Origin of the sequence: Bifidobacterium hapali, from assembly GCF_002259755.1 — a bacterium.
GTDB classification, from domain to species: Bacteria; Actinomycetota; Actinomycetes; order Actinomycetales; family Bifidobacteriaceae; genus Bifidobacterium; species Bifidobacterium hapali.
Genome location: NZ_MWWY01000045.1, coordinates 1 through 57,671, shown reverse-complemented (window position 1 = coordinate 57,671; position 57,671 = coordinate 1). Strand labels below are relative to the sequence as shown.

At 52.6% G+C, this 57,671-nt stretch carries 44 protein-coding genes, 5 tRNA genes and 1 pseudogene (1 of these 50 running past the window's edge); 39 read left to right on the top strand and 11 right to left on the bottom strand.

Features of this window, described 5'->3' with window-relative positions:
• Positions 1-675 carry the 5' portion of a PAC2 family protein gene (locus BHAP_RS10485; protein ID WP_169713219.1) on the bottom strand. It extends 156 nt beyond the left edge of the window, so only the first 675 of its 831 coding nucleotides appear in the window; its start codon is at positions 673-675; the stop codon falls past the left edge of the window.
• A gap of 184 nt (positions 676-859) precedes the next feature.
• Between BHAP_RS10485 and BHAP_RS10480 the strand changes: the two genes are divergently transcribed.
• The 5 genes from BHAP_RS10480 to BHAP_RS10460 all read left to right on the top strand — a co-directional run bounded on the left by BHAP_RS10480 (position 860) and on the right by BHAP_RS10460 (position 1,346).
• Positions 860-932: transfer RNA gene (locus tag BHAP_RS10480), tRNA-Gly, on the top strand.
• 29 nt (positions 933-961) lie between these two features.
• A tRNA-Cys gene (locus BHAP_RS10475) sits at positions 962-1,032 on the top strand.
• Positions 1,033-1,073: 41 nt separating this feature from the next.
• A tRNA-Val gene (locus BHAP_RS10470) sits at positions 1,074-1,145 on the top strand.
• A gap of 38 nt (positions 1,146-1,183) precedes the next feature.
• A tRNA-Val gene (locus BHAP_RS10465) sits at positions 1,184-1,256 on the top strand.
• Between the two features lie 17 nt (positions 1,257-1,273).
• Positions 1,274-1,346, top strand: a tRNA-Ala gene (locus tag BHAP_RS10460).
• Between the two features lie 525 nt (positions 1,347-1,871).
• On the opposite strand, the gene BHAP_RS10455 is transcribed toward BHAP_RS10460, so the two are convergent.
• A complete protein-coding gene (locus tag BHAP_RS10455; RefSeq protein ID WP_244569398.1) occupies positions 1,872-2,591 on the bottom strand; it encodes a nitroreductase family protein in 720 nt (239 codons plus the stop codon).
• A gap of 199 nt (positions 2,592-2,790) precedes the next feature.
• Here BHAP_RS10455 and BHAP_RS10450 point away from each other — a divergent pair, with 199 nt between their 5' ends.
• Positions 2,791-3,195: a pyridoxamine 5'-phosphate oxidase family protein gene (locus BHAP_RS10450; protein ID WP_094730620.1), complete on the top strand. Its 405-nt coding sequence runs from the start codon at positions 2,791-2,793 to the stop codon at positions 3,193-3,195.
• 107 nt (positions 3,196-3,302) lie between these two features.
• Here BHAP_RS10450 and BHAP_RS10445 read toward each other — a convergent pair whose 3' ends face one another.
• Both BHAP_RS10445 and BHAP_RS10440 read right to left on the bottom strand, forming a co-directional pair.
• Entirely contained in the window at positions 3,303-3,854 is a 552-nt protein-coding gene (locus BHAP_RS10445; protein WP_244569399.1) for a DNA-deoxyinosine glycosylase, read from the bottom strand.
• Between the two features lie 69 nt (positions 3,855-3,923).
• The gene (locus BHAP_RS10440) at positions 3,924-4,790 is read right to left on the bottom strand and encodes a winged helix-turn-helix domain-containing protein (protein ID WP_094730618.1); all 867 of its coding nucleotides are present in this window, start codon (positions 4,788-4,790) and stop codon (positions 3,924-3,926) included.
• A gap of 214 nt (positions 4,791-5,004) precedes the next feature.
• On the opposite strand from BHAP_RS10440, the gene BHAP_RS10435 reads away from it, so the two are divergent.
• The 16 genes and pseudogenes from BHAP_RS10435 (at position 5,005) to BHAP_RS10360 (ending at position 25,438) form a co-directional block, all read left to right on the top strand.
• A complete protein-coding gene (locus BHAP_RS10435) occupies positions 5,005-5,808 on the top strand; it encodes a histidine phosphatase family protein (RefSeq protein WP_094730617.1) in 804 nt (267 codons plus the stop codon).
• A gap of 181 nt (positions 5,809-5,989) precedes the next feature.
• Entirely contained in the window at positions 5,990-6,940 is a 951-nt protein-coding gene (locus BHAP_RS10430) for a magnesium transporter CorA family protein (RefSeq protein ID WP_094730616.1), read from the top strand.
• A gap of 14 nt (positions 6,941-6,954) precedes the next feature.
• Complete coding sequence (locus tag BHAP_RS10425; RefSeq protein ID WP_158216474.1) at positions 6,955-7,875, top strand: transporter substrate-binding domain-containing protein; 921 nt, start codon at positions 6,955-6,957, stop codon at positions 7,873-7,875.
• A 122-nt stretch (positions 7,876-7,997) separates the two neighbouring features.
• Entirely contained in the window at positions 7,998-10,976 is a 2,979-nt protein-coding gene (gene leuS / locus BHAP_RS10420) for a leucine--tRNA ligase (RefSeq protein WP_094730632.1), read from the top strand.
• A gap of 479 nt (positions 10,977-11,455) precedes the next feature.
• A pseudogene (locus tag BHAP_RS11945) lies at positions 11,456-12,052 on the top strand (ComEA family DNA-binding protein); the annotation flags it as partial.
• A 155-nt stretch (positions 12,053-12,207) separates the two neighbouring features.
• Positions 12,208-13,869 carry a ComEC/Rec2 family competence protein gene (locus BHAP_RS10410; RefSeq protein WP_244569396.1) on the top strand — a complete coding sequence of 554 codons (1,662 nt, stop codon included), beginning with the start codon at positions 12,208-12,210 and terminating at the stop codon, positions 13,867-13,869.
• A 406-nt stretch (positions 13,870-14,275) separates the two neighbouring features.
• On the top strand, positions 14,276-15,265 hold the full coding sequence (gene holA, locus BHAP_RS10405) for a DNA polymerase III subunit delta (RefSeq protein ID WP_169713218.1): 990 nt from the start codon (positions 14,276-14,278) through the stop codon (positions 15,263-15,265).
• Positions 15,262-15,897, top strand: a complete 636-nt coding sequence (gene tsaE, locus BHAP_RS10400) for a tRNA (adenosine(37)-N6)-threonylcarbamoyltransferase complex ATPase subunit type 1 TsaE (RefSeq protein ID WP_094730612.1) — start codon at positions 15,262-15,264, stop codon at positions 15,895-15,897. Before holA ends, tsaE begins: the two co-directional genes overlap by 4 nt.
• A gap of 48 nt (positions 15,898-15,945) precedes the next feature.
• Positions 15,946-16,902, top strand: a complete 957-nt coding sequence (tsaB, locus tag BHAP_RS10395) for a tRNA (adenosine(37)-N6)-threonylcarbamoyltransferase complex dimerization subunit type 1 TsaB (protein WP_094730611.1) — start codon at positions 15,946-15,948, stop codon at positions 16,900-16,902.
• Complete coding sequence (gene rimI, locus BHAP_RS10390) at positions 16,902-17,612, top strand: ribosomal protein S18-alanine N-acetyltransferase (RefSeq protein WP_169713217.1); 711 nt, start codon at positions 16,902-16,904, stop codon at positions 17,610-17,612. The genes tsaB and rimI overlap by 1 nt, the downstream gene beginning before the upstream one ends.
• Positions 17,609-18,652 carry a tRNA (adenosine(37)-N6)-threonylcarbamoyltransferase complex transferase subunit TsaD gene (gene tsaD / locus BHAP_RS10385; protein WP_094730610.1) on the top strand — a complete coding sequence of 348 codons (1,044 nt, stop codon included), beginning with the start codon at positions 17,609-17,611 and terminating at the stop codon, positions 18,650-18,652. Before rimI ends, tsaD begins: the two co-directional genes overlap by 4 nt.
• Positions 18,653-19,177: 525 nt before the next feature.
• Positions 19,178-20,824, top strand: coding sequence for a SpaA isopeptide-forming pilin-related protein (locus BHAP_RS10380; protein ID WP_094730609.1), 1,647 nt, complete (start codon positions 19,178-19,180; stop codon positions 20,822-20,824).
• A gap of 79 nt (positions 20,825-20,903) precedes the next feature.
• Complete coding sequence (locus tag BHAP_RS10375) at positions 20,904-21,908, top strand: hypothetical protein (RefSeq protein ID WP_143248793.1); 1,005 nt, start codon at positions 20,904-20,906, stop codon at positions 21,906-21,908.
• Between the two features lie 70 nt (positions 21,909-21,978).
• Positions 21,979-22,935, top strand: coding sequence for a class C sortase (locus tag BHAP_RS10370; RefSeq protein ID WP_158216473.1), 957 nt, complete (start codon positions 21,979-21,981; stop codon positions 22,933-22,935).
• Positions 22,932-23,591: a M23 family metallopeptidase gene (locus BHAP_RS10365; protein ID WP_094730606.1), complete on the top strand. Its 660-nt coding sequence runs from the start codon at positions 22,932-22,934 to the stop codon at positions 23,589-23,591. Before BHAP_RS10370 ends, BHAP_RS10365 begins: the two co-directional genes overlap by 4 nt.
• A 35-nt stretch (positions 23,592-23,626) precedes the next feature.
• On the top strand, positions 23,627-25,438 hold the full coding sequence (locus BHAP_RS10360) for an AMP-dependent synthetase/ligase (RefSeq protein ID WP_094730605.1): 1,812 nt from the start codon (positions 23,627-23,629) through the stop codon (positions 25,436-25,438).
• A 256-nt stretch (positions 25,439-25,694) separates the two neighbouring features.
• On the opposite strand, the gene BHAP_RS10355 is transcribed toward BHAP_RS10360, so the two are convergent.
• Positions 25,695-26,582 carry a bifunctional hydroxymethylpyrimidine kinase/phosphomethylpyrimidine kinase gene (locus BHAP_RS10355; protein ID WP_094730604.1) on the bottom strand — a complete coding sequence of 296 codons (888 nt, stop codon included), beginning with the start codon at positions 26,580-26,582 and terminating at the stop codon, positions 25,695-25,697.
• 335 nt (positions 26,583-26,917) lie between these two features.
• Between BHAP_RS10355 and BHAP_RS10350 the strand changes: the two genes are divergently transcribed.
• From BHAP_RS10350 to BHAP_RS10330, 5 genes are all read left to right on the top strand, one after another.
• On the top strand, positions 26,918-28,234 hold the full coding sequence (locus BHAP_RS10350; protein WP_094730603.1) for an O-acetylhomoserine aminocarboxypropyltransferase/cysteine synthase family protein: 1,317 nt from the start codon (positions 26,918-26,920) through the stop codon (positions 28,232-28,234).
• A 646-nt stretch (positions 28,235-28,880) separates the two neighbouring features.
• Positions 28,881-29,420, top strand: coding sequence for an ECF transporter S component (locus BHAP_RS10345; RefSeq protein ID WP_094730602.1), 540 nt, complete (start codon positions 28,881-28,883; stop codon positions 29,418-29,420).
• A 219-nt stretch (positions 29,421-29,639) separates the two neighbouring features.
• Positions 29,640-31,220: an ABC transporter ATP-binding protein gene (locus tag BHAP_RS10340; protein ID WP_244569395.1), complete on the top strand. Its 1,581-nt coding sequence runs from the start codon at positions 29,640-29,642 to the stop codon at positions 31,218-31,220.
• Complete coding sequence (locus BHAP_RS10335) at positions 31,210-32,064, top strand: energy-coupling factor transporter transmembrane component T family protein (RefSeq protein ID WP_094730601.1); 855 nt, start codon at positions 31,210-31,212, stop codon at positions 32,062-32,064. The genes BHAP_RS10340 and BHAP_RS10335 overlap by 11 nt, the downstream gene beginning before the upstream one ends.
• A gap of 23 nt (positions 32,065-32,087) precedes the next feature.
• Positions 32,088-33,104 (top strand): Lrp/AsnC family transcriptional regulator, encoded by a 1,017-nt coding sequence (locus BHAP_RS10330; protein WP_244569394.1) that lies wholly within the window; start codon positions 32,088-32,090, stop codon positions 33,102-33,104.
• 5 nt (positions 33,105-33,109) lie between these two features.
• Here BHAP_RS10330 and BHAP_RS10325 read toward each other — a convergent pair whose 3' ends face one another.
• Positions 33,110-34,888: an acetolactate synthase large subunit gene (locus BHAP_RS10325; RefSeq protein ID WP_094730599.1), complete on the bottom strand. Its 1,779-nt coding sequence runs from the start codon at positions 34,886-34,888 to the stop codon at positions 33,110-33,112.
• A 249-nt stretch (positions 34,889-35,137) separates the two neighbouring features.
• On the opposite strand from BHAP_RS10325, the gene BHAP_RS10320 reads away from it, so the two are divergent.
• Both BHAP_RS10320 and BHAP_RS10315 read left to right on the top strand, forming a co-directional pair.
• On the top strand, positions 35,138-35,926 hold the full coding sequence (locus tag BHAP_RS10320; RefSeq protein WP_094730598.1) for an ABC transporter ATP-binding protein: 789 nt from the start codon (positions 35,138-35,140) through the stop codon (positions 35,924-35,926).
• 33 nt (positions 35,927-35,959) lie between these two features.
• A complete protein-coding gene (locus tag BHAP_RS10315) occupies positions 35,960-38,698 on the top strand; it encodes an ABC transporter permease (RefSeq protein ID WP_094730597.1) in 2,739 nt (912 codons plus the stop codon).
• A 68-nt stretch (positions 38,699-38,766) separates the two neighbouring features.
• Here BHAP_RS10315 and BHAP_RS10310 read toward each other — a convergent pair whose 3' ends face one another.
• Together BHAP_RS10310 and BHAP_RS10305 are read right to left on the bottom strand one after the other, a co-directional pair.
• A complete protein-coding gene (locus tag BHAP_RS10310; RefSeq protein ID WP_094730596.1) occupies positions 38,767-39,477 on the bottom strand; it encodes a response regulator in 711 nt (236 codons plus the stop codon).
• A 186-nt stretch (positions 39,478-39,663) separates the two neighbouring features.
• Complete coding sequence (locus BHAP_RS10305) at positions 39,664-42,330, bottom strand: sensor histidine kinase (protein ID WP_094730595.1); 2,667 nt, start codon at positions 42,328-42,330, stop codon at positions 39,664-39,666.
• A gap of 122 nt (positions 42,331-42,452) precedes the next feature.
• Between BHAP_RS10305 and BHAP_RS10300 the strand changes: the two genes are divergently transcribed.
• From BHAP_RS10300 to BHAP_RS10290, 3 genes are read left to right on the top strand one after another with little or no spacing between them, the layout of a single operon-like run.
• Complete coding sequence (locus tag BHAP_RS10300; RefSeq protein WP_094730594.1) at positions 42,453-43,799, top strand: alpha/beta fold hydrolase; 1,347 nt, start codon at positions 42,453-42,455, stop codon at positions 43,797-43,799.
• 40 nt (positions 43,800-43,839) lie between these two features.
• A complete protein-coding gene (gene proC / locus BHAP_RS10295; RefSeq protein WP_094730593.1) occupies positions 43,840-44,643 on the top strand; it encodes a pyrroline-5-carboxylate reductase in 804 nt (267 codons plus the stop codon).
• Between the two features lie 8 nt (positions 44,644-44,651).
• The gene (locus BHAP_RS10290; protein WP_094730592.1) at positions 44,652-46,469 is read left to right on the top strand and encodes a CocE/NonD family hydrolase; all 1,818 of its coding nucleotides are present in this window, start codon (positions 44,652-44,654) and stop codon (positions 46,467-46,469) included.
• On the opposite strand, the gene BHAP_RS10285 is transcribed toward BHAP_RS10290, so the two are convergent.
• Positions 46,470-48,854 carry a beta-L-arabinofuranosidase domain-containing protein gene (locus BHAP_RS10285; RefSeq protein ID WP_158216472.1) on the bottom strand — a complete coding sequence of 795 codons (2,385 nt, stop codon included), beginning with the start codon at positions 48,852-48,854 and terminating at the stop codon, positions 46,470-46,472.
• Positions 48,855-49,091: 237 nt separating this feature from the next.
• On the opposite strand from BHAP_RS10285, the gene BHAP_RS10280 reads away from it, so the two are divergent.
• From BHAP_RS10280 to BHAP_RS10260, 5 genes are all read left to right on the top strand, one after another.
• Entirely contained in the window at positions 49,092-50,750 is a 1,659-nt protein-coding gene (locus BHAP_RS10280; RefSeq protein WP_094730590.1) for a peptide ABC transporter substrate-binding protein, read from the top strand.
• Between the two features lie 190 nt (positions 50,751-50,940).
• Positions 50,941-52,563, top strand: coding sequence for an aminopeptidase P family protein (locus BHAP_RS10275; RefSeq protein ID WP_094730589.1), 1,623 nt, complete (start codon positions 50,941-50,943; stop codon positions 52,561-52,563).
• A 102-nt stretch (positions 52,564-52,665) separates the two neighbouring features.
• Positions 52,666-53,760 (top strand): redox-regulated ATPase YchF, encoded by a 1,095-nt coding sequence (gene ychF / locus BHAP_RS10270; RefSeq protein WP_094730628.1) that lies wholly within the window; start codon positions 52,666-52,668, stop codon positions 53,758-53,760.
• Positions 53,761-54,089: 329 nt separating this feature from the next.
• Positions 54,090-54,368 carry a LysM peptidoglycan-binding domain-containing protein gene (locus BHAP_RS10265; protein ID WP_094730588.1) on the top strand — a complete coding sequence of 93 codons (279 nt, stop codon included), beginning with the start codon at positions 54,090-54,092 and terminating at the stop codon, positions 54,366-54,368.
• Between the two features lie 74 nt (positions 54,369-54,442).
• A complete protein-coding gene (locus BHAP_RS10260) occupies positions 54,443-54,691 on the top strand; it encodes a phage holin (RefSeq protein ID WP_094730587.1) in 249 nt (82 codons plus the stop codon).
• A 67-nt stretch (positions 54,692-54,758) separates the two neighbouring features.
• Here BHAP_RS10260 and BHAP_RS10255 read toward each other — a convergent pair whose 3' ends face one another.
• The gene (locus BHAP_RS10255; RefSeq protein ID WP_094730586.1) at positions 54,759-55,070 is read right to left on the bottom strand and encodes a ribbon-helix-helix protein, CopG family; all 312 of its coding nucleotides are present in this window, start codon (positions 55,068-55,070) and stop codon (positions 54,759-54,761) included.
• A gap of 14 nt (positions 55,071-55,084) precedes the next feature.
• Positions 55,085-55,333 (bottom strand): hypothetical protein, encoded by a 249-nt coding sequence (locus tag BHAP_RS10250; protein WP_143248792.1) that lies wholly within the window; start codon positions 55,331-55,333, stop codon positions 55,085-55,087.
• A 394-nt stretch (positions 55,334-55,727) separates the two neighbouring features.
• Between BHAP_RS10250 and BHAP_RS10245 the strand changes: the two genes are divergently transcribed.
• Both BHAP_RS10245 and BHAP_RS10240 read left to right on the top strand, forming a co-directional pair.
• Positions 55,728-56,984: a HipA family kinase gene (locus BHAP_RS10245; protein ID WP_094730584.1), complete on the top strand. Its 1,257-nt coding sequence runs from the start codon at positions 55,728-55,730 to the stop codon at positions 56,982-56,984.
• A gap of 161 nt (positions 56,985-57,145) precedes the next feature.
• The coding region (locus tag BHAP_RS10240; RefSeq protein ID WP_143248791.1) for a transposase at positions 57,146-57,671 on the top strand (526 nt) is incomplete at its 3' end.

Genomic DNA, 57,671 nt, shown 5'->3' with positions numbered 1-57,671 from the left:
CATGGTAGCTTGTGCTTTCCACTTTTCTGCTTTACATGGCAAATCGCCAAGATCAAGTGGCATGTCAAGTAGGTGAGACAGGCCATTCAATAGTCGCATAGTCGCTTGAGCGCATCCATCACTGCCGAGATACTGGGGGATTGAGACCCACATGGAAGTGGTGTCGAATCCTTCTTCGTGTGCGATTGCATCGAGAATGGTGGGAATACCGACCGGGCCGCTATATCGTTGGTCTGGATCGCCCGTTTCGTCACCGTTATATTCCACGTCGAGCGGCAGTTCACGGGTGTGTGGGCAGTCGGCAAACATGGACCCTAACGTGATGACATGAGTGACATCAAGCTCGTCCGCAATACGTAGTGATTCGTTGCAGTAATCTCTCCAACGATAATTTGGCTCAGGCGCGATCTGTGCATACACATGTTGGCCGGGTGCAATCTCAAGATCGTAAAACGTGGTTTGTGGCCAGATAATACGGCGTCTACCGGTTGCATGGCACACGAGAGGACGGGTTGTTTGATAATCGTAATACCCGTCGCATCGGATATGACGGATCTCTTTGCTGTCATATCGGGCAACTAAGTGACGTATCGTGTCGCTCGCCGCCTGACAAGCATCATTCCATCCCTCGAATGCGGCGATCATCACCGAACCCGTTCTTGCTTGGCTCTTCATAATTCCTAATGTAACCTGTGCTGCAAATGGGTAACGATACCTTATGCCAGTGGCGTACCGCTTGAGTGATTAGATTGGAGATGGGATACAACTGACTGGGCGACACGCCGAGTTTGGCAAACTACATGGATGTCAGTATAGTTATCACTCGTGCTCAGGCAGCGATAAGTTGTTGTGATCACATGCGGACATAGCTTAGTTGGTAAAGCGCAACCTTGCCAAGGTTGAGACCGCGGGTTCGAGTCCCGTTGTCCGCTCTAAGGTCCGATGAGTTGACGACCTTTGCGGTGGGTTAGCCAAGCGGTTAGGCAGCGGCCTGCAAAGCCGTATAGACGAGTTCGACTCTCGTACCCACCTCTCAGTCGGCCAGATTAATCTGGCTGGTTGTATCATGACCCGGGCGGTTGGCGCAGAGGTAGCGCACTTCCCTGACACGGAAGGGGTCACAAGTTCGAATCTTGTATCGCCCACGATCGTTGATTGTATCGACGTTCACAATTCAATATTTGGGTGATTGGCGCAGCGGCTAGCGCACTTCCTTCACACGGAAGGGGTCGTAGGTTCGATTCCTACATCACCCACGCATATTATGTGCTTCGGGGCTATAGCGCAGCTGGTAGCGCATCTCCATGGCATGGAGAGGGTCAGGGGTTCGAATCCCCTTAGCTCCACTTGAGATTAAGAGCCGGTCCGTGTGACCGGTTTTTTGTGTTGGTAGCGCACGCGGTGTCGGGACTTAAGAGGGTAAGAGGGCAAAAGGGCCAAGGGTCAAAGCGGGCCTTATCCGCGTGCCCCCGTTCCCGCGTGGCAGAAAACGCTCGCTTACGGTGGTCTGAGCGAGCAAAAACCGCCACTGCTACTGGTGCGTGGCAGAAAACGCTCGCTGAGCACTGCCTAAGCGAGCGTTTTCTGCCACGCGGGAGTGCTGTGGTGGTTTACTGAGCTCAAGTTACGTTCATGAGATGCGTAATGTGACATTATGGCGGAGAACATGTGGGTATCCGCCGAAATATCACAGAAAACCATGTTTAAGTGTGATATTTCGGCGGAAAACTCACCACTCACCGCCGGAATATCACATAATCGCGTAATAGTCACCTGTTTTCTTCACGACATTACCCCAGTAGTTACCACCCCGGCAGTCACCCGGCAATCACCACCCGGCAGTCACCCCAGCAGTCACTTCAACAAGAGCATTACGCCCAAACGATATCAGTATCGCCAGCACCCAGCTCGAAATGTAACTTTGCGATACCCAGCCCAATCTCGGACTGCACATCATCCAGTGCCTCAGCGTGCACAGAACGGCCATCAGCAAGCAGCGTAAACCGATACGGCTGTTTGCCGAGTGCACTCGGTGCCAGCTGAACTGCCTCCAACGCCTGAATAAACCATTGCGGCGCGTGACCTACATGTGCCGGCTCAAGAACATCGTTCGCAGTCTCAATCAAACCAAGCTCTTCAATCGGCTTACTGCGATGAGGCCGTCCTGCACGAGCCCCATGTCCAATTGCGATCGCCGCAGGCATTCGTTCACCGTCATGAATCTGCCACTTGCCATGATGTGCTGTCGTTTCATGAAGTACCACCCAGCCTGTATCTAGCCCAAGTTGCACCGCATCTAACGCGAGTTGTTCACCGTAATAACCAATTCGCTCGTCGAGTATGCTCGGGGCACCATGATCAGAACCAATCAGTGCGATGCAATAGCGCACATTGCGAAACCGACCGTAATGCGTTGGGCATCCGCCGAACGCATCTTCATCATCATGAATCAACTGAATATTGAGACCACTGTGCGTATTCGCTTGTTCGATTGCGATACGCAACGCATGTACTGTGTCCTCATCAATTGGCTGATCGGTGTAATCGCGTACTGCATGGCGTGCGCTCATGGCCTCGATGATGTTCATCATGCTCCTTTACGTATCTACGTATATGCCGTGTCTGCCGACACCATCCTAGCGACCAGACACACGTATTGGCATGCCGGCGGTGTCGAACGCGTGAGATTGCTCACAGACAAATAGTTAGTGAACGCTGCACAAGATGCATACTCTGGCGTAATCTGATCATAGGTTCATTATGCGAACCATATCGTGAAAGGATGCAATTATGGCAACACTCACTGCTGAGATGAAGACATTCATCGAGAATAACCTCGCATGGATTACCACTATTGACAAGAACGGTAATCTTGATCTGGGCCCGAAGATGTCGATGTTTGTGCTCGATGACAACCACCTCGCTTATCATGAGCGCACTGCTGGCCAGCATTACCAGAACCTCAAGGATGGTTCTGCTCTGGTTATTGCTGTTGCTAACCTCGCTGAGAAGAAGGGCTACCGTTTCCGCGGCAATGTGACGCTGCACACCGACGATGCGATCTACGACGAGCAGGTCAAGGTTGCTGAGGAGAAGGGCACGAAGAAGCCTGCTGCGATTCCGGTGCTTGAGATCACTGAGATTCAGGATCTGTCTTCTGGCGCAACCGCTGGTAAGACCATCGAAAAAGACTGAGACAAGTTTCGGACTTATCTGAGCTTTTGAACCTCTGAGCTTCAGCTCGCTCGAATACGCGTAACGGCTCCCCCTAGGGGAGCCGTTCGCACTTTTAGGAAGACAAACTAATCGTTAACCACAATGCCAGCCTGGCGAAATGCGTCACGGTATATGGCAATGAGATCAGGCAATCGCGCAGCAGCATTGGCTGGACTGGTAGAAGGCAGTTGAGTCATTTTCGTATCAAGTTGTTGTGCATCAAGATTCGGTGCAATAAGACGACGATACAGCTGACCTGCTTTTGCGCCAGTGGTGAATACGTGAGTGACTTGCGAACCGCGCAGAATCGGAGTGATGTCATTAGCAACGGCATGACGAATAGTCGCGTCACTTGCTCCGGTGATATCACATGAGGAGATCACATCCCATAGTGCTATATGATGACGTAGCGCGAACGCACGGCGCGTATCCGGCGTGTCACCGGGCACATCATCGTGGTTATCAAGATCAGCAAACAATGCAGTCATGACTGGCCAAAATCGGTTCTGACGATGCATATAGTAAAACCCAGCTTCACGCGACTTCGGACTTGGCATCGAACCGAGCACGAGCACTCGCGATGTCGCATCCCATACTGGGCCGAAGCCGTGCTCTACATGCTGTTCTACGCGTTCTATATGTTCTGTATGGTTATGTTCTGTATGGTTATGTTCTGTATGGTTATGTTCTGTCATCCGTCACCACAGTTATCGAATCCGATATTGGTGACCATGCTGAGTAATAAAGAAGCCGAGTCGACGCAGTTTGCGTGTCAACGAATACATCGTCGTGTCCATCACACTGTGACGGTCAGCAAATCCAGCACCCTCGCCGAATACGAGACGTGACAGATCGTCGAAGCTTAAGAATTCACCGTCAGCACGAATCAGTGCTTCCAATGCAGAATATTCTCGCGGAGAAAGCGCAACAGGACGGTTTGCGCCGCGATAGTACGCGCGCTGAGTACGCGTATCCAGCGTGAGATCACCGTGGATCAGCAAGTCAGGATTGACTGACTGTGCAGCTCGCCCATGCTGTTCATCGCAGCGTAACAGCGCAACATACGAAAGTAGTTCGGCGTCACCGAACGGTTTGACAATCGTAACGTCGGGAACGATATCCGAAGTGGGATTATTCGTTGTTGCAGATAAAGACGGTGTAGTGAGCAAAGCGACACGCGGTCGGACGTGGTTGGCGGCAGCTTCGGACGATGACGACGATGTTGACGATACTGACGATGCTGTCTGGGACGAGGACTGGGGTGAGGATTGACTTGCAGACAAATACTGAGCCAGCATATCCATCATTGGTTGGGCAGTGAGATCATCGATGAGCACGGCGTCATATTCGCTGTTATGCGAGTCAGTATGATCAGAGTCAGCATGACCAGAATCAGCGGTATCAGTGTTGGTATCAGCATTGATGTCAGTACTGCCATTATCGCCATTTCCAGATATGAATCGCGTTAACTCATCGATGTTCATAGCGATATCCACATGATTACCAGCAGATTCCAACGTGTGCGAGACGGCTGCGGCCAACGCTGCGCTACCAGTCACGAAGAGTAAATTCATTACCGCCTCCCGTGTCACAAGATATGCCGTTTACTGTGCACTATAGTCCCACCATGAGTCTCCCTACGCCTTAACGCCGGGACCTGTGACCGATATGATGTGAACAGATACACAATCGACGATACGCAATCGATGGCGTGATGACAGCCGAATGATCGACTGACGACTGACATGACAGTGAGATAAGCTCACACAGCAGGAAAGGAACCAGACCATGATCGACGAGGTAGTGATGCTGCGCCACGGCCGCACTGCATACAATCAGGCTGGACGGCTTCAAGGGCAGATCGATGTGCCGCTCGATATTGTCGGCCAATGGCAGGCTGATATGGCAGGACTGACACTTGCGCAGCGTTATTATTGGGCGAAAATTGCCAATGCTGCTCGTCATCCTGAGCTGCTGGCACAGCCCGATCCCGGAGCTGCTGAACGCAGCGATATTGAGTCGTATCGTCATGCGCCGGCCGCTCAGCGTCGTATGGTTATCATTGCTTCTGATCTATTCCGCGCTGTACAAACAGCACATGCGGTTGCCGATCCGCTTGGCTTACCGGTCACTACTGACCCGCGACTGAGAGAACGCAGTTTCGGTCAGTGGGAAGGTTTAACGCGTGAGCAGATTCGTGATATCGATGCTGATGCATATGCTTCATGGCGACGTCACGAGGGCGGCGAATTAGCGTATGGAGTCGAAAGCCGCGAGGCAACCGGTCGACGTGGAGCCGAAGCAATGCGTGCGATCATCGCAGATCCGCAGTACGACAACGAACCCACTACGCTTATGGTCGTTGGCCACGGTTCGTGGATTGCGGCAACCATCGAAACACTCGTCGGTATGCAAGTCAACTCGCTTGACAATCTCGGTCGTATTCGTAATGCTTTCTGGAGCCGGCTCTCTATATTGAGAGACATGAACGGTGTTGCTCTCGAACGTCCAGTTTGGCAACTCGACGCATTCAACGAATCCGCGCCGATCTCGCGTCACGTCGACTGGGATAACGGCCCAGATTGGCTATAGTACGACTGTAATACGACTGTAATACGTCTGCGCTGGCTGTACGCCCTCGACCGTGGCTACTTGGTGGAGTATTCTGCCGGCACTGTCTGACCGTAGGTACTATTCTTATCTCGGTTTTATCAGCGCGATAGGTGCGATACAGATATACGCACAAACATGGCGGAGGGCAGGTGATCGAGACATGCTGAGAATTTTCAGCACCATCAACGGCCAAGTGGAGCAGGTACAGAAACCTGAGAATGGCTCATGGATATCGTTAAGTGAACCGACTGACGTGGAACTCGCCACTATCGCGCAACAAACTGGCATTGATCTGGCTGACTTGCGTGCACCGCTGGATGACGAGGAACGTTCTCGCGTTGACGTTGAAGATGACTACACGATGGTTATCGTTGATATTCCAACTGTTGAAGAACGCGGCGGACGCGACTGGTACGAAACCATCCCGTTGTCGATTATCGTCACACAGAACCTCATTATCACCGTATGCATGCAGGATACGCCGGTATTGCATCCGTTCATGGAAGGTTCGATTCGCGGGTTTAACACGTTCATGCGCTCGCGATTTATCTTGCAAATCCTGTATCGCAATGCAACTATGTATTTGCGGTATCTGCGCATCATTGACCGTGAGAGTGACAAACTCGAGTTAAAGCTACGTCATTCGATGCAAAACCGTGAGATTGTGATGCTCATGGAGTTGAGTAAAACTTTGGTTTACTTCACCACATCGCTTAAGTCGAACGAAATTGTGATGGAAAAACTCACCACGTTGCAGCGTATCAAACAGTATCCAGATGATGAAGATTTGCTTGACGACGTGATTACCGAAAACAAGCAGGCTATCGAGATGGCGAACATTTACAGCGGCGTTCTTGCAAACATGACCGACGCGTTCGCTTCAATCGTTTCGAATAATCTGAACAACGTGATGCGTATCTTCACGATTATCTCGATCACACTGTCAGTACCTACGCTCATTTTCTCTATGTATGGTATGAACTTTCAGGAGGGTATGCTTGGCATGCCATTGACTGATAAGCCGTGGGGATTTGTTGCGATTATTCTCATTTCGATTGTATTGTCTGCTGTAGTGACGTGGTTCCTGACTCGTTCGCGCATGTTCAAATGATGATGAGACTGACGGTGACATCTGTTCGACGTGTGATTGCGACGCTATGCACGATCGCGTTGATGATACTGTCGTTGACTGGATGCGGCGGTGTAGTTTCTTCGTCGAAAAGTAAAGAGACATCGTCCGGCGTGGTTTCCGCAGTGACTGGTCAGCCACAAGGACCGACGATTACGATCGGGGTCGCAACTGATTTGCCGGGACTCGGGTACTGGCATGATGGCGCGTATTCTGGCTTTGATATTGATGTAGCCGTGTATGTGGCGCAAGCGCTTGGTTATAGCAGTCGTCAGATTATCTTTACCCAAGTGGAACCGCAGGATCGCGTTCGTGTACTCGCTGATAGCAGTGCTGATATGGTGGTTGCTGGATTTGCGATCACTGATGAATCAGTGCAGCAAGTTACTGTTGCGGGACCGTATCTTGAGGTGCGCCCAGCTGTGCTCGTTCATCAGCAGGATGCGAAAACTGATACGTTACCGGATACGTTGAGTTCTGCCGAAGCGCTGGATGCGTTACACGCTCATGACGTGACGTTGTGTGCGGCACAAGGTACGGCTGTACATACGATGATCGAGCATTATCAGCTGTCTGCATTGCGCGATTACCGTACCTATGGTCAATGTATGACTGCATTGATGGCTGGTTCTGTGGATGCGATTGCTGGCGACGACGTGATCTTGCCTGGATTAATTCGTGAGCGGCGCGCACAATATCGAATGGTCGTTGATGCTGATGCGGCCGATCAGATGAAGTATGGCATTGCTGTCGCGCGCGGTCGCGATGAACTGGCGAAGAAGATCGCAGCCACATTGCGCACAATGGTGACAGATGGCTCATGGCAGCGTTATGTAGACAATAATCTGGTGCCGTTAGGGTATCGTCCGGCTCATACGTTGTCGACGGACGATATCGTCGTGCATTCCGCGGCATAGCTGGGGCGTTTGCAGTTCAGCTCACAGGTAAGGTCACAGTCTGTGTCGTCAGTTGTTTCATGGTGTGGTCGCAAGTCAACGAAATACTCCTTCGTGTCCAGTTGCATGACGATAATGCCCGTATGGCTAATGAGAAGAATACCGCCGCACAGGCGGCTGAAGTCCCTGCTGAGCCGTCGTTCCGTTACAATGCGGCGCTCGCGCAGGACATCGAAACCAAGTGGCAGAAGAAGTGGGATGACGAGGGGACTTTCTGGGCTGCTAACGTCCACGGCGACCTCAAAGATGGCAAGGGGCACAACGCGGATGGTCGTCCGGCATATTTCGCAATGGATATGTTCCCGTATCCGTCAGGCAGGGGACTGCATGTTGGTCATCCGCTCGGGTATTTAGCTTCTGATGTGGTATCGCGCTACCATCGCATGAAGGGCGAAAACGTACTGCATGCGATGGGCTACGATGCTTTCGGCTTGCCTGCAGAGCAGTTCGCTGTGCAAACCGGTCAACATCCGCGTATCACCACCGAGCAGAATATTGCCAATATGGCTCGTCAGTTGCATCGTATGGGCTTGAGTTTTGATCATCGCCGTACGTTTGCCACTATTGACCCCGGCTACGTGCGCTGGACACAGTGGATCTTCTCACGCATTTACGATGCATGGTATGACGAGGATGCTACGAATCCAAGCGGTTCCAAAGGTTCTGCGCGTCCTATTAGCGAGTTGATCGCCAAGTTTGAATCCGGTGAGAAGACGATTCCCGGGCATGAAACTGACGGCAAGACATGGGGTGATCTCGCGCAAGCCGAGCAGCAGGATATCCTTAACGATTTCCGTCTTGCTTACATTTCTAAGTCACCGGTTAACTGGTGCCCGGGTCTGGGAACCGTGCTCGCCAACGAGGAGGTCACTGCTGAAGGCAAGTCCGAACGTGGCAATTTCCCGGTGTTCCAGCGTGAGCTGCGTCAGTGGTCCATGCGCATCACTGCCTACGGTCATCGTCTTATCGAGGACCTCGACGGCATTGACTGGCCGGAAAAGGTCAAGCTCATGCAGCGTAACTGGATTGGCGAATCTCATGGTGCATCCGTGCATTTTACTGTGACGACTGCCGACGGTGACAAGGACATGGAAATTTACACCACCCGTCCTGATACGTTGTTCGGTACCACGTTCGCCGTGGTTTCCCCGGAACATGATTTGTTGCAGTATGTGCCCAATGAGTGGCCGGCTGATATTCCGGATGCTTGGAAGGGTGGCTATGCGACCCCGGCTGAAGGCGTGAAGGCGTATCGTCTTGCGGCTGAATCGAAGACTGCGAAGGATCGTGTAGACGAGGGCGGCGAGAAGACAGGTTTGTTCACCGGCCTGTACGCAACGAACCCAATCACTGGTGCGAAGCTGCCGCTGTTCACTGCGGATTACGTGCTCATGGATTACGGTACTGGCGCGATTATGGCTGTGCCTGGCGGCGATCAGCGTGATTACGATTTCGCTGTCAAGTTCGGTCTTCCGGTCATCTACACGGTGCAGCCGTTGCCTGAATCCGGTGACGACCTCGCGAATTACGAAGGCAAGGCGCCATTCGTGTCCCATGACGGTATCGTGATCAATTCGGCTGTCGAAGCTACCGAGGCGGCTGGGGACGCGCTCAGTCTCAACGGATTGCGTGTTGACGAGGCGATCGCCAAGGCAAACGCATGGCTCGAATCCGTCGGTGTAGGCAAGGGCACGGTCAGCTACCGTCTGCGCGACTGGCTGTTCAGCCGTCAGCGCTACTGGGGTGAGCCGTTCCCGATCGTCTACGGCGAGGATGGTACCCCGCATCTGCTGCCAGATTCCATGTTGCCGATCAACTTGCCGGACGTGCCGGATTACTCTCCGCGTACGTTTGACCCGATGGATGCTGAATCCAATCCAGAGGCTCCGCTGAGCCGTAACGAGGATTGGGTCAAGGTCGAACTCGATTTGGGCGAGGGTAAGCAGACATACTATCGCGATACGAATACGATGCCGAACTGGGCCGGCTCCTGCTGGTACTACATGCGATACATTGACCCGTCCGACACCGAGCACATGGTTGAAAAGGACGAGTTCGACTACTGGATGGGTCCGAACCACAACCAGTATTCGGGTGACGAAGGCGGCGTAGACCTGTACATCGGCGGTGTTGAGCATGCTGTGCTGCACTTGCTGTATTCGCGATTCTGGCACAAGATTCTCTTTGATCTGGGCTACGTGGATTCAGCTGAACCGTTCCATAAGCTGTTCAATCAGGGCATGATTCAGGCTTATGCGTACACCGATGATCGCGGTCAGTATGTGCCGGCAGATGAGGTTGTAGAAGGCCCGGCTGACTCCGATGGCGAGCCTACGTTCACATGGAATGGCGAGCACGTCAATCGTGAGTTCGGCAAGATGGGTAAGAGTCTGAAGAACATCATCACCCCGGACTACATGTACGAGAACTACGGCGCGGACACGTTCCGCCTGTACGAAATGAGCATGGGTCCGTTGGATGAGTCCCGTCCGTGGAACACGCGTAACGTGGTTGGTGGCATGCGCTTCCTGCAGCGCTTGTGGCGTAACGTTATCGACGAGACTACCGGTGAGGTGCATGTATCCGAAGACACTCCGGATGTTAAGACTCTGAAGCTGCTCAACAACACGATTGCTGATGTGACTGTGGAGATGGAGAACATGCGCCCGAATACCGCGATCTCCAAGCTCATTGTCCTCAACAACCATTTGACTTCGCTGGGCACTGTGCCGCGTGCTGCTATTGAGCCTCTGATTCTCATGCTTTCGCCGGTTGCACCGCATATCTGTGAAGAATTGTGGGCACGACTCGGACATGCAGAATCGTTGGCACATGCTCCGTGGCCGGTTGCTGATGAACGCTATGTTGGTCAGGATACGGTGACTGCAGTCGTACAGATCAAGGGCAAGATTCGCGCCAAGCTCGAGGTGTCGCCTGACATTGACCCGGCTGAGTTGGAGAAGCTTGCACTTGAGGCAGTTGCTGATCGTCTCGGTGGTAAGACGCCGCGCAAGGTGATTGTCAAAGCGCCAAAGATCGTCTCGATCGTTCCTGCTGAGTGAGTTGAGTCAGCTACGCTGACAAGGGGAGTTGTTCTAACTACTGTTCTTCGAGATAAGAGGTTGCACGGTTTATCCACAATGTCATTGTGGATAAACCGTTGTGGATAACTCGACCGTTCGACCACATACCCCGTTTCAGCTAGACAAGATGCCCATGTATCCGTCAGTGTGGATACATGGGCATCTTGCATTTCAGGCCGTCAACGGCGAGTGACAGTGGCGTGGTTGCTTCTCAGCGTTTAACAGCGCTGGATCAATCAGCGTTGCAGAAACGTGCGGAGCGCGGCCAGTGTGATGTGCTCAGTTGTGATCAGATTGATCAAGTTCGATCTCAGCAGCTGTATCCGCCGCCACCGCCCCTCATCAAACACGATCAGGGGAGTGTCCGTAATCAAGCAGATTGTCAAACAGATTCACTTTCACCTCATCAATCATCATTACTCAGCCGACATCATACGAGCACGAACCGTCGATCATCACTCGGTGAACTAGCCGGTGTTCGTCAGTCAGATACGACACGTGAAGAACATCGACTCAAACGCGATCGGCCGCGACTAACGTTGCGCCCAATTCATGCAATGGGCATCATCCTATTGCTCGCCATGCTGTTGTGTGCGAGTCTGACCATGCTGATCGGCCAAGCAATTCGTTACGAACATGCGATGTCAACAACGCACTCGTCTACTGACCTTGGTGCGAGTAATAGCAACAGTGAAGCCGAACAGTATAATGAAACCGACAGCAGTGAACGAGACATCACACAACACGATGCCGACAATCAAACAGAAACGCAGGATACTACTCCTGCGCCTAGTAATGCTGCTCCTAGCGATGACAGCAACGAGGCTGAGACTGCTCCCACGAATGAGCCTGTCAATGACGATCGTATTGATCTCAACACGGCAAGTAGTGAGGAATTACAGACAATCAACGGCATTGGGCCAGTGACCGCAGATCGTATTATTACTCATCGCAAGAGTATCGGCAGATTCACCAGCGTCGACCAACTCCTTGATGTGAAAGGTATTGGAGCTAAGACACTCGCCAAAATACGCGATCAGGTGGTGGTGCGATGAATCGTCAGCATGATCGGCAATATGCGCGAGTGCCGAGAAGAATTCGCTTAGTTATGCTCCAATCAGGCCGCGAACAGGGAAGTCGTGACTGGAGAATGCTGCCAATTGCCCTGATAACATGGGCAGCAAGTCTGGCTGTTCACTTGACATGTGCGATGGTGATGAACGGCGACACAACTCAGTGGGTGGCAATCATCACATTAACTATTTTCATGATGTTATTGCTGATAGTGGGTATGGTTGCGCCATCATCAGCCATATCTGGCACGGTTCTTATCATTGCCATACTGCTCGCATCAATGGCCACCGTATCGACAGAGCTTGTCCAATGGCATGATCCAGCCAGTCGCCTTGCACGGCAATCTGAAACATCAGCCGTCACAGCAGCCATGCATATCGACACGCCAATCATTGTTTCCGACCTGCGTGACGCCGACTGCCAAACAGACGCTACGCTGAGATCACTGTTTGATGGCACAATAGCCGTCCCATCTCATGTGGCAATTCGATTATTCGCATCTGGTAGTGATTGTACGGCGCTCGCTCACGGCGCGATGATACAGGCAAGCGGCATACTGCGTAAGGCTCGTTTTGGTAAACAACCGTTATGGCTAGTCGTGGACGGTGCGGACGGTACAAACGGTACAGATGATACGGATAATACGGAACGCTCGTTGAGCACACCCCAGCGTACACGCATCACCGTCATGAGACGGCCAAATCCATTGCAGCAAATCGTGGGATACTTGCAACAGCGATTCTTTACAGTTACTGAACAGCTTGACGATCAAGGTCGCGTACTCGTGCCGGGACTTACCCTTGGTGTGCTGGGGCAGGACTATGTCAACATTGGCGGTATAAACAGTGATGCGCGTGCGTCAAAGACTATACAGCCGCTTGATGAAGCATATACAAAGCAGGTTGAAGAACAGTTTCGTCGCTCGGGCATTATGCATCTCATGGCCGTTTCCGGTGGTCATTTCATGCTCGTAGCCGATCTTGTTCGCCGACTGTGTGCACGGCTACTGTTGCCGCGTCGCATGGTTGCTTGCTGCGTGGCGTTCGCATATATGCTACTTGCCTCGATGATGTATCCTTCTGATTCCGTATTACGCGCACTTATTATGGGGCTGACTGGTGCGGGTGCCTCGTTCATCGGTCGGCGTGGACAATCAGTGAGTGCATTGAGCTGGACAGTGATTGGAGTACTCCTTGTGCGCCCATCTATGGCATATAGTTATGGTTTTGCACTGTCATGTGCTGCTGTGTTAGGAATTGTTCTGTTTGCTGGAGCGGTCGGTGATTGGTGCAGTGTGCTGTTACCGCGCGTGATCGCGGAATCGTTGGCTATGACAATAGCTGCTCAGACGCTGACTTTGCCAATTCAAGTACTTATGGAGCCAGAATTGCCGCTTGCATCGGTGCCGGCGAATCTTCTGGTGTCACCATTCGTAGGGTTTGCAACGATTGCCGGACTTGGCTCGCTGCTTATCTCATGGATAAGTCCGCAATGCGGATTCGTGTTGGCATGGGTTGCTGGACGCGGTACGCAAGTGATGGAGCGAATCGCCGCGTGGTTGTCAGCAAGCCAATATGCGGTCGTGCCGTGGGCGGGTAACCTGCCCGGCGCGTTGTTGATGCTCGCTGCAGAAGTGGCGTTTGTGGGGATATGCGTTGGTTTCACACGTGCTGTTCGACGACGATCCATTGACGACCCCAACCTACCCGGCCGCACATTCCGTCCCAGTATCCGCACCCGCATCGCCATATGGTTCGCTCAAACCAAAGCCCTTCTCGAACGCGAAGAGTTTGAGTAAGTGGTCGATATGAGCAAAGTCACTGGACTGGCTTGTTATGAAGCATATCTTGCAGTTCTAGGTCATTTGGCGGGATAGCGTGTCGATATTCGATGTGATGTAACAGTGGAAAAGCCCGGAATTCCGGTCTTTCCACTGTTACACTTTTGCCAGTGATGAGCGTCATACATGGCTAAGAAACCTAGAACTGCAAGATAGCCTTCGGATGACCTAGTGTTTGGCTTCAACCTGAGGTTGAGTCTGTATTTTTAGAACCTAAAAGCGAGTCATGTGGTTTTTGTAGCTAACAGCTGGCGTGTCTCATTAACGGTGAACTTCTCAATAGGTTTTATTTGAAAGCCTGACGCAGTCTAAGTACATATCAGTATCACTCAACATGTCCAACGTTGCGGCGAGATTGGGGAGCATGGCACACAAGGCAGGCAAAAGTACCCCGTTCACTATCGTGTTCGGCGGCGACCCGTATGTGAACGATCAAACGGCACGCGATCTGCGACATCAGGCGCAACACAACCGTCCGGATGCGGAACTGATCGAACTCGATGCGGGGGAGAGCGACCGATATTCGTTTGACGAGGCGGTCAGTCCTTCGCTGCTCGCTGATGTTGCTATCGTTACTGTCACAAATCTGCAGAACGCTGATGATAAGCTCGCTGATGCGATGATTGCGTACTGTAAACAAGCATGCGCGAATGCAGCGTCGGCAAACGAATCGAGTATCGTTATCTGTCGGCATGACGGCGGGATGAAAGGAAAACGCGTCGTTGACCAACTTGAGAAAGCTGGCGCTCGCAAAGAGCTTGTGCCTGATCTGAAGAAAGCGGATGCGAAACTCAATTTCACGATCAGTCGGTTTGAACGTCAGCATCGACGCGTGGACCCAGCCGCCGCTCAACAGCTCGTTGCTGTGCTTGGTGAAAAAACCGGCGAGCTTGCTGCCATGTGCGACCAGTTATGCTTTGACTTCGATGACGATCCAATCGGATTGGACCGTGTCAATCAATATCTGACCGCCAATCCGCAGGTTACCGGTTTCGCAGTTGCTGACACAGCGGTTGCCGGGCGTACCGCCGAAGCTATCATCCAGATGCGGTCTGCTGTCGAGCAAGGCACAGACCCGATCGCATTAATCGGGGCTCTTGCGATGAAATTGCGTTCGATGGCGAAAGCCTCTGCTGTGCGGTCCGGTGTGATCTCACAAGCTGAGGCAAAAATGAACCCGTGGGTGTTGAAAAATGCGCAGCGGCAGTTGTCCGGATGGACGTCGGACGGCATGTCTCGATGCATTCGCATGCTGGCATGGGCGGATGAACAGAGCAAAACAAACGGTGGCGACCCAGTGTATGCGCTTGAACGATGCATTGTTGCTATTAGTAGTAAAGGCCGGGAATCATGAGCGAAAATACGATGACTACTACCATCAACGTGCCGACTGGTGAAGATATGCGTGCACTTGGCGAACGTATCGCGTACATAGTTCGCGGTGGTGATGTGCTCCTTCTGTCAGGGCCGCTTGGCGCTGGTAAAACAACATTTGCACAAGGATTTGGACGCGGGCTTGGTATCACAGAACCAATTGTTTCACCGACGTTCACAATCGCTCGTGAGCTCAATGGACAGTTTGCCGATGGCTCGCCTGCGCATCTCGTGCATGTGGACGCGTATCGGCTCGGTGGCAACGCGTACGCTCCAGGCCAAGATGCAACTGATCGTCTGCTGGATGAACTTGAATCGCTCGGTCTTGACGAAGAGTTGGAAGACCCCGGCGAACACACGGTGATACTCATGGAATGGGGTGAGCAAATGGCGGCGGCACTTGCACCGGAGCGGCTTGAATTGCATATCGATCGGCCGCTTGCCTCACGCGAACCGACTGTTCCACTCGGACTCGGTAAGGGCATAACGGCTGTCGGCATAACAGACACCGACGAACTGACTAGTGACGGCATACGAACTGTCACTCTGATCCCGGTAGGGGCACGGTGGAGCACACGCGATCTGAGTGCGATCGAGAACTCCCTGTTGTAGACTCCTAGGAGTCGTTACGAGCATGAGCGATGAGGAGGATTGCGGTATATGGGCTGCACACTGGTGATTGACACATCATACGGTTCAACAGTGGGCATTGTGGGACATGCGCCGATCGTGGAAACTGACTCGCGTACCCATGTTGAACGTCTGCAGGTCAATATCGCTCGTTCGCTTGACGAAGCTGGTTATCAGCCGTCTGACATTGATACGATTGTTGTTGGCGTTGGTCCTGCACCGTTTACTGGACTGCGCGCAGGTATTGTTGCTGCTAAAGCTATTGCGTTTGCTACTGGCGCTCGGCTGGTCGGCCAGAACGTGCTCGATCCGCAACATGAGATGATGCATAATGTCATGAGCGGCAGCAACATATTCGACAGTGTTGACTTTCTTGCGCATGTGCCAAGATTAGTGTCGCCGCAAACTCAAGATAACGTCAATGGGGCTGTAGCGAACTCGCAAGAATATGAGCTCAACCGTCACGTCACCTTGTGTGTGAACGATGCACGTCGTAAACAGTTGTACTTCTCACTGAATCACTGCGATACTGTCGATGCCGGCTATGCCGTTAGTGTGGCAGTACAAGACGGTGCTCAAAGTAGTGAAATGAATAACAGTCAGCGTTGCGATGTTGAGCATGAGTCTCGTTGGATCGATATGGATATTGACTATCCTGAACACATTGTTGAACGAGTTAACGCAGTGGTTGCCGAACATAGCGCGCGCGACGGTGTGCATTATGTTGTGGATGTTGCTGGTCATGGTGTAGCAAAGTATGCTGCCGCATGGAAGCAGCTGGATACGCTCGGTTGCGTGGTAGACGGGTCGATACTGGATGCTGGCGCACCTGGTGTGGCAATGTTCGCATCAATCGCAACAAGTCGTGCGCTGCGTAATACATCTGCTGCGACTGTGGAACCATTGTATTTACGGCGTCCAGATGCAGAAGTTCCGGCTCCGCTCAAGCACGTACTCGGTCATGCGGGCGCCGGGAGGCGTGACTGATGCTAGTGTCGTTCGACGATCTTGACCGGGAAACTGCGGTTGCTGCCATGCGTCGTTTAGAAGTCGAGTTATTCGGCAAGCATGCGTGGAGTGAGAACATGATTCGTCAAGAGCTCGATGCGCCAGCGCGCGCATATGTGTTCGCAGTGCCAGATAATGCGACTGATATTGCCGGTGATACTGCCGCTATTAGCACACCAGTTGACACGGTAGTTGACACATCAGTCAACACAGCGTCAATCCAAGAAACAAAAACGAGTGTAATTACTCCAGACGATGTGCAAGGATTCGCCGGGTACTGGTACGACGGTGATGATGCGGAAATCATGGATATCGGCGTGAGTGCAGCGTACCAGCGGCATGGTATTGCGGCGGCGATGATGACATGGATGATTGAACGAGCACGTACACAAGGCGCTCGGCGTATGCTGCTTGAAGTTCGCGTTGATAATACGCCGGCGCTTGCGTTATACAAACGTTTCGGGTTCACGACAATAGGTTTACGCAAACGCTACTACCAGCCTGAAGGTATTGATGCGCACGTTATGGCACTTGATGTGAAACCGCATGTTGTGGGGTTCTGTAGTGCGAAAACTACAGCCGGTGCTGTACCGAAAGATCGTGATGCAACCATCACGACTATCGAGGCGACGGTCAACGATACGGTCAGTGATACGGCTACGGATACGACTATTGAGGAGACGATATGAGCGAACCGATTGTGCTAGGCATCGAATCAACTTGTGACGAAACAGCTGCAGCAATCGTCGAAGGTCGTACTCTACGCTCCAACGTTGTCGCGTCATCCATGAACGAGCATGCCCGCTACGGCGGTGTCATCCCCGAAATCGCATCACGTGCACATGCGGAAGCATTCGTGCCGTGTGTCTCGCAAGCGCTCGCGGAAGCTGGTCTAGAGCTGTCTGACGTAGACGCAATTGCAGTGTCCGCAGGACCGGGACTCGCAGGATGTCTCGCAGTTGGTGTGTCAGGTGCGAAGGCACTCGCGTGGGCTGCGAATAAGCCCATTTATGGGATTAATCATGTGATCGGGCATATTGCTGTCACGCAATTGCAATTTGGAGCGTTTCCGCCGGATACACTTGCACTTATTGTCTCAGGTGGTCACACTTCGTTGTTGCATGTTGAGGATGTAGCGCGTCATATTGATGTGGTTGGTACTACCTTGGACGACGCTGCGGGGGAGTGCTTTGACAAAGTGGCTCGACTGCTGGGATTCCCCTATCCCGGTGGTCCTCATATTGACCGGCATGCACAGTTGGGCAATCCAAAAGCTATTCGTGTGCCACAAGGATTGACACAAGGTAAGGCTGGTGCTGCGCATCCGTACGATTTTAGTTTTTCTGGTGTGAAGACTGCAGTAGCGCGTTGGATTGAGGAACAGCAGGCTGCAGGTCGGCAGATTCCGGTCGACGATGTGTGCGCATCGTTGGCTGATTCTGTGGCTAGTGTATTGGCTCGCAAGGCAATGCGCGGTTGTGAACAGTATGGGTCGAAGTCATTGATTGTGGGCGGTGGTTTCTCCGCGAATTCGCAGTTGCGTGCCAAACTGCTGGAATACGGGGAGAAGTGCGGTGTTGAAGTGCGTATTCCGCAGATCACATTGTGCACCGATAACGGCGCGATGGTTGCGATGCTGGGTGTGAATCTCGTTGAGACTGGTGTTGCGCCGTCTGCGCCTGATTTTGCTATCGATTCGGCTATGCCGTTGACCAAGATCAGTATGTAGTAAGCGTACGCAGCAAACGTATGTTGTAAGCATACGCAGCAAACATGCTCAGTAACCCCTTGGTCTGTATGCTTGTGCGTTTGCGTGCCTGTATATATCGCGTGGCGGTTTTTGCTCGCTGACGGTGCTCTGAGCGAGCGTTTTCTGCCACTGTTACTGGTGCGTGGCGGTTTTTGCTCGCTGAGGCAGTACTCAGCGAGCAAAAACCGCCACGCACATAGACGCATCGATACAGGCACGCGGGATTGCTGCTTACTGAGTTGAAAGACGCGCAAAGTCCCCGGACAGCGGGGTTTTATTATATGTGCACATGCATATGAGCTCGCACAAACGGCTTTATGTGGATATATGTGGATTGTCGAAAATTATCCACAAAAAATGTGGAACGACACGCCGAGTGTGGATAACTAGGTACCGTTCGACCACATACCCCTGTTCAGCTAGACAAGGACTCACTTGTCGTGCATCGTTAATTCCACTCGCCGGCAACAACGCCGGTCGGGCATCTCTTTCAAGGAAGGAACGATGATGAACATGCGTACAGACAACACCGAAGGTCCAGCAGGACGTATTGCCAGATGCATTGCAGCAGCGGCATGCCTGTTGGCTATGATTGCAGGCGGCGCGGCGCACACGCCTCAAGCAATGGCTGCTGATGGCAATCTAACTATTAAGGCAGGAGATGGCAGTTCGTTAGCTGGACATACGTTTAATGCGTACTTGCTCGCCACATATACCGATGTAGTGCTTAAAGATACCGCCACTGTGCAGTCGGTAAGCGCAAAACCCTCCAGTGATGCAACTTCTACTTGGATCTCCAAGGCATTACAAGCAGCTAATGTGACTGTTGATACCGCTGCTGGACAGAACCCAGCATCCCAAATGTTGCGTCAGACCACTGGTTCACAGGTCACAAGAACAATCGCTGCCACATTAGAAGCAAACAAAGCTGGTCATACGCCAACCAAGGCAAATCAAACATCCAACGGTTCATCGTTAACACTCGCAATGACTGAAGGATTTTATCTCATCACTGATTCTGCTGGCATGCCGATTATTGCTTCCACCACTATCAGAGGTGCCGCAAAAATGGCAGCAGGTCCGACATTGGGATCTGCTCATATGAAAAGCAAAGTGTCAGAGCCAAACAAAGAAATCAAACGCGTTGATGGTACGTGGAAAGAAAGTGCTGCGGCGACGAACGGTGAGAATCGTGAGTTTCGTGTTCGATTCACTTTGCCGAATGCGTTAGCAGCTAATACAGTGACCGTTGACGACGTGATGGACGGCATGGAATATGTTTCCGGCACGTTCAAAGCGAAAATCTCAGCCGGTAACAATGCTGGCAAAGATGTCACTTCACTTTTCGGCACAGTTGGCGCATCGTCTAGCGGTAAAGGATTCAGAGTTACTTCTGTGGCTTCATTGATTGCCAACTATGGCACTCAACAAGTCGAACTCACGTATACAGCAAAAATCACTGACGCTGCTAAAGCGAAAGCTGCATCTAATACGGTAAAAGTCACTGTCAACTGGCTACCGGGTACCATACCTCCGGGTATTGATCCTCCAGATCCTGGTAAAGATACTGTATTAGTGCCGACCTACGATATTGATTTGAAGAAGATTAGTGCGGCAAGTACTGAACAGAATACGATCCCTGTATCTGGTGCAAAATTCACGATCAAAAACGAGACACTCAACAAATGGCTCAATTGGAATGATAGTACCAAGCAGTGGAGTTATGTAGATTCAGCTGACAAAGCCCAGCAACGTGCTACTGATGCTAATGGAATGCTTCATTATCGTTCACTCGGTGCAGGCAGCTATCTTATCGTAGAAACTGAAGTGCCGAAAGGATACTTTGGATTCGTTAAGCCGAGTTTCCGCGTCACTATTGACGACAATGGCGTCATCTCGATTACTGGTGTAGAACAAGCTGGTCTGACCGCATCCGTATCTAAGGCGAACGGTTCAACGACAACACCGGTTGCTGTAGTAAAGAACGTTGACAATATGAGTCAACTGCCGATGACTGGCGGTGTAACAATCGGCGTAATGGGTGCCGGCGGTCTATCTGTATTGTGTTTCGCATTATTAAGTGGCGTAAAAGCTGGCAAGATGCGTCGCGACGGACTGCATGACGGGCTAGATCTGTGGAGGAGGTCATGACATGGGTATGTCGTTTAGACGGAAACTGCACACGGTCATATCCGCTAGCGCCACGTTCTTATGCCTATCAATCCTGTGCATGGCAACTGGCGCGCCCAGCGCCTCAGCGCAAGACTCACAGCCCGTCATCGCGCAAGACGGACCGGTCGCGTCCACCGACATGATGGTGGTTGAAAACAACCCTTCACAATCTGAGGAGCTACCTGAATCTGACCAGTCAGCATTACCCAAAGATGAGCAAAACAGCACTGACGATACCATGACATTAGCGTTGTGGAATAGTCCACCGGCAGAAGGTTGGTTGAAATTCTTCAACCATAATAGTGAGGAATTTACTCATAAAGAGATAACTGTCTCCGGCCAACTGTCGTACACTATGCCCACATTGAATGATGTGCCAAGTGTTGAGTATCACGCAAATCAAGGATTGAGCGGGAACGCAGACTGGGTGCCGATTGCGTGGCAATCGCAATGGTTTGATGTCGGTGGACGATGCCGTCAAGATCACGATCTTTCGGAGTGCCAAATTACTGGGAACGGCGGGTTTACGCCGATAACAATCCAAGGATCACAGGAAATGCGTCGATTCCGTCCCGGCGATAGGGTTGCTCATCCTACCGCAACTGGTTCCAATCCTAAATGGATGATCTACCACAAAAGCTGGGTGGTATACGCTGGTCAGGTACGGTACGCGCCTAACGGTGGTAGTGGTACTATGCAATCCACCTCGCCCAACTCATCCGTCGATCTCAACAACGAAACGCATTTCTACAATCTGCTAGCCACGTTAGCTGCTAATAAGTTCACCAGACCCGGTTATCGGTTTACTGGCTGGAAGAGTCGAGGTACCAGTGTAGTGCAACAACCTGGCGACACCGTATACATGGCAGCTTTACGATACATTTTCGCTAGTCAAGATTCGATTTACGACGCGCAGTGGGAGCGATTACCGCAAGTTACGTCGATGCCATCCACTGGTGGAACTGGACTGGTTGCTATGCATCTTGCTGGAGCTGGACTGTGCGCGGGAGCGTGCGGTGGCGTGTCTTCACTAGTTCGGCGTCGCGATGAACATCGCAAGTAAATCTGTGGTTCGGGATATTGAGCTGGTCTTGCAAGATTGGTTTGAGATAATACATGGCACAGTTCAGCCAATGTCCCGTGCTGCTCGTACTGCACGACGTCGCCGTATCAGCGCAGCACGGTGGCGGTTTCGTCTCATGACGGCCGTCACCGTGGTTGCGGCTTTGCTTGGCATATGCGTATTTGTTTGGATTGGCGTGGCACAATCTGCTTCTCGTCGCCAAGCAGTATCCGTGATAGAACAAGCCGTGATAGAGAACACTGATACGGCGGTACAAGAGACACGACGTATATCGATCGCCGAAGCACGCGACTATAACACGAAGCTCGCTTCGACACCACAAATCATTGGCGAAGTCTTAACAGATGACGGCACACCTGCTGGTGACTTTACTTTCGACGGTGACGACGAGTACCGCAGCCTGTTAGACATGGGTGATTCGATCATGGGAGCACTGCGCATCCCTAAAATCGGCTTACTGTTACCGATTCGCCACGGTGCTGGCGAGTATGCACTGTCTAATGGACTAGGGCATCTACACGGTACAAGTCTGCCGGTGGGCGGCGTATCGACACATGCCGTCGTCACTGGGCATCGCGGACTCGCCGATAAAGAACTGTTCACTAGATTGGATGAGTTAACAGTCGGAGACCCGTTCTATATCGAGCTTGCTGACGGCACCACATTGGGTTATCGTATCGAGCACATTGTGGAAACCGACCCTAATGATACTGATCGGTTACGCATTGAATCTGGACTTGACCAAGTCACGCTGGTCACATGTACACCAATTATGCTCAATACGCGACGGCTCCTCGTCACTGGCATACGCGCTAGCATGCCAGACATCGTGCCGGTACCGCAATCCGCACCCGGTGACAATCATCCAAAAACGACCGCAACAATAGCTTCAAGCCTATGCGCTGGTATTGGCTGGTTCGCGCTCGCTCGTGGTGCACGTCGGCGTAACCAATTCGCCATACGACCTCAACATATTGCCCCTTCACAAGGAGACGATGATGCATGACGATGCATGATGATGATTATCGACGGCGAGCGCGTTTCCGAATACTCAACGACTTGCATCGCCGTCATGCTGAGCGTAGACGGTTACGATGGCTGGCTTTCATCGTTGCTGTGGTGCTGCTTGTTGTCATAGGATGTGTTGAGAATTGGATGCGAGTGGCTATTGCTGCTGAGGATTCGACGGTTATAGCTGGATGCTCGGCGGCTATGGCTTGGCCTGTAGAAGATCCGATGGTGATGCGTTCGTTTGACGGGCCGGCACAGCCGTGGTTGTCTGGACATCGTGGTGTTGATCTTGCAGTGACGGAAGGCGATACGTTGATCGCTCCGGCTGATGGTGTGATTTCATATGCTGGCAGTGTTGCTGGCAAGTCAGTGGTGAGCATCGCGTATCGCGGTCTGACACTTACGTTTGAGCCAGCGCGCACGTTGTTGGAAGTTGGTGCGCATGTGCGTAGGGGAGTGCCGTTCGCTACGGTGAGTGGCTTGTCTGATCATTGTGATGGCAAATGCGTGCACTGGGGTATTAAACGTGGGGCTCGTGATTATCTTGATCCTGAGTTGCAGGTTGGTAACAGGCGTATTGCTCTCAAGCCAGTACTCACATCAGCGACGGCGACTCGTGCGCCTTCATCGCTTGTTTCCGTGACGCATTAGACTAGGTGACAACCACTACGGTAGGAGTTACAGTCATGTATAAGCAATACACACGCCCACTTGAGCAGTCGATTGACGACGACAAGAATTTGTTTGCAGTACTTGCCGAACGAGCAGAACGTACTCCGAATGACTCATTGGTTGAGTATAAGGATGAGACTGGTACGTGGCGTTCGTTTAGTGCGACTGAGTTTCGGGATGAGGTTATTGCTATCGCTAAGGGACTGATTGCGCGTGGCATTATGCCCGGTGACAGTGTGTCGGTGATCGCTCACACCTGCTGGCAGTGGACGGCTCTCGACATGGCTATTATGTCAATTGGTGCGCTCACAGTGCCTGTGTATGAGACTAATTCGCCGGCTCAAGTACGCATGATTTTCAACGATGCTGATGTGAAAATGGCGTTTGCTGAAGATGATGCGCAACGTGACAAAATTGAATCGGTACGTGCTGACTGTCCTGAATTGCGTGACGTGTATGTGATCGGTTTGGGTGCTGTTGACACGATGATCGAATATGGTCGTGCGGTTTCTGACGCAGAGTTTTGGGAGCGTGAACGGGCGGTGCAGGGTGATGATCTTGCCACAATTGTGTATACGTCTGGCTCTACTGGCACGCCGAAGGGTATTGAGTTGAGTCACCGAAACTTTGTGTTTATCACATATTCGGGTGTCCAATCCATGCCTGATATTGCTATGAAACCGAATCGTCGTTTACTGCTGTTTTTGCCGCTTGCGCATGTGTTTGCGCGTTATATGCAGTTCTTCTGCTTTGCCGGTAATGTCACGCTTGGCTTGTCTAGTAATCTTAAGACTATTCTCGCTGATTTCAGTGCGTTTAAGCCAACGTTTATTCTCGCAGTGCCACGTATTTTTGAGAAAATCTACAATGCTGCTTCACAAAAAGCTGGTGCTGGCTTGAAAGGTCGTATCTTTGCTGGCGCGACACAGGTTGCGCGCAAATGGTCGTATGCTCAGCAGTCTGGCGAGCCGATTCCATTCATGCTTCAAGCACAGCACGCACTGTATAACAAGCTGGTCTATCGCTCGATTATGGCTGTGTTCGGCGGGCACGTAGAATATGCGGTTTCTGGTGGTGCGCCGCTTGACGCTTCCATTGCGCATTTCTTCAACGGTGTTGGTTTGCCACTGTTAGAGGGTTATGGCATGACGGAAACATGTGCACCATCGAGTGTGAACCCTACTGTTGGATATAAGATTGGCACGATTGGTTTGCCAATGCAGGGCGTTACGATGGGCGTGGATGAAGATGGTGAACTGTGTGTTAAGTCTCCAGCGGTGTGCGTTGGCTATCATAATCATCCTGAATTAACCAAACAGCAGATCGTTGATGGCTGGCTACATACTGGTGATCTTGGAACGATTGATGATGACGGATTTGTATCTATTACCGGCCGCAAGAAGGATCTCATCATCACTGCTGGTGGCAAGAACGTGTCACCGGGGATTCTCGAGGCATCGGTAATGACTTCTCCCGTGGTCGATCAGTGTGTTGTTATTGGTGATCGCAAGCCGTTTGTTGCTGCGATTATTTCGCTTGATCTGGCTGAAACTAATACGTGGCTTACCGCGCAAGGTGCAGAACCAGTGACAAATTTGGCTGAGGCTGCGAAGAATCCGATTGTGGTTGCAGAAGTTGAGCGTGCGGTCAACAAGGCTGACGATCTTGTTTCTCGTGCTGAGTCAATTCGTAAGTTTGAAATCGTTCCTGACTCGTTCACTGAGGCAAACGGTATGCTCACCCCGAGCCTCAAAGCCAAGCGACAGGTGATCGTTGACCATTATCGCGATCTTATCGATAACGTCATCTACGCTGGCAAACGGTGACTTGTCCCAAGTGCGCTAGCTTTGCCGTGGTTGATGGATGGTGTGTGTTACGCGACACGCTCCGGGCTGAGCCGTTAAGCGGACAGTCCAGTGGACTGTCGTAGGCTCAGTGAGCAGCTTGCTGCGAAGAGCGCGTGCAACGCGCTACGGCCAAGTCTTACGGTCGCGTAACACACCATCCATCAATCACTCTGTGAAACGAAAGACTCTTATTGTGGTTCCCCTAGTAAGGGAGCTATCGTCTCATAAGAGGTCATTACTTCACTAGCGAGGTGAGATCAGATAAACATAGTTCAAAGCTCACGCCACGCTCTTCATAGTGAGGCTGGTCGAGAGTTGAGATCATTGCATGGCGTACGAATTCACCGGCGATGCGGGCTGACTCGGCGAGTCCACGTCCGGCTAATACTGCGCCACATAGTGCTGAGGCAAAAGCATCGCCAGTGCCGTGAATCATATATGACAATCGTTGGTGAGCAAGTTCACGCTTGCCTGCTACGCCAGTTGCGGCACTGACCACGTAATTGCGAATGAACCCGTCGCCACGATCAATGCCTTTGAGCACTACATGTTTTGCGCCGAGGTTAAGTAGCTCGTCAAGTAGCGTATTAACTGCCGTATCGTCAAGATCACTGCCGGCATAGGTGTGCCCAGTGAGTATCGACGCTTCAGTCAAATTTGGCATGAGTACATCTGCGCCTTCAGCTAACGCGCCCATTGCTTCACATAATTCAGGCGTATAGGTGGGGTAGAGTTCGCCACTGTCGCCCATTACCGGATCAACGAGCCGTAGCGCATGCGGGTACTCTCGATAGAGCCGCTGAATAATCGCCACTTGATCTGGAGAACCAAGAAACCCAGAATATACGCCGTCGAGATCGACATGTTCTTCACGCCATGCGTCGAGATAACCGGTGAGTATATCAGTGGTGTCGTGAAACGTGAACACCGGATATTTTGTATGTGCAGAAAACAGTGCAGTCGGAACTGGGCACACGTCACAACCGGCGGCCGATAGGATTGGTATAGCGGCAGTTAACGAGCACTTGCCGTATCCACACATGTCATGTACGGCGGCCACGCGCGGGATGTAACGTGGATTGCGGTCGTAAAGCGGTGCGTCTGCCGTGGTCGTGTCGGTCATAGAGTGTCCTTTCATTCGCTGATGCACGACTGTAGCCGTTCGCATGACCATTCGGATGTGTGAATGTACATGGTGACGGTCTGACTGAGCCAAGTTTGGGGGAGCGGTCTCGGCGTGTCGCGACGGTAATGCGTGATTGTGCCATCATTTTGACAACGTTGAATTCCTACTGCCGCAAGGGTTGATAAAGGGATATAGACAACCGTGATAGCGTTCAGCTTGCGCGAACTAGTATCACCCTCGTAAGGTCATAACCAACGCCTCGCCACGACGCAGACAACAACGGTGGCGGCGTGGCGAGCACCATAGTTACGACGCACGAAGGAGCGACAACCATGACCGATCCGAACAAGAAGTATCGTTTTGAAACCCTGCAGCTGCATGTTGGACAGGAAGAAGCTGACCCGGCTACCGATTCTCGCGCGGTACCGATTTACGCGACCACCAGCTACGTGTTCCACAACTTCGACCATGCTGAAGCTCGCTTCGGTCTGGCTGATCCGGGCAACATTTACGGCCGTCTGACCAACTCCACTCAGGGCGTGTTTGAGAACCGTATTGCTGCTCTCGAAGGCGGTACCGCAGGTCTTGCTGTTGCCTCTGGTGCAGCTGCTGTTGAATACGCGGTGCGCAACATCACGCAGTCTGGCGATCACATCGTGTCCTCGAAGAACATTTACGGCGGTACCTTCAACCTGCTCAAGCACACGCTGCCGCGTGACGGCATCACTACCACCTTCGTCGACCCGGAAGTGCCGCAGAACTTCGAAGATGCAATTCAGGAAAACACGAAGCTTGTCTACTTTGAGACGTTCGGCAACCCGAACGCTGACCTGCCGGATTTCGAAGCTATTTCTGAGATCGCTCATAAGCATCATCTGCCGGTGATTGTTGACAACACGTTCGCTACGCCGTACCTGTTCCGTCCGCTCGAGCACGGCGCTGATGTGGTGGTTGAGTCTGCAACCAAGTTCATCGGTGGCCACGGCACTACGCTCGGTGGCGTAGTCGTTGAAGGCGGCAAGTTCGACTGGGCTGCAGTGCCAGGCAAGTTCCCAACCCTGACGGAAGCTGATCCGTCTTACCACGGTCTCAACTTCTACGAGACGCTCGGCCCGGCAGCGTTCGTAACTCGTATCCGTGCTATTCTGCTGCGCGATACTGGTGCTACCCTGTCTCCGTTCGCAGCATTCCTGCTATTGCAGGGCACCGAAACCTTGTCACTGCGTGTTGAGCGTCACGTACAGAACGCGCTTAAGGTTGTCGAGTACTTGCAGACTGTGCCGGAAGTTGAGTCTGTTTCCCACCCGTCTATTCCGGGTCGTCGCGATCACGCGCTGTACGAGAAGTACTTCCCGAACGGAGCTGGCTCCATTTTCACGTTCGATATTAAGGGCGGTAAGGACGCGGCGCGTGTCTTCATTGACAACCTGCACCTCTTCTCGCTGCTCGCTAACGTGGCTGATGTGAAGTCTCTTGTCATCCACCCGGCTTCCACTACGCACTCGCAGGAGACTCCGGAGGAGCTTGAGGATCAGGGCATTCACCCGGGCACTATTCGTCTGTCGATTGGTACCGAGAACATCGAGGATATTCTCGATGATCTCAAGGGTGGTTTCGAGGCAGTGCGTGCTTCCGGCCTCGCCAAGTAACGTAATACTGCTGAGCTTGAGTTGAGACTGAGGCTGAATGTCAGACTCAAGCGTTTGATTGGTTGAATGTTATCGGCTAAGGGTTCCTCTTCTCGTGAAGAGGAACCCTTTTGCTTATGTGCTGTAGCGTTGTATCGCGTGGTGCTGTATCGCGTGTGCTGCGGTGCTGTAGCGTTGTAGCGCTGTGGTGCGTGGCAGAAAACGCTCACTGAACACCCTCTCAGTGAGCGTTTTCTGCCACTACAGTATGTGACTGGCAGAAAACGCTCGCTCAGCCACACCTGAGCGAGAGAAAACCGCCACGCACTGATGATGCGTTTGATGCTTCAACGATTTGATGCTTTGACGCTTTGCCGCAGTTGTAATGCTTTGGAACTTTGGGGCTATGGCACGGTGAATCTCTGTGAAACTGCCCATTACTGATGGTGTGATCGCAAGTGCCGCGTACAATATTTCCTGTTTTGCGATACGCAATCTCAAATTATGATATTTTGAAAGTTTTACATCTGTATAACTTTCAAAACTGCGTATAATAACTATTGGATTCACTGAAATAGAAACTACTACATATAGTCATATAGTGTAGTTGTTCCGGTTGGGGGTATCCACATCTATCTCAGTCATCATATACAAGAGAGGAACCAGTATGACTGCACGCGCACAAAAGGCCATCACTGCGAGCACTATCCCGCTCATCGCCATCATGACCGCTGTAACCACGGTGCTGACCATGTTCGTCAAGATTCCCACGCCTACCCGTGGCTATCTGAATCTGTCAGACACCATGATTTACTTCGCATCCTACGCGTTCGGGCCGTGGGTTGGCGGCATCATCGGTGGCCTTGGTCCAGCGTTGTCTGATCTGATCAGCGGCTACCCGCAATGGGCAATCTTCACGTTCATTATTGACGGTGTACAGGCACTTATTGTCGGCTTGCTGCTTAAGGAATTCAAGCCGCTTAACGTAATTGGTGTCTCCGTTCTCGCTGGCGTATGGAAGGTGTTCGGCTACTTTATTGCTGGCGGCATTCTTTCCGGTTGGGGTCCGGCCCTCGGTGAAGTAGCCGGCAATAGTTTCCAGATGATCGTCGGTCTGATTGTCGGTCTCGCACTGTTCTCTGCTGTGCGCAAGGCATATCCGCCGCTGGTGCGCTTGGGTAACCTCGGTGTCAAGACCGCAGCCTGAACCAGCTGCAACAATACATCCGTATTGTTTTCGGCTCTTCTCATGATAATGAGGAGAGCCGTTTTGCGTGTTACTCATGCGTGTACTCACGTGTATCGCAACATGCGTCGCATAGCGATCCATACATTGACGGCTGATAAATAGACTGGCGAGCACACGATTTCAAGAGCGCAATAGGACGCGATAGAGCGCGACAGAGCACGATATAGGATATGACGAATGAGCTTAAGCAATTTGATCGAGACGCATGACTTAGGATGGCGATATGCCCCAATCGCTGATAACGGACGTCCGATTCTTGGACTTGAGCATATCAACCTAGCCATTCGTGCTGGCGAATTCATTGGTATAGTAGGCCCCACAGGCGCTGGAAAATCCACGTTATGCATGGCTTTAGCTGGCATTATTCCCAATCTTGCAGATGGTGAGATGACCGGCTCTGTGCTCGTCGCTGGTATGGATACGTCTACCGTATCAGTTGCCGACCTTTCTACTCATATTGGCTACGTACAGCAAGATCCAGAATCGCAACTGTTTTGTGCCAGTGTTGAAGATGAAATAGCATTCCCACTCGAAAATCGTGGGATAGCACCGCATTGTATTGACGATCGTATCGATGAAGTACTGCGTTTAGTCGGCATGAGCGATTATCGCAAGCGTGTACCAACCAGTTTGTCAGGCGGACAAATGCAGCGTGTTGCATTAGCATCCGCGCTCGCCGCTGAGCCAGATATTCTTGTACTAGACGAGCCGACTGCAGCTCTTGATCCAGACGGTAAACGTGAAGTATTCGATACTCTTACCGCACTGCGCCGCAGTCATGCTGGCCACAATCTTACGGTTGTCATGGCTGAACAAGATACTTCGCATCTGCCACAGTGGGCAGATCGTATTCTCGTCCTCGATCATGGGCAGCTCGTTGCTCAAGGCGACCCCGATATCTTTGTTCGTCAATCGCAACTGTTTACGCAACTTGGTATCGCCTTGCCTCATGATTCACAACCGCCGCTACGTATCGCAACCGCGAATCAGACCAAAAATCGCGATAATAATAACCACGCAACTCAGCCAGCGATCGCTCTCGATCACGTCACGTACCGTTATCCTGAAACGAGTGCAGATACTCCTCCCGCACTCGAGAACGTGACTTGCATGATTCCGCGAGGTGCGTTCGTCGGGCTTATCGGCAGTAACGGTTCCGGAAAAACTACGCTGGCCAAGCACCTGAACGCGCTCCTCAAACCGACAGAAGGCCGTGTCATAACCGATGGCTTCAACACACGCGACCACACGGTAAGTCGAATGGCAGCTCACGTCGGTTTCGTTTTCCAAAATCCCGATCATCAGATTTTCTGCGCCAGTACCCGCGAAGAGATCGCGTTCGGACCCAAAGCACTCGGTCATACCCTGCAACAGATCGACCATGAGGTTGTAGAGGCAATGCGTTTGTTCAATCTTGAGCGATACGCTGATATTTCACCGGCAACACTTGGATACGGTGACCGTCGTGCTGTCGCGCTCGCTTCAGTCCTCGCAATGAATACGCCGATTCTTGTTCTTGACGAGCCTACTGCTGGACTTGACCTCAACCTGTCTACTCGTTTCCTACGTGCAGTTGCCAAGCGCAACCGAAATGGCACAACCGTTATCATGATCAGTCACGATATGCATGCGGTTGCTGCATACTGCACACACATTATGCGCATGAATAACGGACGACTCGTGGAATACGGACGTCTTGAACAAGGTAGTGAACGAGATGGTGAACGCAGTAATGAACGGAGCATCAATGAACGCTGACCTTTACGTTCCCGGCAACGGTTGGCTGCACCGCGCCGACCCACGCGTCAAATTTGTACTCTCACTAGCATTGCTCGTGCTATGCCTCATATGGCGAAACTGGATATTCATGCTTGCTGCTGTCATACTTGAACACGCACTGCTCGCCAGCGACCATATTCCTGCCGAACGTATTACATGGGTATGGAAAGTACTCGCGCCCGTAATTATCATGATCGTCATACTGTGGCCAATATTCGACCCGACAGGCGACCATGAGATTTGGCATTGGGGTTTCCTGCGCATCACCCGAGAAAATCTCATTATGGCCGCCGTCATGGGCTTGCGTATTCCCGCGTTAGGTTTTGCCTGTTTTCTCACCTTATTCACTACAAGTCAAGCCAAACTTATTCGTGGCCTCGTTGCTCTCGGCGTGCCCTATCGCGTCGGACTCACACTTGCCACATCACTGCGCTACATACCAGTATTCTTCCAAATTTTCCAATCGGTATCTGCAGCGCAACGCGCACGAGGTCTTGACCTCACAGCACGCAATGCTGCCGACAGTCTTGACAGTGGAACGCCCACCAACAACAGGCAGCAACGCAAGTACGTGTACAATCCCATTACTCGCCTTGTCACACGATTCATGGCGTACCTGCCGATCATCGTAGCCGTGCTCATTCGCGCCTATCGCATGAGCCAAAGCGTCGGTTGGGCAATGGAATCACGCGGACTCGGATTATCCGGCGTCACACGCACATACCGCATCACACTCGCCATGCGTAAAACTGACTGGCTACTGCTTGCGGTAACTGTGATCGGCACGGTAACTGTGATCGCCGCAATGCTATTGTTACGGTAACACTCGCGCGAAAGGGAATGTGGATGACAGTAATACACAGTACAGTTCAACGGCGCGATCTTGAAGTTATTTCCGCATTGCAACGCGACGGCCGACTGTCGATGGCTGCGCTCGCCGACCAACTTGGTATTTCCGTATACGCGGCTACGGACAGTTACCGGCGGCTTACGGCAAGTGGTGTCATGTCTGTTGTACCGGTGATTAATCCACTGTCGTTAAGCAATTATTGCCAAGTAATTGTGGGATTGCGTATTAATGGTGCGCGCGATGCGGCAATTGCTCAGTTACAAGCTATGCCACAGGTTACCTACGTTGTACGAACGCTTGGAGACGCGGATATTATTGCCGAAGCGGTGGTGTATACGAATGCGGCGATGGATCACTTTCTCAAAAATGACTTACGTCGTCTGCCCGGACTGGAACGGGTGCATGTGTTCTCCTGTGCGAAACTCGTACTTGATGACCATAACGTGAGTGTTGTCAACCGTATGCTTGCCTCGCTCGGTGGCGAGCCGACTATGACGAAACACGATGCGAATGTTGGCGCGAATATTCCGATGACATCACTAGGGGAGCGGCTGGCAGAAACGTTTAACGCATTACAAGCCGATGGACGTGCCAGTTATGCTACTGTCGGTGCGCAACTTGGCGTAACCCATACTGCTGTGCGAGGTCGCGTGAAACGGCTTGAAGACGCTGGCATTATGCGCATTATGGCAACGGTTAGTCCAATGAAACTCGGCGCATTCGCTCAGGCGTTCATCGGACTGGCTGTGCGGCCTCCTCACGAGCTTGAACTTGATCGTTTGACTGCGATTGATGAAGTTACGTACGTGATGAGCGGCGTTGGATTAAGTGGTGCGGATTATTTGGTTGAAATGATTGCTGACGATGATGATGCATTGTGGCATGCCGTCGACCGATCAATTCGTTCGCTCGACGGCATTGAACAATGTTGGTGGGCAACCACAGTGAGCGTTGACAAAGAAAGCTACTGGCTCGACCCGCCCGTAGAAGCCACGCATATTGCAGCAGATTGAACCGACTAGCTGTTGAGTTCAAGCTCGCCGAGTTTATCGGTGAGCTTAATGTTTTCTCGATAATCGACTGGACACGCGATGATATGTACTCCGCCGTCAGCCATCATTGCGGATTCAATAGCTGGTTTAAGATCATCGGCGGAAGTCACCAGATGACCGTGCGCACCGAAACTTTCCGCCAATTTCACGAAATCAGGATTGGTAAAATCCACGTCATCATGACGGCCATTATGCAGTTCCATCTTCCACTTAATCAGACCATATGCTCTATCGACCCATACGAGAATGACAATATGACATCCGAGTCGAACTGCTGTTTCAATCTCCTGCACATTCATCATGAAACTGCCATCGCCCATTACCGCGAGTATTGGCCGGCCATGTCGAGCCAGCGACGCGCCGATCGCGCCCGGTAGAGTCCAACCCATAGTTGACAAACTATTGTCAATAATGCAAGTATTCGGCAAATATGTGGGGTACAGGCGCGCCATCCACATTTTGAGTGCGCCGGTATCCACGAGTGCCACGTCACTGTCGCTCAGCGCTTTGCGCGTGTCATAGACGACACGTTGCGGTTTCATTGGGAACGCATCGTCGTCTTTGCATGATTCAAATTCGCTCGTTAAGAGTTTGCGAATATCTGATTCGGCGTTATCAAACGTGACGCTGCGTTCACGAAGCGCATCAATAAGCTGAGTTAATGTCGCATCAATATCAGCAATAATATTCAGTGTCGTCGTGTAATGCGCATCCGTATCTTCCACGAACGTGTTGATATGAATGATTTTCTTATCATTGCGCGGATTGATTTTCACCGGGTCGAACTGTTGAATCGAAAAGCCGATCGCAATAATAAGATCCGCATCGTCGAACGCAAAATTCTCATAATCGTGACGCATAAAACCGACAACTCCAAGCGCGTTGCGATGTCGGTCAGAGAATACGCCTTTGCCCTCAAATGTGGTAGCTACCGGTGCGTTGAGTTGCTCAGATAATACGCGCAACTGATAGTCCGCGTTTGCACGGCTCACACCGTTACCGGCGAGAATAATCGGATGCTGAGCTTTTGCAATAATGTCGGCCGCGGATTCGATGTCAGCAGGCGTAGGCACAGTGTGCACTTGCATTGCACGACTGAGCGGTTCAGCGTCAGCTGGTGCAGGCTGTTCGGCGATATCTTCGGGCAGAATAATGCAGGTTGCGGCAGGACGCTTGCGTTGGGCGAGCGAGAATCCTTTGCGCATCGTTTCAGTGACGGCAGCAGGACTCAATATCATATTCGTCCAACGGGTGATCGGGCGGAATACGGAAACAAGATCGATAATTTGGTGCGATTCCTTATGAATACGGTCGATGTTTCCTTGTGCGCATAAGGCGACGAGCGGCGTGTTACTTGCGTTTGCACAGGCTACTGGCAGGGTGAGATTGAGTGCGCCCGGTCCAAGGGTTGCGAGACATACGCCGGGCTTGCCAGTCAGATGAGCGTATGTGAGTGCCATGAAACCAGCACCTTGTTCATGACGGGTGACGACGAATCGAATACGACCATCACGTTCGAGCGCCTCGATGAATGGAATATTTTCCTCACCGGGGATGCCAAAAATCACTTCGACACCTTCTTGAACGAGGCATTGGACCATGAGATCGGCGACGTTGCGCTGCTGACGGTGTTCATCATGTGGGTGATGAGTACCTGTTGCATCAGCAGTACTGTTCTGCCGGTGGTCATCAAACAGACGTGATTCGATACGAGCAAATAATGATTGATCTTGCGGGGATGTCATGAATACGTGAGTATAGCGGTGATATGTATCGATATGATAATCGTTGCCGACACTACGTGTTACTGAATACTTATATATATATATTACGATTCCACCAGCTTTCGCCGGACGTTAACTTATACATAACAGTGCTCATCCTGAAGGATGACTATGTGTGTGCAGGTTTCCATCTGCCGCACGATGCCGTCAGCAATCATTTTCTGCGACTATGAAATCATCATCCGATTATGTTCGAGGAAATGAGGAATCATGGAAGGTATGGTCAACGGGGGAATCAACCCGACCGCTATCGAAGCAATCGATCTGGTCAAAAATTACGGCGAAGGTGATACTGCTGTTCACGCATTGCGCGGCGTCAACGTACGATTCGAGCAAGGCAAGTTCACCGCTATCATGGGCCCGTCCGGCTCGGGCAAATCTACGCTCATGCATACGCTCGCCGGACTTGATTCGGCAACTTCCGGACGCATCGTCTTCGACGGCGCGGATATCACGAAGATGAACGACAATCAGCTCACCTTACTGCGCCGACACAAGATCGGTTTCATTTTCCAAAGTTTCAACCTATTGCCTATGTTTAGTGCTGAACAAAACATCCTCATGCCATTGACGCTCGCCGGCGACAAGCCAGATCGTCGTTGGTTCCGGCAGCTTGTCGAAACACTAGGACTTCAAGATCGCCTCAACCACCGGCCGAACGAACTGTCCGGAGGCCAGCAGCAGCGTGTCGCAATCGCCCGCGCGCTCATCACCAAACCGGCGCTTGTGTTCGCCGACGAGCCGACCGGCAATCTCGATTCTGTTTCCAGTGCCGAAGTACTGAGTTTCTTAAAACGTTCAGTCAAAGAACTAGGCCAGACAATCATCATGGTCACTCACGATGCAGTCGCCGCATCCTACGCCGACCGTGCAATCGTATTCGCTGATGGTCGCATCGTCGCCGATGTACCAAACCCAAACGCGGAACAGATGAACGAACTACTCATGGTCGAGCGTGAACGCGCCACGCGTGCCGCTGTCACGCCGGTTGTCGCCTGAGTTTTTCCGGACCGAATCCAAGGAGCTGTAATCATGTTCTCCATCACTTTGAAACTCATGAAGAAAAGCGCGAGGATGCTCATCCCCGCAGGTATTGCCATACTCATCGGCACTGCGTTCATCTGCGCTACGTTCCTGTTCTCCAACACCATGAAGGATGCGCTCGGCCGACAGCAGACAGCCCAATACGGTGACGCAAATTATATTGTCATGGTCGACTCGGATGCGCTCAAACCACTCAGTCAAGAGGAGAAGTCCAATGCGACGACCCATTCGGTCAGTGACTTCCAGCTTGATCGAATACGCGCCATTGACGGGGTGAAAAGCGTTCGTGCAGATGCTAGCGTCGGCGGATTAATTGTCAGCCATGATGATAAACACATCAATGGGCTCGCAGCCAGTACGGCTACTGATGCCGCATTACTGCCAGTGCAGATCACATCCGGTAGCCAGCCGGTCGATAACAATGAGATTGCTCTTCCGCAATCTGTTGCCCGGCAACTTGGCGTCAAGATCGGCGATACGGTCAGCGTAGATTCGCGTACGGCACAATATACTGCCCAAGATGCTGGAAAGGAATCGACACCTATCGAAGTGCGCGTTGTTGGATTGACCGACGATGTCAATGGCGCAGCAGCATACTATGGCGGTGCGTCTATCTTGTCCGACAATGTCACTGCGACCTTGAACGGTTATCCTGACTTCGCTCATCTGCAAACCACGCAGCTGCTACTTAACTTGGATGGCGCTGGTACCGGCCGCAGCGGTGATACTCGCGCGCAAGCTACCGCAGACCAAATCGCTCAATTGCTGCCCAAGTATTATATTGTCGTGTCTCGCGATGTTGCCAATCAGAAAGCCATTGCGGAATTAACTGACGAGAACGGCACCGACATTGTTACTACGTTCCTACTGAGCTTCGGCATACTCGCCATGTTCGTCGCCGCACTTGTTATCGCTAACACATTCCAAGTGCTTGTTGCGCAACGTCGCCGCACTCTCGCGCTCCTGCGTACGATCGGTGCAAAAAAAGGTCAGTTGTATGGTTCGGTGCTATTTGAAGCCGGTGTACTCGGTTGTATTGCTTCTGCGCTTGGCGTAGCGCTTGGATGTGCGCTTATCGCCGGGCTATGCGCTTCCGGACTGCTGTCTTCCACCGGCATGTCTGCACGGTTCGTTCCCAGCTGGCAGGCGTTCATTGTTCCGATAGTTTTCGGCATCATCATGACCGTGATCGCTTCGCTCAGCTCCGCACGTTCCGCCACTGCGGTTACGCCGCTCGAAGCCTTGCGCCCGATCGAACTGACCGATACGCGTCGTGCCGGTCGTGTACGCGCTGCGATTTCGATAATTATGCTCGTGATCGGCTGCGCGTTCGCTGGATTTGCCGCATGGCAGATGGCGCAATACATTGCCACGCAATCGTCAATGATTGACAATGGTGGTTATTCGACGGTGCTGCTCATGGCAATCGTCGGCTGTGCGTTCATCTTCCTCGGTCTTGTGTTGTCTGCGACGTTCTGGTTGCCGGTGCTTATGCGTGGAGTCGGTGCACTGGTCGCGCTGAGTGGTCCGAGTGCTAAGGTCGCGCATGCAAACATTCAGAAAAATCCTCGTCGCGTGGCTGCGACTGGAGCTGCACTGCTGATTGGCGTGACGCTCGTCTCTACCATCGCCACGGGTGCGGCCAGCGGCAAACAGACGATGGGCGAGGCGCTCGATCAGCGATATAGCGTCGATATGATCGCCGACGGTCCTGATATTACCGATCAGCAAGCCGCCGAAGCAGCCAAGATCAAGGGAGTAACCGCCTCTGTATACGCTCCGGCCACCATTATGTATGCCACGTCGAAGAACGGTGTCAAGGACATGAGCGTGCTGCTTGTCGGCGTGGAAAACGCGGATGCGCTGCGCGGCGTTATGGAGGCCGATCTTAACGGTGTGACGATCGGCGAACATGATGTACTGTTGCCGAAGTATGAAGCGTTTGGTGGCAAGATGGTCACGTTCGATGGCAACGGTGTTACGTTTGCGCCGAACCCATCGGGAGTAGATGCCTCGACTGGAGATGCTGCTGGAACTGGTTCAACCAAATCTCAAGCTAAGCCGATAACGCTTAAACCGGTACAGGCTGACTACCGTCGCATATCCGACAGCTACAATGCAGTCGCCTTCATCAGCGCCAGCCACTTTACGAACGGCGATCTGAGCGCAAACGACCACATGATGCTCATGCGTATCGATGCAAATACAGCTGGAACCACTATGAGCGAGGTACTTACGGGCGTACAGAACGTGTTCTCCGGCAGCATGGGCGTCAATGTGACCGGACCAGTCGTTGAACGTTCGATGTGGGAGACCATGATCAACGGCATGATGACGCTGCTCGTCGGTCTGATCGCGGTCGCTGTACTCATCGCTCTCGTTGGCGTGGCGAACACGCTGTCACTATCCGTGATTGAACGCACTCGCGAATCAGCCACTCTGCGTGCTATTGGCATGACACGCGGTCAGTTGCGTCGCTCGCTCGCGGTAGAGGCATTGCTGCTGTCGCTTGTCTCCGGCGTGACCGGTGTGATACTCGGCACTTTGTTCGGCTGGCTCGGCTCTTACATGGTGTTTAGCTTGTACGGTACGGTTGTTTTCCCGTTTGACTGGACTTCCAATGGTATCGTGCTTGCAGTGGCGGCCATCGCCGCGTTGATCGCCAGTATCGCCCCGGCTCATCGTGCGGTGAGCACGCCGCCTGTCGAGGCTCTCGCTGAAGCCTGACGGCTTGCGAAGATCAATTGAGGGATGACACCAATCTGTCATCCCTCAATTGCTGTAAATCAAGAGCTTTATACCAAGCCATTATCGTAGGCGAAAACGACTGCTTGTACGCGGTCACGAGCATTGATCTTGGCGAGAATATGCGCCACATGCGTCTTCACGGTTGGCAAACTAATAAACAGTTTGTCAGCGATTTCTTGATTGCTTAAACCATGTGCGATTTCCACCAGCACCTCGCGCTCGCGGTCCGTAAGTAGATCCAATTCCGGGTCCGTGTATGCTGGACGGACACCCGTATCGACAGTATGCGCCGACGTTTCACCGTTCGCGTACCCGTCTTGCATCATTTTCTCAATAAGTCGTTTCGTAGCAGACGGTGCGATGATTGCATTCCCGTTGAACACCGTACGAATGGACGATAGCAACGTTTCTGGCTCAGTGTCTTTCAGCAAGAATCCTGATGCGCCAGCATTGATCGCAGCCATTACATACTCGTCGAGATCGAACGTGGTCAGAATGATCACACGCGTCGGATTCGCGGACCCATCTCCAGACGCACTGATGCGACGAGTTGCTTCAATGCCATCCATACCGGGCATACGCACATCCATAAGTACCACATCAGGGTGCAACGACTCGGCTAACGATACTGCTTGTGCACCGTCACTAGCTTGGCCAACAACCTGCATATCTGGTTGTGAGCCGATTACCATTGCGAATCCGGCACGCACGAGTTCCTGATCGTCCGCTATTACCACATGAATCCTGTTCTCACTCATAGTTCACCACTGTATTCGTTCCTCGGTAACGTGAAGGTTGACAACACCCTGATTCTTCCCTGAATTGGTGCTGAGTAATCTGTGCTGAGTAATCGGTGTGACGTGTGGTGCGTGGCGGTTTTCTCTCGCTGAGCGTCACTCAGCGAGAGAAAACCGCCACGCACCACACGCAAACAATCATCACGCTCATCGAGCGTCGTTGAGCTGTTCGTCGAGCGACGCGGCCGGGCGCAACTGCATGTCAGGCTGAACATGCTCGTGAGCTTCGTCACTAAATCCGGTTTCGCGTAGCACACTGAGCAGTTGCCGCATATGCGCGAGCGCAGCCCGCCCTTGTTTACCAATCGCGGCAAACGCAGACGAAATCGATTCGGCAGTCGGCTCTTCGCCGCGTTTCTCCGCTTCATCGAGCATGTGAATACCTGCTGCTGCTTGATCAATTACTAGTGTAAGTGTGTGGCTCACTTCCGTTTGGATACGCGCACTGATGCGGTCGCGTTCCATATTTGCGGCCAATACTTTCTGTTTAGCTTGCTCAGAACGTAATGCTTCTTCTCTCGCTTGCAGCACTAGCGCGTTTGAACCACTTGAACGCTGCCATCGTGCAAGCAGAATCGTACCCATACACATAGCGCCAACTAATCCAGCCCATATGACCGTGTTGAGCGTCATTCTTGACACACTGGGCATTGGCGTGACCGTGTAATCTACAGATCGCATCATCCAATGCAAGACGCTTGCGTATCCAATGTTATCCAGCATTGTCTTAAATCCGAACAAGAGTGCGACTGCCGCTGATACAACAGATGTCCAACGCCACGCATGTTCTCGTCCATACAGCACTGCTGAATATAGCGCGCATAATGCGAACATATTTGCGAACAGTACCGGTTGCAATACGATTAACTGGAACACAGCAACGACAGCTACTATGGCTGCGGTCATCTCAGGAAATCGTCGACGGAAGCATAACGGTAACATCGTCATCACAACAATGAGCTGACCGACAACAGTTCCGTTCGCAGTTTCATCTAGATACCCACCGAATACGGAAATCTGAATATCGGACATCACCATAATTATCAGTAACGTAATAATGACGTCCGTGGCGAGATAATGCCGTTGCGTCCATCGAGAGAGCCGTTCTACCCAGTTGAATGGTTCCCCGTTTGCATGAACTGCCTGCGATATCGGCTTGGACTGTAATCGTTCACGTATTGCTGACCATGTGGGTAACTGGGGGAGTTGTGGCAGCTGAGTACTGCTTTTTTCAGTAGGATGTGGAAATTGCGATGGTACTGACTGCTGATGGATATCGGTTACTACCGGCTGAGTACCAGTACCGTACGTTGTCTCAGCAGTGTGAGCAGTATCACGAGCATTAGTACGAACGCTATCGACGTTGTTGATCACATACGCTGCTTCATTCGCTACTGGAGATGTGGAATGCGTCGCCTCGAACACCGGCGGTTGTGCGATGTTACTGTCAATAATCGAGTTGGTAGATTTCACAGACAGCGGTACTCTAGCCTGCACTGCAAAACCGCCACCGACTTGAGGACCAGCAGTAACCGTGCCGCCGACTGCATCAATACGCTCACGCATGCCAAGCAAGCCATACCCTGGTTTGTGTCCATCTAACGATGACGAGGCACCGCGACCATCGTCAGATACCGTAATGCCCAATGCATGATCTGACCATTGTTCGGCAATGTTCACATGCACGTTCGGACCCGCATACTTGCGCACATTCGTTAGCGCTTCTTGCACAAGATGATACAGTGCGACACTAGCGGCACGTTCTAACAGTTGTGGCTGAGCGATGCCATTGATGTGCCGTTCAATCGTGTCATGCTGCGATGGAGCAATTGCACGTGCCTGATCAACGAGCGCGTCAATATCCGTATAATCGGCGTGATCAGAACCACCAAACACGCCAAACAGACGTTTCATATCATGCAACGCGCGTTCTGATTCATGGCGTATCGTCTCCATCGTGGCTCGCGCTACCTCAGGATTATGGACACCAGCGTAACGGCCACCATCTGACTGCACGATAATAATTGACAATGTGTGCGCTACCACATCATGCATGTCACGGGCAATACGGGCACGTTCCGCAAGCGCGGCAATATGCTTTTCCTCAGCTTCACTAGCGGCGAGTGCTTCGTTGCGTTCGCGCATCATTCGAATGGTAATGAGACGCGCTCGCTGCCAGAATGCGGCGATAGAAACGGAAACAATGCATGACAAAATGCCGATAATGTATATTGCAGATTCTTGCATAACAAGCTGCGCGCACGTGCCGGTGAACTGGCCTGCGGCATACACGAGTTGGCAGTCAGGTATTGCATTGGGATCGTCGACGAGTGTGGCATACTCGTGCGCGGTGAGGAATGGCTCGGTATATGGTCCTACGTCCAATGCCCACGCCATCACGCCACCGGCCAATATACCGATTGCGGATGCGAGCACGATGAATGCTTTGGTATTGCGTGGATTGCCGTAGACAAGCGCAGAATACAGCAAGAGTAATGAGAAGATATCAGAGAATATAAGTGCTGGTCCGAACACAAGTTGTAATACTGTTAATCCCGCAAATAGTAGCGCTGCCGTTTGCGGCCATGTACGTCGAATGAATACGGGCAGTGTGATGATGGTTGCCCATAGTATTTGCCCAAGCTCGTCGTATTGGAACAGTAATCCGGGCATGCTGGTGCTCGTGGAACCGAACAGTATGATGAACAGCAGGATGCATGCTATGCCGATGATTGAATCAATGACCAGTATGCGGACATGTGTATTACCGCGTAATCGTTCGCATACTGCCGCCAACCATCGTTTTACTGTCATGAATCTCCACATTAGTTCGGTTTGTCCCCGTATGCCATCGTGCGCGAGTATGAATGATCGGTTTGTCCCCGCATACGGCTGAGATGGAAACAATAGTCGATCGCCGACGAAAGGGGACGCAAATGACGTTGCTTGCTGACTACTATGTGCCAGGATTGCACGTAGAAGATCATTCGATTGCTGTACCGCTCGATTGGACTGGCCATGAGCCTGGTCGTGGATTTGACGGCGAATCGCTGAGCCTGTTCTATCGTGTGGTTACGGCTCCGGATCATATTCACGATGATTTGCCGTTGCTCGTGTATTTGCAGGGTGGTCCCGGCGGGGAGAGCCCGCGCCCGTTGGACCCGACTTCTGATGGTTGGATTGCGGAAGCGATTAAGCATTTCCGTGTGATTCTGCCTGATCAGCGTGGCACGGGTCGTTCCAACCGCGTGGATACACAGGTTATGACGCGACTTGCTGATGGTGGTGCGCGCGTACAAGCTGATTATTTGAAGAAGTTCCTTGCTGATTCGATTGTGCGTGATTTTGAACACCTGCGTCGCACTGAATTCCGTGGTGCACAATGGGTGACGCTCGGTCAAAGCTATGGCGGTTTCCTCACGCTCACATACCTGTCGTTGTATCCGCAAGGCATAACCGCGAGCTTTACGTGCGGCGGTATTCCGCATGTGCCGGCTGACGCAGTGGAAGTATACGAGCATACGTTCCCACGTATGGTGAAGAAGACCACACAATTTTACGAGCGTTACCCGCAGGATCGTGAACGCGTGGCTGTGATTGCTGATCATTTGGCCGCTGGTAACGTGACCTTGCCGAATGGGGACCCGTTTACTGTGGAACGCTTGCAATGCTTGGGCTCTGATTTTGGTATGAAACCGAGTTTTGAACGCGTGCACTGGATCCTCGACTCCGCATTCCTCGACGGTGACGGTTCTGCGTCTGCTGATTCACCGCTATCAGATGAGTTCCGGTCGAAGGTGGAGATTGCTACGTCATCGCGACCACTGTACTGGCCTCTGCAGGAGTTTATTTACGCAAACGGCGAGATGGATGAGCCGATTCGTTGGGCGGCTCAGCGCGTGCGTGACACGAAGCCTGAATTCAATGCTGACGTGCGTCCGCTGAATTTCACTGGCGAAGCAATATTCCCGTGGATGTTTGAACAGGAACGCGCCCTACGCCCGTTCAAGCCGGCAATGGACCTGCTGATGGAAGACACGCATTTCGGCGTGATTTATGACGAAGCACAGTTGCAGCGTAACGAAGTACCGTTGCAAGCAGCCGTGTATTTTGACGACATGTATGTTGACTCTGGTATGCAACTCGATACGTTAAGCCGTGTCGGTAACTCGCATTACTGGACTACCAACGAGTTTGAACATGATGGCAACCACGGTGACCGCGTGTTTAAGCATTTGTACGAAGAGGCTCTCAACCGTGGCGACCTCGCCGGACTGTTTTAAGTTCCTAGCGAGCGATATACGCGAGTAATAAGGAGTGTTAATGAGCAATCTCACGATTGGATTCATCGGCTACGGCAATATGGCACAAGCTATTGCGCGCGGACTTGTTGATGCAGGTGTTATTTCCGGTGGTCATATTGTCGCTTGCGCCGCGCACTGGGACAAGCTTGAACGTACTACTGCGGAAATCGGTGCGCGACCGTTACACAGTGCCGCAGAAGTTGCTGTAGCTGCTGACGTGGTGATTATTGCGATTAAGCCATATCAAATCACGCCGGTTGTAGGTCCGATTGCGGCTGAACTGGCCAAACCAGACAAATTTGTTGTGTCAATTGCTGCGGGCTGGGATTTGACGAAGTATCGTGATCTATTCGGTAATCTCGCGCAAAACATTCATATCCAGTGCACTATTCCGAACACGCCAATGGCTGTTGGTAGGGGAGTACTTGTTACCGAAGACGACCACACACTCACTGCTGAACAGCAACAGACGTTCGAAAAGCTATTTGCGCCAATCAGTCTCATCGAACGTGTTGACACTGCGCATATGAACATCGCTATGTGTATTGCTGGTTGCGCACCCGCGTTTACTGATATGTATCTTGAAGCGCTCGCTGATGCCGGCGTGAAATACGGTTTGCAACGTGCGACTGCATATCGTTTAGCTGCAAAAATGGTTGAAGGCGTGGGTGCGTTGTACATGGCTACAGGAACGCATCCAGGAGCGATGAAAGATGCCGTCTGCTCACCCGGTGGCACTACGATTCGTGGCGTCGCTCAACTGGAGAAAGATGGTTTCCGTGGTGCAGTAATCAATGCTGTTGATGCGATTGAGGAAGCATAGGAAGCATAATGAGTGAAGCTCAATACTCGTATGAGAATGCAATCCGAGAGTTCGTATACATTGAGATGCCGTTTGACGGGGATGCAGATGGCCGACGTGATCTTGTGCGCGCCGACATCATTCGTCCGCGCGAACTCGATGGGGTAGCGAAGATTCCGGTCATCATGGACCCAAGTCCCTACTATGAGCTGTACGATCGGCATGGCGAAAAGTTCGAATACGCGCATCCTGAAGACAAGTGGAATAGTCCACTCAAACAATTCCCTTTCTTCTACGACAATTATTTCGTGCCGCGCGGGTATGCAGTGATTATGCTCAGCACGTCCGGTACCGCATTGTCGGAAGGCTTCTGCGATATTGGCGGGCCCAAAGATATTGCATCAGCGAATGCTGTTGTCGATTGGCTTAACGGTCGGGCAACCGGATATATGACGCGTGATCGTCGTGAACCTGACAATGAGATGACCGCCGACTGGGCATCCGGCGTGGTTGGTGCGATTGGCAAATCATATGACGGTTCAGTACCGAATGGTATGGCTGCCACTGGCATTGAAGGATTGAAAACCATCGTGCCAATTTCCGCAATTTCCAGCCAATACGATTGGTATCATCCACAAGGTACGTTACTCAACGGTGATGATGCTGACGGAGGCTGGTGGGAGCCAGATAATTTCGCGGCGAGTCTCGAATCTACCGCTAACGGCAAACTACAACGGTTCAACACGAAGGGCGGTTGGCAGCGACTGCACGACGGTTCTGATAAGCAGTATCGTCGATACAACGAGTTTTGGGCGGAACGCGACTATCGAGCACACGTTGACCAGTTCAAAGCAAGCGTATTCCTTGTGCACGGTGTTAACGATCTCAACGTGATGATGAATCAGGTCGGCTCGTACTGGAAGGCTCTAGGCGAGCATCATGTGCCACGTAAAATCTGGCTACACCAGTATGCACACGATGATCCATTTGACGTGCGCCATGATATGTGGCTTACGACACTCGAACGTTGGTTCGACTACTGGCTTAAGGGCATCGATAACGGCATTATGGACGAGCCCGAAGCATCGGTTGAAGACCTAGATGGTAACTGGCATGACTATGCAAACTGGCCAGTGCCGGGTACTTCGGCTCATACGTTTGCAGTGTGCGGGGGAACGGATATGCGACTAGGCGCACTGACTGAACATCTCACTGATGCAAGCAGAACGGCTGAATCGAATGCTGATGTATGCCAGCCTACGCACGTTGCTTCTTTCAAGGGTGCTCGTATTCGAGAGCTTATCCCATTCACGCAATCTCATGTTGCGCAGGATGATCGTCTACTGTATGTGAGCGAGCCGTTGGAACATGACTATCATATTTCCGGCACACCTCATATCAGTATGCGCGTTGCTACGAGTGTACCTGACACGAACTTGTGCGCTTCACTTATCGAATATGGTGAAGGCAACTATGTGCAGGTGAGTGAAGATATTCACGCGTTAGTCGAACTCAAAGAAAAACGTCCAGCTGTTGGCGGCTCATCAGACGATGATAAAGCGATTTACCCAGTATGCATACCACGCAAATCGCATGAAATGCACAATATGGTGACGCGCGGCTGGATTGCCACGACGCATAAGGACTCGTTCACCGAGTTCACGCCCACGCCAACCGGTACATGGTTCGACATTGCGTTCGATTTTCTACCTACCGATTGGACAGTCCGTGCTGGACATCGACTTGCGCTCGCGATCTACAATAATTCGAAACGACTTGCGGCAGTACCGCTGTCTGATTTCGATGTAGACCTCGATTCAGTGCGACTCACCATTCCGTTTGCTTGATCAGCCTTGTATGTGCGCAATTGAGGTTTTGCGCACATACAAGTGATAACGTTCGTCGCCAAGTTGCCAGATTGGTATGAATCGCAATCCGGTGGCTGTATGAGTAAAGGTCAGCGTGTCCGGTTCACGAGTGAATGCAGTGTCTAGATGATCGGTGTCCAATGGTATATCCAGCATACGGTCGCTGTTATCTAACGCAACAAGCACATACGGCCCCCATGCAACCGCAGCCACATCAGGACAATCAGATGTTGCAATCAACCGCATATAGGGAACAAACTCAAGTTCAATATGAGAGTCATCCCACGAAGTAAGTTGTACTGACTCAGCAGTCAAAGCGATTTCATGCGTTGCAGTGCGTGATAATTCAACTACAGCGTCAGACACAGCACGCCCATTCACGTGCACTGTCACCTGTCCCTGAGCACTCCAGCCGGGCACTCGCACACACAACACACTACGATCAAGTCGTGCAATATTAATCGTTACTCGTTGCGGTGCATTATCGTCTACGCACACTGTTAGTCGCGCGGAATCACAATCCAACGCGCCATTGAGATACCGGCGTACATACAGCGCATCTTGATCGATAGTATACGCACCAGAAGCTGCATAGAAATGCGATTCTAAACCAGTACCGTGGCAGCAACTATTCTCTGCAATATCAATATCTTTATGACCGCCCGGTTGCGTAGGTAGGAAATAAATACTTCCGCCATTTTCGGCGTAACCCGGACGATGATCACTGGTTGCAGCAATATGATTGATTGTCGCATATTCAACATAATCGGCATACTGTGCTTGCGGTATATGTGCATCCAATGCCGTAACGAGCTTCAACAGATTATATGTTGCACAACTTTCTGCCGTATCGTCGGCCAACGCGGCGCCGATTACATCTGGTTGGTCAAACATTTCACCCTGACCCGTACCACCCATCGCATAGAGATGATGGTTAAGTACCTCGTCGGCAAAACGCTGCGCTTGATCGAAATAAAAGGCAAGTCCAGTGCGCTCAAACAAACGCACTGAGCCAATAACCTGCGGAATATGCTGATTCGCATGCATGCCACCAAGCGCATCCACATGCTGGCGTAACGGCTCATTCAGCCGATCATTGTCAAACAATCTCGCCGCAGCTATATGCCGTTCATCACCGGTATATGCATACAAGTCAGCTAAGGACTCATTCATACCACCGAACTCGCCGGCAATATACAAACTCCACATACGTTGTAACTGTTCGTGAGGAAGTGCATGCAGTCTCTCGTACGTCCAATCGCCGATACCACGTGCTATATCAAGCGCTACAGTATTACCCGCGTAACGATACGCATCCAGCAATCCAGCGAGAATTTTATGCAACGTATAATATGGTGCCCAAATTTTCGGATATGGTGCGTACTCTTCAAGTCGGTCAAACTGTGTTTCGTCATACGCGGACAGGAATCCGCGAACAGCGCCCGGACGCTGGGAAAACGCTTCCTGCACGTCACGTAATCCGTTAACTACATAATCTAACTTTGCTTGTATGAGCGTGTCCCCACTAGCCGCATATGCCAATGCATACGCTGACAACGTGTGTCCAGTCGTATGCCCGCGCAACAGCGAATCCGGTGCATCCCAACCAGTCATCGACTGCGCACCATATGTATCAAGACCAGCCGCACGTCGGAACTCAACCAATAACTGATCATCATCTACACTACGCAAGTATGCAATACGATCCCGTTGATTGCGAGCCAGTACACCGTCACCAGTGAGTCGCACATGGTGTATTGATATCGGCGACCGCCGAGTGGCACCATCCACGCGCGGATACGGATCATCATCGTGAAGTCGAACGAGCGCAGTTACTGGCACGTTTGTCCCGTCAATCACGCCATGCCAGCGCAGCACCGTATTCGCGTGATCATTATTGTTTGCCGACTCTGATTGTTGTGGTGCCGTATGTTCGATACCATCATGCCAGTCAATGCGTTGCGCGATAAGCAGATTGTCTTCAGTGCGCACCGCAGTATATGTGGGCAGGTTGTACGTTTGACCCAAACGCACGTCCAACTCAATCGGAAACACCTCGCGCACGGTCACTGTATTGTGCTGTTCAAGCACGCGCACCATAAATGTGCGCGTTGTATTCGCTGAACCATGTGTCAGCGTTGCTGTCAGTGTTACATCGCGGTAGCCACGACCGTATTGTGGCTGATGAACGGTACCGTCCGGCTCAATCCAACGCTCGTCATCACTTGACCACACAATCGATGAGCCATTCGTACCAGTTGTTGACAAATCAAGATCAAACTCCACAGTACCGGTGTTGCCGATATACAGCAGTGATGCGTCAAGATCAACGGCTTGGCGGTCGGTACGTATGGTTTCGCTCATAATGCCCCTCTGGTTGGTTCGGTGAGTATGCCTACCGTTGGTGTTGACGATATCAGATAGCAACAGTGTAGTGCGTAGCATCGTTCGTAACATTCCGGTGTGCCGAACGTTACTAGATCGAAGCTCGGACGTAAACAATTCGTAATATGGACAATCTTTACTTCAAGTTAACCCACGGATGTGGTGTTCCAGTAATCAACTGTGAATGGCACGCCGGGCATATGAGGGAGGAAACCCATGCAAAGTAACAAGAAACGCTTCATGGCGATGAGTGCTGCGGTGCTATCTGCGGGACTGCTGCTAGCTGGTTGTGGCTCGACGTCGTCAAACGGTGGTTCGAACGGTTCCGCTTCCGGTTCCACCGGCTCCGACAGTGTGATCACGATCGCAAATGGCGAGCCGCAGAACCCTCTGGTTCCGGGCAATACGAACGAGACTACGGGTGGCAATGTAATCGACATGTTGTTCTCCGGTCTAGTCGGTTTTAAGCCGGATGGTACTCCTGTTAATGAGGTTGCTGATAAGATCACGCCGAATGCAGATAACACAAAGTTTGACATCACGTTGAAGTCTGGTTGGAAGTTCTCTGACGGCTCTGCAGTCACCTCCGAATCGTTTACCAAGGCGTGGAGCTACACCGCAAACGCCAAGAATGGTCAGCTCAACTCCAGCTTCTTCTCCGTGATCAAGGGATATGAGGATCTTCAGAAGGACGGCTTGAAGGGCGATGAGCAGCTTTCAGGTTTGACCGTGACTGATGATACGCATTTCAGTGTTGAGTTGAACGAATCGAACGCTGTGTTCCCGGTGATTCTCGGTTACTCGGGCTACTACCCGCTGCCGGAATCGTTCTACAAGGACCCGAAGGCATTCGGAGAGTCCCCGATCGGCAACGGCCCGTACAAGTTCAAGTCGTGGAAGCATAACGCCGACATTATTCTTGAAAAGAATGATGATTATCCGGGTGCTTTCAAGGCAAAGAACGCCGGTCTGGATTTCAAGGTGTACACGTCGAACGACTCTTCGTATGCTGACGTGCAGTCTGGTAACCTTGATGTTTCCTCGAATGTTCCGGCAACCGCGTTGAAGACGTTCCAGAAGAACTCGAAGGTTAACTCGTACTCTAAGGCTGGTTCGGGCACTGCCACGTTCACGATTCCGCAGTCGCTTGAGCACTTCAGCGGCGAGGAAGGCACGTTGCGTCGTCAAGCTATTTCGATGGCTATCGACCGCGAGCAGATCACTGAAAAAGTGCTCTCCGGAACTGCGACCCCTGCCAAGGACTTCACCTCGCCGATGACTGCCGGCTACTCCGACTCGCTTAAGGGCAACGAAAATCTGACCTACAACCCGGATAAGGCGAAGGAACTGTGGGCGAAGGCCGACGCCATCTCCAAGTTCACCGGAACCTTCACGATCGCATACAACACCGATGGCGGCACGAAGCCGCTGTATGATGCGATCACCAACCAGCTGAAGAACACGCTGGGCATTGACGCGACCACCAATCCGGTGCCAACATTCCAGGAATTCCGTGCGGCGATCACTGATCGTACTATGAAGAGCGCGTTCCGCGGAGGTTGGCAGGCTGATTATCCGTCGATTGAGAACTACCTCAAGCCGATTTACTCGTCGAGTGCAGCTGACGGCAAGGGCTCGAACGATGGTGATTACAAGAATCCGGCTTTCGATAACCTGCTGAATGAGGCTGCGAAGGCATCCGACTTGGATGCGGCCAACAAGCTGTATCAGCAGGCTGAGGAGATCCTGCTCAACGATCTTCCTGCTATTCCGCTGTACAACTCCAACGCCAACGGCGTGTATGCCAAGGGCGTGAAGAACGTGGAACCGAACTGGAAGGGCGTTCCGGTGTTCTACGAGATCACCAAGGAGTGATTGGAAGATTACGCTTGTGCTGGTAGCCAGTATACGAGCGTGACATTCACAAGGCCGATGCTCAGTGCTGTTATTGTGATGACGGCACCGAGCATCGGCCATTGTGTAGATTGTGCAGTCATGGGGAACATATCACGGGGAACATATATGGATAGCACATGGATGGTATGCGTTATCTCAAGGAGATACGATGAGTGAGCAATACGATAGTCAAGCTTTGCGTATACTGCACGAAACCGCAGCCAGCAACGATGTCGAACCCGAATCAGGCAAGCGCGCCGGTGGCCTGCGTCTGGAGGGCAAGGGATTTGAGAACATTATCTTCAGCCACTGGGGGCCGAATCCAAATAAACAGCCAGCCAAACGAAGTCCATTTGCTGACGATGCAGCCGCACACCGTGCTGAGCTTGCAGCTAAGCTGCCGGGGGAGCGGCTGGTGATCCCCGCCGGAACAGTGCGGCATCGCACATGGGACACGGATTTCTTGTTTCGTACCGGCAGCGCGTTTGCGCATATGACCGGTCTGGGCCGTGATCTGGAAGCCGGCGCCGTATTAGTCATTGATCCGACTGTTGAGGCAAACGGTACGATCGGCCATCATGCGACGATCTATCTCGAACCGACGATCGACCGCACAAACCCGCGATTCTTCTCCGACTCGAAACATGGCGAGTTCTGGATAGGGCCGCGTCCACTGCCCGAGGATTTTCACATCATGACCGGACTCGATATTCGCGATATGACAGAATTCGCGGATGCGCTGCGATATGGTGCAGGACCGGACAGTATTCGTATTCGTGTATTGCGCGGTTATGATCCTGTCGTGGATGCGACTGTTGACCATGTGCGTGAAGAAAACGGATTGGGGGATGCGGATGCGAACCGCGGCGCGGACGCCGTGCTCGAGGAACGATCCGATGAATGCCGCATTATCAAGACTCCGCGCGAAGTCGCCGAAATAGTGAAAGCGGTCGAGGCAACCAAACGAGGGTTTGAACGCGTGGCGGATATCCTGCCCATCGCGCGCAAGGTCAAAAGGGGAGAGCGTCTTTTGGAAGCGACGTTCACCCATTCCTGCCGTTATGAAGGCAACGGCATCTCCTTCGGCACCAATGCCGCATCCGGTCCCCGCGCCACGATCCTCGACTATCACGCCAACGATCATGCGCTTAAGGACGGCGAACTGTTCCTGCTTGACGCCGGCATCGAACTCGATTCGTTATATGCGGCAGACATCACACGCACATTCCCGATCAACGGTACGTTCACTGAACCTCAACGAGAGATCTACCAAGCCGTACTGGACGCTTCCAACGCTGCCATCGACGCAGCCAATAAGCCCGGAGCTGTCTATCATGACATGCTCGACGCGGCACTGGCCTCGGTTGCTTGCTCTCTGTATCGGCTCGGCATCCTACCGGTGAGTGTCGAAGAAGCACTTCGCCCCGACGGACATCAGCACTATCGCTGGCTCTACCACGGCACTGGACATCACATGGGCATCGACGTGCACGACGCGTACCGTTCTCGCAACGAATACTATCCAGATGCGCCACTCAAACCGGGCATGGTGTTCACGCTTGAGCCGGGATTGTATTTTGATGCGGCGGACGAACTCGTACCGGAACGATACCGTGGCATCGGCGTGCGCATCGAGGATGATCTCATGGTTGACGAAACCGGTACGACAAGGCTGATCAGTGATTTCGCACGTACGCCGGACGAAGTGGAAGCGTTCCTGCGTACACATGGTCCGGAACAGTATCTTGACAGTTTCATTGAACATGAAGCTGCCTGCGCGAATAGTGATTGACTGACCTCGATTACATGAAAAACAGACCGCATGATGATGGTGGGCGACTAGTCGCGTCGTCCACCACTCACAATGACAAGGCGGGAATGTAGTGTGGGCACCATGTCTCTTACTATCGGAATCGTTGGTCTGCCGAACGTCGGCAAGTCCACTATGTTCAACGCGCTGACGCGCAATAATGTCCTCGCGGAAAACTATCCGTTCGCCACAATCGAACCGAACACGGGCATCGTGCCACTGCCGGATAAGCGACTCCCCGTACTTGCTGATCTCGTGCATACGGAAAAAATCGTGCCCGCGACCGTCACATTCGTCGATATCGCCGGCATCGTTAAAGGCGCCTCTGAAGGTGAAGGACTTGGTAACAAGTTCCTTGCCAACATTCGTGAAGCTGATGCGATCTGCGAAGTCGTTCGCGCGTTCAAGGACGACGATATCGTGCACGTGAACGGCAAGGTCGATCCGGCCGACGACATCGACACGATTAACACTGAGCTGATTCTCGCCGACATGCAGACCATCGAAAACGCGCTGCCAAAGCTCGAAAAAGATCTGCGCGGCAAGAAAATTGAGCCGGCGTATCTCGATGCAGTCAAGACGGCTCAGAAGATTCTTGAAGCAGGGGAGACCATTGATCATGCGGCTGCTGCTGGCAAGATCAAGAAAGAGGATATATACGACCTCCATTTGATGACTGCCAAGCCGTTCATTTACGTGTTCAATGTGGACGACGATGAGCTGACCAATGATGAGCTCAAGTCTCAGCTCGCTGCGTCGGTCGCGCCGGCTCCGGCAGTGTTCCTCAATGCCCAGTTCGAAGCTGATCTGACCGACCTTGATGAGGCAGATGCTCGCGAAATGCTTGAAGATGCAGGACTGAAGGAATCAGGTCTTGACCAGCTTGCGCGTGTCGGCTTTGATATTCTCGGACTTCAAACCTTCCTGACCGCCGGTGTCAAGGAAGTGCGCGCGTGGCAGATTCACAAGGGCTGGACTGCTCCGCAAGCCGCTGGTGTCATCCATACCGACTTTGAGAAGGGCTTCATCAAGGCCGATATTGTCTCCTACGATGATTTCGTTGCCGCCGAAGGCTCGATGGTGAAAATTAAGGAAGAAGGCAAGCTCCGCCAAGAAGGCCGCGACTACGTCATGCAGGACGGCGACATCGTGGAGTTCAAGTTCAACGTATCAAAATAGGGGGGTAATACCCCTGTAAAACGGCGGAATTCCAACGTTTTCGGTTTTCGGGAATGGGTGAATTTCGCCGTTTTTCGATTATTGGAAAATGGCCGATTATGGCTCGTATCTGGCCGTTTGTGGCCCGGATAAAGTGCCAATAGAGTGCCTTTTTTTGAGGGGCGCTTGCGGCGGATGCTCGAAGGCGCTCCCGACAAGGGAGGTACATATGGCAGCCAACGGTAGACGACGCACGAAGGGCGCAGGCAGCATCATCCGCCGCAAAGACCTCATGCCGTGCGGCCTTCTCGTATTCGGCGAACGCTGTGTGTGTACGCAGTGGCGACACTATGAGCGCGATTATACAACGCACTGGCCTCTACCCACTGTCCGCGTGGCACGTGCCCAGTGGCAACCCGAATCGCATCTGGCCTAGCCAAGTTGTCGCCTACAACGGCGGCAATGTCTTCACCAGTAATAACGTGCTACCGACCCGCACCGTGACCGTCCGCACTGGTGACACCCTCAGCAGTATCGCGGCGCGTCTCGGCATCAATTACACGCAGATCAGCGGCTACCGCAGCGGCAATCCCAACGTGATCTACCCCGGCGAAGTGCTGCGCTACTGAACCCACACCCAAACTTAGGAACCTTGAAAGCCACCGCCTCCAAGGTTCCTAAGTACTAAGAGAATCGAGACAATATGTCCGAAAACACCGAACCCAAGACCGACATACCCGACTGGCTGCTGCCCGACCGCGTCTACGACATCCTCAAATGGGTCGCGCTGATCGTACTGCCCGCGCTCGCCACACTCATGCAGACGCTCGGCCCCGTATGGGACTGGCAGTGGGCCGACCCGGCCGCCACCACCATCAACGCGGTCGCCCTGACTATCTGCGTCATCATCGGTGCAAGCGCCATCAAGGCCCGCGCAGCCAAGACCGAATGACGCAAAAAAGCCCTCGACCCTCACCGCAGCTCGCGGCAGGGTCGGGGGCTTTTCTTTGTTTGAGCGGTCAAACTATCGCCGGCTTTGTCTGGTTGGCCGTCAGGTAGGCGACGAGCGCCTTGCGGATCAGTGCGCTCTTGCCGATGTGCTCCTTGGCGGCCTGTGCGCGTACCTGCTCGTCCATGTCGGCGGTCAGGTATGCTTTGTAGAGCACGTCAGCCTTGGCGCGGGGCTTCTCGGCGAGTGGGCGGCCGGCGAAGATGTCGTCGATGTCGTCCATGGTGATCGCCCTTTGTGGGCGGATGGTCTCGCCGATGATGTCGGGCGTGTGCTCGGCGTATTCGTCCGAGAGCTTGTCCCAATCGGTTTCGTTGGTCATGGTGTCCTCCTTGGTTAGTCGTCGAACTTGTAGAGCCATTCCTCGCGGCAGTCCATCGCGTGGAACACCTTGCGGGAGCGCTGGGAGACCAGCAGCTCTACGGGGCGCTCCCTGAACTCGTCGGGGTAGCCGAGCACTGCCATGACCCTGTCGCCGGGGCGGCGCGACCGCACCTCGAACATGGCCACCGGATGCTGGAAGACGTAGTCTATCTGCGGCTGTGTGAGCCAGTGCTTGTAGGCTGATGGTTCGCATTCAATCATACCTAATACAGTACCATAATTTAGTACCACAATCAAATCGGGAAGTCGGAACACGGCGAACCTCCTAGGCGGCGAGTCGTGTCGCGGCGACGGCGGTGCGCAAACGGCCTCCGATGCCATGCGACGGCATGCCCGGCGCATATAATGGAACAGACAACCAAATAAGTGCCTTTAGAGTGCCCGACGTGAAACGTGACGACTGGAGGCGTTGGAAACACTGGAATTACGAAAAGACCGTGACGTTTAAATTTAATGTGAGCAAGTGATTGCCGCGTAGGATTGAGGGCCTTGGAATTCCGATGATTCCAAGGCCCTTGACTATACCGTAGGCAATTGTGTTCATGTGTAAATCGTGTCGGGAGGTTTCGGCGCGTGTCTGATTGGAGGGATGGTCATGACGAGTTATGTGCTGCGTCTTTACGATGATCCGTTGATCCGATTCGATGCCGCGTATGGTGAGGGCCTGTTGGCGGGCAAGGTTGAGGCTCGTATCCGTTGGTTTGACGAGTCCAAGCGGACGTTGCTGCCGTTCCCGTTGGCTCCTCAGCCGGATGACGCGAAGCTGACGGCGTGGCTGGAGCGGCGCACGATTCCAAAGAACCGCGAGTTTGCCGCGCAGCTTCTCGCGCAGGCTGGACTGAACATCTCAGATACGCTGGGCATCATCGACCTGTGCAAGGGATTGTCGGTCAACGATTCGTTCTGGGTGGAACGCGACGACGAGAACCTGAAGTTCGCGGACATCAACCTGTATGACAATCCGTTAGACGAGACGCTCGCCATCGTGGCCTACACCGGGTACACGTCGAGCGAGAAACATGCAATAGGTTTGTCGAGCGAGTGGACGACGGATGGCCAGTTCCCGAAGGCGTGGCGGCATACGGAACGCGGACTGGAATTGTGGAAGGCCGGTTCCGAAGGCTACGCGAACGCCGGGCTGGAACCGTATTCCGAGTACCTCGCCTCGCAGCTCGCACGCAAGCTCGGTGTGAACGCGGTCGAGTACCGTATTGCCCGGTGGAAGGGCAAACTGGCTTCGGTGTGCGGTTCGATGAACACGAAGGACGTGTCATTCGTGCCGTTCTATGCGGCGACGCAGCTAGCGTCGTTCCCGGAGATTCTCGCTGCCGCGCACGCCGTGTCCGAGGAGTCGTTCGTGGCAATGCGCACGATGCTGGTCTTCGACGCACTCATCGTCAATCAGGACCGCCATGCCAATAATCACGGTTTTCTGCGCGACAACCATACCGGTCGTATTCTCGGCCCGGCCCCGTTATTCGATCACAACATGTCCCTGTTCAAAAACGACATGCGAGCCGACTGGGAGGCCGGTGCGTGGACGCCGCGGGTGTTGTCTGAGCGTCAGCCGTCGAACTCGCGCATGACGTTCCGCGACCAGTGCGCTGTCATCATGGGCGCGAGCCAGCATGAGATGTTGCGCAAAGCATTGGACGTCACGTTGGAGAACGACCCGGCGCATCCAATGGAGCATGGTCGTATCGAAGCGTTGAATAACTACCTGCATACGGCCGCGCGCACTTTGCTCGGCCTACCGGTGGTCGACGAATCGCAATTGTCCGATCAGCTCGATGCATTGCGACCAGCAATTAAGGACGCCCCCGTCATCCTCAACGAACAACTGCTGCGCTAAGGCAAGTCGGTCAAGCTTCAATTTAACGTCTTGAAATAGGGTTTAGTGCCCCCTATAAAACGATGTAATTTCAACACTCGTTTTCGAGTTTTCGCGAACAAAGGAAACTCCGAAACTGAGGTGGTGCCGTTTTCTTGGACTGTGATCCGGGAGGAGCCATCATGGCGAGGTATACGAGGGAGCAGCGTCGGCGTGCGGTGGAGTTGTATGTGAGGTATGAGTGCTGCGCGGCGGACGCGATCCGGGAGTTGGGGTATCCCAGTCGTGAGGCGTTGCGTATGTGGCATCGGGACTGGCTCGAGGAACAGAAGACGGGAATACCCTCGACGCGTGGCGAGCGGTATTCGCGTTACACGTTGGAGCAGAGGCGGGACGCGGTGGACCATTACCTGACGCACGGGCGGCGAGCGAGCCGCACGATCCGCCAAATGGGGTATCCGAGCAAGACGCTGCTGGCCTCGTGGATTGACGAGCTCGCGCCCGGCGAACGCCGGCTTCGCCACGGGCCCATACCTGAGGAGCTCAAGCGCGAGGCCGTGCTCAAGGTCGTGTCCGGTGGAGCGAGCTCGCGTGAGGTGGCGGAGGGATTGGGAGTGGATTCGTCGGTAGTGAGAAACTGGAAGCGGCGATTGCTCGGCAAGACGAAAGGGGCCGCGGTGGCGAAGGACGAACCGGAACGCAAGGATA

Excerpts from the sequence above, each read along its gene's own strand:
- BHAP_RS10455 (WP_244569398.1), bottom strand. The coding sequence starts at position 2,591 with ATGATGAACATCATCGAGGCCATGAGCGCACGCCATGCAGTACGCGAT.
- BHAP_RS10450 (WP_094730620.1), top strand. The coding sequence starts at position 2,791 with ATGGCAACACTCACTGCTGAGATGAAGACATTCATCGAGAATAACCTC.
- BHAP_RS10440 (WP_094730618.1), bottom strand. The coding sequence starts at position 4,790 with ATGAATTTACTCTTCGTGACTGGTAGCGCAGCGTTGGCCGCAGCCGTC.
- BHAP_RS10435 (WP_094730617.1), top strand. The coding sequence starts at position 5,005 with ATGATCGACGAGGTAGTGATGCTGCGCCACGGCCGCACTGCATACAAT.
- BHAP_RS10430 (WP_094730616.1), top strand. The coding sequence starts at position 5,990 with ATGCTGAGAATTTTCAGCACCATCAACGGCCAAGTGGAGCAGGTACAG.
- leuS (WP_094730632.1), top strand. The coding sequence starts at position 7,998 with ATGGCTAATGAGAAGAATACCGCCGCACAGGCGGCTGAAGTCCCTGCT.
- BHAP_RS10410 (WP_244569396.1), top strand. The coding sequence starts at position 12,208 with ATGGTGATGAACGGCGACACAACTCAGTGGGTGGCAATCATCACATTA.
- holA (WP_169713218.1), top strand. The coding sequence starts at position 14,276 with ATGGCACACAAGGCAGGCAAAAGTACCCCGTTCACTATCGTGTTCGGC.
- tsaE (WP_094730612.1), top strand. The coding sequence starts at position 15,262 with ATGAGCGAAAATACGATGACTACTACCATCAACGTGCCGACTGGTGAA.
- tsaB (WP_094730611.1), top strand. The coding sequence starts at position 15,946 with ATGGGCTGCACACTGGTGATTGACACATCATACGGTTCAACAGTGGGC.
- rimI (WP_169713217.1), top strand. The coding sequence starts at position 16,902 with ATGCTAGTGTCGTTCGACGATCTTGACCGGGAAACTGCGGTTGCTGCC.
- tsaD (WP_094730610.1), top strand. The coding sequence starts at position 17,609 with ATGAGCGAACCGATTGTGCTAGGCATCGAATCAACTTGTGACGAAACA.
- BHAP_RS10380 (WP_094730609.1), top strand. The coding sequence starts at position 19,178 with ATGATGAACATGCGTACAGACAACACCGAAGGTCCAGCAGGACGTATT.
- BHAP_RS10375 (WP_143248793.1), top strand. The coding sequence starts at position 20,904 with ATGGCAACTGGCGCGCCCAGCGCCTCAGCGCAAGACTCACAGCCCGTC.
- BHAP_RS10370 (WP_158216473.1), top strand. The coding sequence starts at position 21,979 with ATGTCCCGTGCTGCTCGTACTGCACGACGTCGCCGTATCAGCGCAGCA.
- BHAP_RS10365 (WP_094730606.1), top strand. The coding sequence starts at position 22,932 with ATGACGATGCATGATGATGATTATCGACGGCGAGCGCGTTTCCGAATA.
- BHAP_RS10360 (WP_094730605.1), top strand. The coding sequence starts at position 23,627 with ATGTATAAGCAATACACACGCCCACTTGAGCAGTCGATTGACGACGAC.
- BHAP_RS10355 (WP_094730604.1), bottom strand. The coding sequence starts at position 26,582 with ATGACCGACACGACCACGGCAGACGCACCGCTTTACGACCGCAATCCA.
- BHAP_RS10350 (WP_094730603.1), top strand. The coding sequence starts at position 26,918 with ATGACCGATCCGAACAAGAAGTATCGTTTTGAAACCCTGCAGCTGCAT.
- BHAP_RS10345 (WP_094730602.1), top strand. The coding sequence starts at position 28,881 with ATGACTGCACGCGCACAAAAGGCCATCACTGCGAGCACTATCCCGCTC.
- BHAP_RS10340 (WP_244569395.1), top strand. The coding sequence starts at position 29,640 with ATGAGCTTAAGCAATTTGATCGAGACGCATGACTTAGGATGGCGATAT.
- BHAP_RS10335 (WP_094730601.1), top strand. The coding sequence starts at position 31,210 with ATGAACGCTGACCTTTACGTTCCCGGCAACGGTTGGCTGCACCGCGCC.
- BHAP_RS10330 (WP_244569394.1), top strand. The coding sequence starts at position 32,088 with ATGACAGTAATACACAGTACAGTTCAACGGCGCGATCTTGAAGTTATT.
- BHAP_RS10325 (WP_094730599.1), bottom strand. The coding sequence starts at position 34,888 with ATGACATCCCCGCAAGATCAATCATTATTTGCTCGTATCGAATCACGT.
- BHAP_RS10320 (WP_094730598.1), top strand. The coding sequence starts at position 35,138 with ATGGAAGGTATGGTCAACGGGGGAATCAACCCGACCGCTATCGAAGCA.
- BHAP_RS10315 (WP_094730597.1), top strand. The coding sequence starts at position 35,960 with ATGTTCTCCATCACTTTGAAACTCATGAAGAAAAGCGCGAGGATGCTC.
- BHAP_RS10310 (WP_094730596.1), bottom strand. The coding sequence starts at position 39,477 with ATGAGTGAGAACAGGATTCATGTGGTAATAGCGGACGATCAGGAACTC.
- BHAP_RS10305 (WP_094730595.1), bottom strand. The coding sequence starts at position 42,330 with ATGACAGTAAAACGATGGTTGGCGGCAGTATGCGAACGATTACGCGGT.
- BHAP_RS10300 (WP_094730594.1), top strand. The coding sequence starts at position 42,453 with ATGACGTTGCTTGCTGACTACTATGTGCCAGGATTGCACGTAGAAGAT.
- proC (WP_094730593.1), top strand. The coding sequence starts at position 43,840 with ATGAGCAATCTCACGATTGGATTCATCGGCTACGGCAATATGGCACAA.
- BHAP_RS10290 (WP_094730592.1), top strand. The coding sequence starts at position 44,652 with ATGAGTGAAGCTCAATACTCGTATGAGAATGCAATCCGAGAGTTCGTA.
- BHAP_RS10285 (WP_158216472.1), bottom strand. The coding sequence starts at position 48,854 with ATGAGCGAAACCATACGTACCGACCGCCAAGCCGTTGATCTTGACGCA.
- BHAP_RS10280 (WP_094730590.1), top strand. The coding sequence starts at position 49,092 with ATGCAAAGTAACAAGAAACGCTTCATGGCGATGAGTGCTGCGGTGCTA.
- BHAP_RS10275 (WP_094730589.1), top strand. The coding sequence starts at position 50,941 with ATGAGTGAGCAATACGATAGTCAAGCTTTGCGTATACTGCACGAAACC.
- ychF (WP_094730628.1), top strand. The coding sequence starts at position 52,666 with ATGTCTCTTACTATCGGAATCGTTGGTCTGCCGAACGTCGGCAAGTCC.
- BHAP_RS10265 (WP_094730588.1), top strand. The coding sequence starts at position 54,090 with ATGAGCGCGATTATACAACGCACTGGCCTCTACCCACTGTCCGCGTGG.
- BHAP_RS10260 (WP_094730587.1), top strand. The coding sequence starts at position 54,443 with ATGTCCGAAAACACCGAACCCAAGACCGACATACCCGACTGGCTGCTG.
- BHAP_RS10255 (WP_094730586.1), bottom strand. The coding sequence starts at position 55,070 with ATGACCAACGAAACCGATTGGGACAAGCTCTCGGACGAATACGCCGAG.
- BHAP_RS10250 (WP_143248792.1), bottom strand. The coding sequence starts at position 55,333 with ATGATTGAATGCGAACCATCAGCCTACAAGCACTGGCTCACACAGCCG.
- BHAP_RS10245 (WP_094730584.1), top strand. The coding sequence starts at position 55,728 with ATGACGAGTTATGTGCTGCGTCTTTACGATGATCCGTTGATCCGATTC.